Source organism: Sulfitobacter litoralis (genome assembly GCF_900103185.1).
GTDB classification, from domain to species: Bacteria; Pseudomonadota; Alphaproteobacteria; order Rhodobacterales; family Rhodobacteraceae; genus Sulfitobacter; species Sulfitobacter litoralis.
In genome coordinates, this window is record NZ_FNJD01000005.1 from 111,968 (window position 1) to 169,638 (window position 57,671).

The window sequence follows — 57,671 nt, forward strand, 5'->3', positions numbered from 1 at the left end:
CTCAGCACACACTGCATTTGCAGAATACGTCAAAGGCGTGCGCGAGGGTAAAGACACCTCTGCCAATTCGGAAATCCGTTGGGAAGGTGAGGGCGGCCAGCCTGAACCCCGCGACATTCCCGGGGACGAAGGCAACCACAAACGTGGCTACGTCCAGACCGAAGATGGCAACTATCAACTGCATGATGGCTCGATCGTCATTGCGTCGATTACATCCTGCACCAACACCTCCAACCCTTATGTGATGATCGGTGCCGGTCTGGTTGCACGTAAGGCACGCGCCTTGGGTCTGACCCGCAAGCCTTGGGTTAAAACTTCGCTCGCCCCCGGTAGCCAAGTGGTGTCCGCCTACCTTGAGGCCGCAAACCTCCAAGAGGATCTGGATGCGATCGGTTTTAACCTTGTCGGCTATGGTTGCACCACCTGTATCGGGAACTCCGGACCGCTTGAGGCTCCGATCAGCAAGGCGATCAACGATTACGATCTGATCGGGACGTCGGTCTTGTCGGGTAACCGGAACTTCGAAGGCCGGATTTCGCCTGACGTACGTGCCAACTATCTGGCGTCGCCTCCCCTGGTTGTGGCCTACGCGCTGGTCGGTGACATGAACGTCGATCTGGCCAACAGCCCGTTGGGGCAGGACAAGGACGGCAATGACGTCTACCTGAAAGACATCTGGCCAACGTCCAAGGAAGTCGCTGATCTGGTCGAGCAGACCGTGACCCGCGAAGCCTTCCAGGAAAAATATGCCGACGTCTTCAAGGGCGACGAAAAGTGGCAGTCCGTCGAAACCACCGACGCCAAGACCTACGACTGGCCACCGCAATCGACCTACGTTCAGAACCCGCCTTACTTTCAGGGCATGTCGCCAGAGCCAGGCGTGATCACAAACATCGAAAACGCCAAAGTTCTGGCCGTTCTGGGTGACATGATCACAACCGACCACATCTCGCCTGCTGGTTCCTTCAAGGAAACCACACCTGCGGGTCAGTATCTGGTTGAACGTCAGGTGCCTGTACGTGAATTCAACTCGTACGGTAGCCGTCGCGGTAACCACGAAGTCATGATGCGCGGCACTTTTGCCAACATCCGGATCAAGAACGAGATGCTGGATGGCGTCGAAGGTGGTTATACCAAAGGCCCCGATGGCGAACAGACGTCGATCTTTGATGCAGCGATGGCGCATCAGGAAAACGGCACGCCGCTGGTGATCTTCGGTGGCGAGCAATACGGTGCAGGTTCGTCACGTGATTGGGCGGCCAAGGGTACGGCTCTGCTGGGCGTCAAAGCTGTTATCGCAGAGAACTTTGAACGTATTCACCGGTCTAACCTTGTTGGCATGGGTGTCATCCCGTTCGAATTCACCAACGGTGACACGCGCAAAAGCTTGGGTCTGACGGGCGAAGAAACCGTATCAATCAGCGGTCTCGACACCATCAAGCCACTGCAAGAAGTGCCGTGCACGATCACCATAGCAGACGGTTCGGTCAAAGAGATCATGATCAAGTGCCGCATCGATACCGCGATCGAGATCGAATACATCGAACATGGTGGCGTTCTGCATTACGTACTGCGCAACCTCGCGAAATCGGCCTGATCGCAGGCCACGGGCCGCCGCGTGCGACCCTAGAAAAACGCCCGCCAAGTTTCAGCTTGGCGGGCGTTTTGCGTATCAAGCCCACGCCATCACGGCAAAGTTCCGCTGTCATGCGTGAAATGACGCACTTCGACGCGTTTTGCGGTTCACAATCCTGATTTTGCCCAACAGACTGTTTGCCGAAAGCAGGCGATTTCCGCTATGCATAAGCTAATAATAAACTCGTTTTCTGACGTTGCGGTCGCGCGCTCTAAGTCTCACCCAACGACACGTCGTACCATGAGTACAGGGAGCACCGCATGGCGCATTTTCATTCAGACAATTTTAAGACGTTCCTGCGCGCCTCTACGGCTGCGGCGGCTTTGGTCTGGGGAGGATACACGGCCGGCTTCGCCGCGACGCTTGATATCACGGGCATCGACGCGGCCTCCGACCTCTACGAGACGGTCTCAGGCGGATCACTGCTGCGCGAGGAAACTGCCGAAGACGCTGATCCGACCACCCAAGAACTGCTGGCTGCCGCTCAGGCTGATTACGCTCGGTTGCTGGCTGTGCTTTACGACAAAGGGTATTTCGCAGCTGTCATCAAGATTACCCTCGACGGTGTAGATGCTTCTGCCATTGCGCCGGTGACACCGCCGAAACAGATCAACCGTGCTGTGATCGATATCGAGACGGGGCGAAAGTTCAGCTTTTCAAAGGCAGAGATCGCTCCTGTGGCACCGGAAACTGAACTGCCGGAACAGTTTGCAGCGGGAGAAACTGCAAGTCTGGGCGTGATGAAGGAAGCCGTTGCCGCTGGCATAGAGGGGTGGCGCGATCAAGGTCATGCCAAGGCCGAGCTGGCAGAGCAACAGCTGACAGCCCGTGTTCCTGACGCGACTTTGGCCGCAACGCTTCGACTGCGCCCGGGCCCACGGCTTCGGTTTGGTGAGCTGGCCGTAAAGGGCCAAAGCGACGTGACCCTGCGCCGGATCAAAAAGATCGCAGGCTTACCAACGGGAGAGGTGTATTCGCAAGAGCAGCTTGATCTCGCGGCAACGCGGCTGCGGCGCACGGGTGCTTTCAGCTCAGTCGCCATGATCGAGGCCGATCAGATTACAGCGCCAGACGTGCTGCCGATCACCGTGCAGGTGACTGACGCACCCAAGCGTCGCTTTGGTTTCGGCGCCGAACTTTCATTGCTCGATGGTCTAAGCGTTAGCTCCTATTGGCTGCATCGCAACTTGCTTGGCGGGGCCGAAAGGCTGCGCGTCGAGGGGGAGGTATCCGGTATCGGTGGCGATTCAGGCGGTACCGATTATCGCCTCGGTACGCGTTTTGAACGCCCCGCGACATTTAACGCCGACACAAATTTCTACGCGCTGGCTGAAATCGAACAACTGGACGAGGTGAATTATTTCTCGCGTCAACTCGACCTCGAGGCCGGCGTCGAACGCATCGCCAGCGAGGAACGGACCTACAGCCTAGGTGTCGGCCTACGCACCGCGCAAACCCGTGATGCCTTTGGCGAGAACGAATATACGTTGCTGACCCTGCCGCTAAGCGCGGAGCATGATTATCGCGATAACCGGCTGGATGCCAAAGACGGATATTATGCCAAAGCCAGCGTGACGCCATTTGTTGCGCTGGCCGGGTCGGATAACGGCGTGCGCAGCTATATCGATGTGCGCGGCTATAAAACCTTTGGCACCACTCGGCCGGTCACCTTCGCGCTGCGCGGTCAGTTGGGGTCGGTCTACGGCCCGACGCTGTCGGAATCGCCGGCAGACTACCTGTTCTATTCGGGCGGCGGGGGCACAGTGCGGGGGCAACCTTATCAATCGCTCGGCGTGGATTTGGCCAGTGGTGACACCGTGGGCGGGCGCAGCTTTGCGGGCCTATCCGCAGAGGCACGCTGGCAGGTCCGCGACAAAATCGGCGTCGTTGCATTTGCCGATGCGGGCTATATCGGCGCGGAAGAGTTCTATGACGGGTCAGGGACATGGCAGTCTGGGGCGGGTCTTGGCCTGCGCTATGCGACAGGCATCGGTCCGATCCGCGTCGACCTCGCGGTACCCGTTTCAGGTCCCGAGACAGATGAGAATTTTCAAGTTTATATCGGTATTGGACAATCGTTTTGATCCACTTCATGCGCCACTTTTTAGTTTCCGCCCTGATCTTTGTCAGCACTGTCGCCACGGCACAGGAGAATGACAAAGGGTTCCTGACTCGCACCATCCAAGATGCCCTGAGCGGGGCAGGCCGGACGGTCAGCATCGACGGTTTTGCCGGTGCGCTGAGTTCGCGTGCGCGTTTTGACCGGATGACGATCGCTGATGAACAAGGGGTCTGGCTGACACTGGAAGAGGTCGAACTGGACTGGAATCGCTCTGCCTTGCTGCGCGGGCGGCTAGAGGTGCAGGCACTGACGGCAAAGCGGTTGAACGTGCCGCGGCTGCCTGTCTCGGAGGAAGAAGCGCTTCCCGATCCGGAAGCCAAGCCCTTTAGCTTTCCTGCAATCCCTGATCTGCCCGTCGCCATCGACGTGGCGGATTTTTCAGTCGACGAGATCAACCTGGGCGCGCCGATTTTGGGCGAGCCGGCACAGCTGACTGTGCAGGCGACCGCGCTGTTGAACGATGATACCGCGAATGTCGATATTCTTGCTGCACGGACTGATGGCAAGAAGGGTGAGTTCAAGATTATCGCGGACCTTAATCGTAGCGATAGCTTGCTGGAAATGGCCGTGACCCTCTCTGAGGAAGCCAAGGGCATTATCTCGCGCACGCTGAAGCTGCCGGATGAACCCTCGGTTGATCTTGTTATCGCGGGTCGGGGGCCATTGTCGGACTTTGAAACGGATATTGACCTTTCTACCGATGGCGAACAGCGTCTGGACGGTCAGGTTATCGTGGCGGCACAAGGGGATAACACCACGCCGGACCGCCGCATTCGGGCTGATCTGAGGGGCGACGTGACCGCGTTGATCCTGTCGCAATACCGCGAATTCTTTGGCGCCGATGTGGCGTTGACCCTCGACGCGCTGGTTCGCGCCGAGGGTGGCGTCGATGTCAGCGACTTCGCTCTCAAGGCGCAGTCAGCCGAGCTGCAAGGCAAGATCACGCTGAACAGTGACAATTGGCCCAGCCTGATCGACATAACCGGGACCGTCGCCAGCGCCGACGGGAGCCTTGTTCTGCTGCCTGTTGCAGGCGGCAATACTTATGTGCGCCGTGTTGCGCTGGACGTGAACTATGACGTGCAAGATGGCGACGCGATCAATGCTATGTTCGACGTCAGCGAGCTTGCCACCGAAGCGCTCGCTGCAGAATCGACCCAAGTGACATTGGATGGCACCCTGCAAGGCGATGCGGGATCGGTCGGCGAATTCATGGGCGACCTCGGGTTTTCGGCGCAGGGGCTGTCGCTGACCAATGGTGCCGTCTCCGAAGCTGTCGGCAAGTCCTTGAGCGGACGCACGACAATCGCCTACACCGAAGGCACACCGGTTCAGATTTCCGATCTTGATCTGTCGGGCACAAACTACGGTCTGACGGGGGACGTAACGATCAGCGGCCCAGGCGAAAGCTTTTTGACCCAGTTGAACGCACGGCTGGAAGCCACTGACATTAGTCGATTTTCCGCTCTTGCCGGACGCGAGATGGATGGTGCGGCGAATGTCGACATCGTCGGCCAGATCACGCCTCTGGATGGGACGTTTGATCTGAATATCTCTGGTCTGACACAGGATTTGAAGGTCGGCATCGAACAGGCCGATGCCTTGCTTGTTGGGGATACAACGCTCAGCCTTGGCGCGTCGCGGGATGAGACGGGTACATTTGTCCGCGATCTGATGCTTGAGAACGACGCGCTGACCGCCAGCGGGGGTGTTGAATTGCGAAGCGATAATTCGCAGGCACGCATTGAGGCAAAGCTGAATGATATCGCGGTTGTGCTGCCGCAATATTCCGGCCCGATCACGATCAAGGCCGAGGCCGACCAAGACAGCCGCGGCTGGACAGTCGATGCAGTGACAGACGGCCCTTACGGAGCGCAACTAACAGCAAAAGGGCTCGCGACAGGCGAAAATGCTTTGCTCAATTTCACAGCTGATGTACCCGAGCTGCGCGATTTTGTACCCGAAGCCCCCGTGGAAGGTCCGGTTTCCTTGGCCGGTGTGCTGCGCCAATCGCCGGACGGGTGGCAAGTGGACACCAAAGCGACTGCGCCCGAGGATGTTACCGCCACGGTCGAGGGGTTACTGACGCCGCTTGATCTAGACTTCACCGCGTCAATCCCGCGGGTAGAGGCGTTTACCCCTCAGGTGACAGGCGCGGTCGAGGCATCGGGGACGCTCAAGCAATTAGACGAAGGCTTCCAGATCAATGCCAAAGCCAGCGGTCCTTACGCGGCGAAGGTCGCCGTTCAAGGTATGTTAACACCTATGGTTGATATCTCTTTCGACGCATCGGTCCCGAATCTTCAAGCGGTGGTACCGCAAGTGAACGGGCCACTTGCTGCGACCGGGACCGTGCGCCAGACGGAAAAGGGGTTTTTTGTCGATACCAGCGCGACCGGCCCATATGGTGCGCGCGCCATGGTTGAAGGATTGGCTACAGGCCCCGAGATGTCACTGACCTTTGACGTGTCGGTGCCAAATGTGCAGCCCTTGGTGCCGGGCGTGTCCGGCCCGCTTGCGGCGAAGGGAACGGTACGGCAAACGCCGGCCGGCATCGTCGTGAACACCAACGCGACTGGTCCCTATGCAGCACGTGCTTCGGTGCGGGGGGTGGTCACGGGGGATGCGCCTGCGTTGACCTACGATGTCACGATCCCCAATCTTGGGGCAGTGGTGCCGAAACTCTCCGGTCCGCTGAATGTGACAGGCACCGCCGAACAGGAAAACGCAGGCTGGCGGGTAAATACCAATGCCGCCGGTCCCGCTGGCACCCGCGCCACAATTGCCGGGCTCGTTGGGAATGACGGAAACCTGAACCTTGATGTGAACGGGAACGTGCCACTTGGGCTGTCGGCCCCCTTTATCGCACCACGCATCTTGCAGGGCCAAGCCCGGTTTGACCTGACGGTAAGCGGTCCTCCTGCGCTTGCGTCTGTCACGGGGACATTGCAAACCTCTGACGCGTCACTATCGGCACCCAACCTTCGGGTGTCATTGCAAAATATTGCTGCGGATGTTCGTTTGGCCAATAACCGTGCGCAAATCGATCTGACCGCTCGCGGTGCCGATGGTGGGCAGGTCAAGGTCGGAGGGGCGGTGACCCTGACGGGCTCGCTGCCAGCTGACATCCAAATCGGTCTGAATAGTCTCGTGCTGATCGACCCGTCGCTCTACCGAACGTCGCTAGATGGCAATCTTCGACTGTCAGGTCCCCTCGCGGGCGGGGCAAGTATCAGCGGCCGAATTGACGTGGGCGAGACCGAAGTGAGCGTGCCGTCGACCGGTATGACGAGCATCGGGGATATTCCGCAGATCGACTTTATTGGTGCACCTGCCGATGTCATCGCTACCCGTCGCAAGGCCGGGCTGACCGGTGCAGATGCTGGAACGGATCCGGCGGCCAGCGGCGACAGTGGGCCTGGATTCGGCCTGAATATCCAAATTAACGCGCCGCGCCGTATCTTTGTGCGGGGCCGCGGGCTGGATGCTGAATTGGGGGGCAGCCTGTTGTTGACGGGATCGACCAACCAAATCATCTCGGCCGGTCGGTTTGATCTGATCCGTGGGCGTCTTGATATTCTTGGCAAGCGGTTCGAGCTGGACGAGGGGTCCGTGCGCTTTCAAGGCGATTTGGTTCCCTATCTTCGGTTTGCCACATCGACCTCGACCAACACAGGAGAGGTCCGCATTATCATCGAGGGAAAAGCCACATCGCCCAAGGTGTCGTTTGAATCGACCCCTGATTCACCCCAAGATGAGGTGCTGGCGCAGTTGCTGTTTGGGCGCAACATTTCGGAGATTTCGGCGTTTCAAGCTCTGCAATTGGCCAGTGCCGTTGCGACACTGGCCGGACGTGGAGGCGCAGGGATCGTTGCTAACTTGCGCACAGGCTTCGGGCTGGATGATCTTGATGTGACCACCACTGACAGCGGGGCCACGGCTGTGCGCGCAGGGAAATACATCTCGGAAAATGTCTATACGGATGTCACCGCAGCCTCGGATGGGACGGCCGATGTGTCTATTAACCTCGATCTAACCAAAAACTTGACGGCCAAGGGAACGGTGGGGTCCGACGGGAATACCGGGATCGGTATTTTCTTTGAAAAAGATTATTGAACTGATCCGCGAGGCTGCAAAGACAGGGATAACGCCGAAGGGGGCCAGCCCCCGCCTCGGCGTGGCCGAGGCACCCCCGGGATTTGATCCATCTGGAAGAGCTTATCCTGCTACCCGACGCGCGGCGTGAAGCGGCCGTAGCGGCCCTGATCGTACATCAAGCCAGAAGCGTCTTCGTCGGTTTCATACGCAGCGTGGGTGACTTGGCCAAGGATGATCGAATGGTCGCCCGCCGGGTGGACGGCGTAGGTGTCGCAGTGAAAGCTTGCAAGACAGCCTGACAGCGTGGGGGCACCGTTGGGGCCTGTTGACCAGTCGAATGCGCCAAAGGCATCGCCGGACACAGCAAAAGCATCCGCAAGAGCGCGTTGGCCTGCGTCCAAGATATGCACGGCGAACTGCGCAGCCTGTGCAAACGCGTCATGGCGTTTGGAGCTGAGCGCGGGGGACCATTGCACCAACGGTGGGTCAAGCGAAACTGAGGAGAATGAATTCGCGGTCATCCCCAAGGGGCCATCGGCGGTCTGAGCCGTGATGATCGTCACACCTGTGCCAAACCGGCCAAAAGCGCGGCGCAGTTCGACTGTTGCGTCGGGCAGGGGAATGAAGTGATGCATATTGTCAGCCATATCGCAGCGGTGCCACGCGACGCTGGATTTGTCCAGACGGCAAACCCCCGTGCCTCGGCCGCCGATAATAGCGGTTTGGTGGAACCGAACCGCCCCCAACGTGTTGTCCCTTCACTGAGAGGCGTGACCGTAACATACCGGAATGCCTGTCGGAAAAGGGGTGCTGGGACATGACGTTCCATCCACCGCCAACAGGCACCCGAATGCCGACGCTCACGACTGATACAGGCGGTTTTCCCGCCGGAAGGATAGATTATGACACTGAATCGTTTTGCACCCCTCAAGCTGACTGTAGCTGCACTTGTAACCGGCGCTGCGTTGTCCACGCCTGCCTTGGCAGATGACGGCGAGACTGTGGACCACACTGAAGTCGGCTCGCTGAGCTGTGACGTTAGCGATGGCACTGGCTTTATTTTCGGTTCTACCCGTGAACTGACCTGTACCTTCAACCCCGTGCAGGAAGGTCTGGCAGACGAGACATATGTCGGCGATATCAAGCGCTACGGCATCGATATCGGCAAGACCCAGAACGGCCAAATGTCCTGGCTTGTTCTGGCACCGACTGAATCCGAATATTACGAGGGTGGTCTGAACGGCGATTATCAGGGCGTATCAGCAGAGGCGACCTTTGGCGTCGGGCTCGGGGCCAATGTGATGGTTGGTGGTTCTGAAGATACACTGGCGTTGCAGCCGATTAGCTTGAATACCCAAAATGGTGTGAACTTTGCTATCGGTGTGGGTGAAATCACCTTGCAACGTGTCGAAGGCTAAATTCGATATCTAGCTAATTTGTGACGTGAGGGGCACCGCGTGGTGCCCCTTTTCCGTTGTCGCTTCCTAGCGGTCCATTCTGTTTGCGATCAAATCGTCGACGACTTCTGGTTCTGCAAGGGTCGAGGTATCGCCAAGCGCGCCATAGTCGTTTTCTGCAATCTTGCGCAGGATACGGCGCATGATCTTACCCGAACGTGTTTTGGGCAGCCCAGGCGCCCACTGGATCACATCTGGTGATGCAATAGGCCCAATCTCGGAACGAACCCAGTTTCGCAATTCGGTTCGCAACGCGTCACTCGGGCTTTCGCCGCTCATCAGGGATACGTAGCAATAAATGCCCTGACCTTTGATATCATGAGGAAAGCCGACAACTGCGGCCTCGGCTACCTTTGGGTGTGCGACAAGCGCGCTTTCCACCTCTGCCGTCCCCATACGGTGGCCAGAAACGTTGATCACATCATCCACGCGGCCGGTGATCCAATAGTCGCCGTCCGCGTCGCGCCGACATCCATCGCCGGTAAAGTAATAGCCTTTGTAGTCGCTGAAATAGGTCTGCTCAAACCGTTCATGATCGCCCCAAATTGTGCGCATCTGGCCGGGCCAGCTGTCGGCAATACACAAAACACCCTCGACATCATTCCCGTCAATCTTGGCACCCGATGTCGGTTCAAGGACAACCGGTCTGATCCCAAAGAACGGTTTCATCGCAGCGCCGGGCTTGGTTGCATGTGCCCCCGGTAGCGGGGTCATAAGGTGCCCCCCGGTTTCGGTCTGCCACCACGTATCGACGATGGGGCAATTCCCTTTGCCAACCACATCATTGTACCAGTTCCAGGCTTCGGGGTTTATTGGTTCACCTACAGTGCCCAACAGCTTCAGGCTGCTCAGGTCGCATCCATCTACGAATGCGCGGCCTTTGCCCATCAACGCACGAATGGCGGTCGGCGCGGTGTAAAATTGATTGACCTTGTGCTTTTCGCAGATCTGCCAGAACCGGCTTGCGTCGGGGTAGGTGGGCACGCCTTCAAACATCAAGGTGGTCGCTCCGTTGGCGAGTGGCCCATAGACGATATAGCTATGGCCCGTCACCCAACCCACATCCGCGGTACACCAATAGACGTCACCGTCATGGTAATCAAAGGTCACCTCGTGGGTTAGTGCAGCATAGACAAGATAGCCGCCCGTGGTATGCACAACGCCTTTGGGCTGGCCGGTCGAGCCGGAGGTATAGAGGATGAACAACGGGTCTTCCGCGTTCATGGCTTCTGGCGCGCAGCTGTCGGACGCCTCTTTGGCCAGTGCTGTATAATCCACATCTCGCGTGTCGTTCCACGCAACATCGCCGCCGGTCCGACGCACCACCAGACATTTGACCGAAGCGTCGCAGGACGCCAGCGCCTTGTCGGCGTTGGCCTTCAGCGGGGTCGCCTTGCCACCGCGCGGCGCAAAATCTGCGGTGATGACGATCTTTGCGTCCGAACCTTGCACCCGTGCTGCCAACGCATCAGGGGAGAACCCGGCAAACACGATTGAGTGGATCGCACCAATGCGCGCGCAGGCCAGCATGGCATAGGCGGCCTCGGGGATCATCGGCATATAGATGATCACACGGTCGCCTTTACCTACGCCCATGTCGCGCAGGATATTCGCCATTTTGCACGTCTGGCTGTGGAGGGCGCGATAGCTGATATGCTGCGCCTCTTCTTTAGGGCTGTCGGGTTCCCAGATGATCGCGGTCTGATCACCGCGCGTTTCAAGGTGGCGGTCGATACAGTTGGCGCTGACGTTCAGCGCGCCATCGGCGAACCAGTTGATCTTGACCTGCCCAAAAGTGAAATCGACGTCTTTGACCTTGGTGAACGGTGTCATCCAGTCAACGCGTTGCGCCTGTTCTTTCCAGAACCCCTCGGGGTCCGAGATAGAGGCATCATACATCGCATCATATTTGACGGCGTTCACATGGGCCGCGTCTGCGGTTTTGTCAGACGGCGGATAGGTTTGTGTGGCGACGTTGGACATGGTTCCTCCCTCAGAACTCTGTTCGTTTGCTGCCGCACAGACGCTTGCGCGCGGCGGCTCTCCCTCGGCAGATCATAACGCGAAGTGAAAAGAAGGAAATAAGCATATGTAAACAGACGGTTTGTCTGTAAATATTTTTCCGTATTCCGCATAAATCAGTAAATTTCACCTCTCGCGATGCAAATTCCCTAGCAAACTTGGCCGATTGCCTGTCAACAGGTGCGACTGAGGCGCAGGCCGTGCTTCCAAATGACCTTAAATCCTCGCCGAAGGCTCCTTTAACCGCGTCAGGGCCCCGTCTTGGGGGGTTGGCAGCCCGCCCCCCTGAAGGTAGTATTTCGCCCAAGCGGGCCAGCAACAGTCCGCATAAGGGAGATATCAATGAACAATCTACTAAATGGCGCAGCTGTCTGCGCCCTGACCTTTGCATTTGCCTCGCAAGCGGCCGCAACGGAATGGAATGCCTCTGTCTGGGGTAAACGTCGCGCCTTTACAGAGCACGTTGAAAAGATCGCCGAGCTTGTATCGGAAAAGACAGATGGCGAATTCACCATCAATGTAAGCTATGGCGGTCTGTCCAAGAACTCCGACAACCTTGATGGTATTTCGATCGGCGCCTTCGAGATGGCTCAATTCTGCGCGGGCTACCACGCGGATAAGAACCGCGCGATCACCGTGCTAGAGCTGCCATTCCTCGGCGTTCAGAACCTCGAAGAAGAAGTCGCTGTATCCCGTGCCGTTTATGCGCACCCCGCCGTGGCCAAGGAAATGGCGCAGTGGAATGCCAGAATGCTGATGACCTCGCCGATGCCACAGTACAACCTTGTGGGCACGGGCGAAGCGCGCGACACGCTGGAATCATTCGAAGGCATGCGCGTACGTGCAACAGGCGGTTTGGGCAAAGCCTTTGAAGCCGTTGGCGCTGTTCCGACCTCCGTTACCTCTTCCGAAGCGTATAACGCGATGGAATCTGGTGTTGTCGATACAGTGGCTTTCGCACAGCACGCACACCTCAGCTTTGGTACGATCAACAAGGCTGACTGGTGGACGGCGAACCTGAACCCCGGGACTGTGAACTGCCCTGTTGTAGTCAACATCGACGCCTATGATGCCCTGACGGACGCAGAAAAAGAAGCGCTGGACGGTTCTGTTGACGAGGCGCTGGATCACTATCTGGCGAACTACGGCGAGCTGCTGGGCCGCTGGGATACCGTGTTGGAAGAAAAAGGCGTGGAAAAAGTTATGTTCTCGCCCGAGGTGTTGGCCGAGTTCAAAGCCAAAGCTGCCGACCCTGCACGTGAAGCCTGGATCAAAGACATGGAAGCCCAAGGCATCCCTGGCCAAGAGCTGTACGATCTGGTTATCAAAACACTCGAAGAAAAACGCGCGTCTAACTAAGTCGCACGGTGAAGAGGGCCTGTTTTTCAGGCCCTCTTTGTTTCCAATACCTCCCTCCCACTCATTTGAAAGGAAAGCATCATGGCCGGTTCCTCCGCCGTGCTCGAAGACGGCAGTCTGCTTAGCCGTATCGACAAAGGGCTGTTACGCCTTGAAACCGTGTTTGCCCTTGTCTCCGGAATTGCCGTCTTCATGCTGATGGTGCTTGCCGTCTGGTCGGTCGGCGGGCGTAAGTTCTTTGCCTCGCCGCTTCCCGGCTATGTCGACTGGATCGAATTCGCCATGCCGCTGATCGCGATCATGGGCATTTCCTATACCCAGCGGAACGGGGGCCATGTACGCATGGATATCCTGATCGGCCAGCTTAAAGGCCGGGCGTTATGGGCCGCTGAGACGTTCTCGGTTCTGTTGATTTTTATCCTGATGATCGCTCTTATCTGGGGGTCGTGGGCGCATTTCCAGCGGAGCTTCGATTTTGCCGCCCCCCTGTGGAGCCGCGATAGCTCTATCGATATCGGGCTTCCGATCTGGCCTGCGAAACTGATCGTGCCGATGGCGTTCTCTGTTCTGGCATTGCGGTTGTTGCTGCAAATCTGGGGATATGGACGCGCATTCGTACTGGGGTTGGAAAGCCCAGTTGCCGTACCTTTGGTACAATCCGCAGCCGAACAGGCCATGGCGGAAGCTGAACATCTAGACGGGCGGGACTGATAATGGACCCTATTGAAATTGGCCTTTGGGTCTCGGGCGGGCTGCTGCTTATGGTGGTGCTCGGTATGCGTGTGGCATTTGCCGCGGCGATGGCAGGCTTGATCGGCCTGATCTGGATTTTTTGGTCCAAGAAAGGGATGCAATGGTCCGAACTGGACTGGGCGCTGACCGTTGCGATCAAAACAGCGGGGCAGGTGCCGCATTCCAAAGTGTCTAGCCAGACGCTGAGCCTGATCCCGACCTTCATCCTGATCGGGTTTTTGGCCTATTATGCCGGTCTCACCCGCGCCCTTTTCGAAGCGGCAAAGCGCTGGATCGCTTGGTTGCCAGGGGGGCTTGCTGTTTCTACCGTCTTTGCGACGGCTGGCTTTGCGGCCGTCTCTGGTGCGTCCGTCGCCACTGCAGCCGTGTTCGCGCGCATTGCGATCCCGGAGATGCTGTCGATCGGGTACAACAAGAAATTCGCTGCAGGCGTTGTCGCGGCAGGGGGCACATTGGCATCGCTGATCCCGCCGTCTGCAATCCTCGTGATCTATGCAATCATCGTTGAACAAGACGTTGGCAAACTGCTTTTGGCGGGTTTCATCCCCGGTGCATTTTCGGCCATTGTCTATGCGATCCTGATCGTTGGTATCGCCACGATCTGGAAGAACGTCGGTCCTCCTGTCACCGGTTTTACGTGGAAACAGCGCTTCGCCTCGCTTCCCGCGGCCATGCCGATCTTTGCGGTTGTGATCATCATTATCTTCTTCGTCTACAACCCGTTCGGCGACGCGTGGGGTACCCCGACCGAAGGTGGGGCAGTGGGCGCGTTTATTGTCTTCCTGATGGCGCTGTATCGCGGCATGCGGTGGGCTGAGCTGAAGGATGCTTTGCTCGAGACAGCCAAACTGACCGTGATGATTTTTACCATCATCTGGGGCGTGCTGATCTATGTGCGGTTCTTGGGCTTTGCCGATCTGCCCGGCGCGTTTGCCGACTGGATTTCGGGGCTCGAGGCGTCGCCAGTCCTGATCCTCGTTTGCATCCTGTTGGCCTATGCGGTCTTGGGCATGTTCATGGATGCCATCGGCATGCTGTTGCTCACGCTTCCGGTTGTCTACCCCGCCGTCATGGCGCTCAACGGGGGCGAGTTCGTCTCTGCTGCGGATAGCGCTTTTGGCATGTCGGGTCCGATGTGTGCGATCTGGTTCGGGATTTTGGTGGTGAAGATGGCAGAGTTCTGTCTGATCACACCGCCTATTGGCCTGAACTGTTTCGTCGTCGCCGGTGTGCGCCCTGATCTTAGCGTTCAGGACGTGTTCAAAGGAGTAACGCCGTTCTTTATCGCGGATGCTGTGACGATTGCGCTGCTCGTGGCGTTCCCGTCTATCGTGCTTTGGCTGCCGTCACTCGCTGGCTGACATCGCCGCTTGATCCCTCATATCATCGGGTTTGACCTGCTCTGCGGACAGGAAACTCCCGATGGTATGAAGGGGTTCAAAGTTCTCGCAGACCACTTTGAACACCACAAGAAAGGGCACCGCGACCAACGCGCCGGGGATGCCCCATAACCACCCCCAGAAAACCACAGTAAGGAACACGGCCACTGTGTTCATCTCAAGGCGACGGCCTACCAGCCACGGGGTGATGATCTGACCTTCAACCAGGGTCAGGGTCAGATAGCCGATTGGGGCGAGCATCGCATAACCGACGGTATCAAACGTCACGAGCGAGAATCCAGCAACCAACAAGACACCCGCGAACCCACCGATATAAGGCAGGAAATTCAGCATGAATGCCGCAATGCCCCAGATATACGCGGACGGCAGCCCTAGGATGGTCAGGTAGGTGCCCACGAGGATCCCAAGAATCGCGTTGATCGTGGCGATGGTAAGCAGATAGCGAGACACGCGTTTTTCCACCGCATAAACTGTATGCAATGCGCGTTTCTTTTCCTTTAAAGTCGGCATCGCCTGTACAAGTTTTAGGTAAAATAGCTCTCCGGACCCCAAAAGGAACAGCGCTAGAATAAGGATCACAGCCAGCGAAGCCCCGGTCTTGCTTACGGTATCCATCGCCGTATCAAGCAGTCCAGGCTGGCGCACGACCACCTCTTGCGGCGTGGTAGCGGTGTCGGTGCCCAGCTTTTGAACCTCTTCGGATGCAGAGCGCATCGTCTCAACAGCACTGCTGACCCCGCTGAGCTTTATCTGGATTTCGCGGCCCATCTGGGGGATTTCATCGCTCCAGATCGCGACGGTACCGGCGGATAGAAGGACAACGGCCGCAATCACCAGCGTTGTCGCGGTCACCAGTAGAAATGCCGACACCGGATGTGGCACACCGACGCGATGTAGGCCGCGCCCGACGGGCGATAGGGTCAGGGCAAGTAAAAATCCCAAAACAATAGGAAGTATCAAATCCTTGGCGAAATAGGCTGTGACGAATAGAGAAATCAAGACTATCAACTGAAGCGAGCGCCGAATTGAAGGCAAATGTTCCAAGTAAAGCTCCAGACGCTAATGTATTTCAAGGCTAACGCACAAGCTGGCGGAAAAGTTCATGTGCTGCCGAGTTTAAGTTATTTTCCACCGCCGCACGCCCCTCGCCGTACGCTTGCAGACATGGTGAAATCAAACGGGGTTGAACAAGCAAAAGTATGAGACCAGGGGAAATTATGAACAGGTATATTCACCCGATGTTAATTCTTGATGCCTACGCACAGGGGTATATTGCGTGCTGGCCCCTTTTTGGGCGCTGCTGATGGGGCGGTCAGCGATCTTGGCGCTTGGTCTAGTCGGGCTGGTGCTCGGGCTGTTTGTCGTATCCCTGCTGATAGGACCGTCGACGGCATCGGTGGGTGACAGCACGTACGCGCTGATAACGGGGCAAGGAGGGCCCCTTTCTGTCGTCATGCGCGAAATCAGGCTCCCTCGTGCGCTTTTGGGGGTATTGATCGGCGGCTCTCTGGGCCTATCCGGTGCTGCGATGCAGGGCTACCTGCGTAATCCGTTGGCTGACCCGGGATTGATCGGCGTGTCGGGGTCCGCGGCCTTGGGGGCTGTGCTGGCCATCCAGACGGGGCTGGCGGCCATCGCAGCATTGGCGCTGCCCGTCATGGCGCTTGGCGGTGCTTTGTTGGGCGTGCTGCTGGTATTATTGCTGGCGGGCCCGCGGGGTACATCACTAGCGCTCATTCTAGCCGGTATCGCAATATCCGCTTTTGCCGCCGCCTTGACGTCGTTGGTGCTCAACCTGTCGCCGAACCCTTATGCCGCGAATGAGATCGTGTTCTGGATGATGGGGTCATTGGCGGACCGGTCAATGACTCATGTCTGGATTGCGCTGCCCTTCCTGCTGGGGGGCGGCCTTCTGCTGGGGTCCCTTGGGCGCGGGCTGGATGCGCTAACCTTGGGCGAAGATGCGGCAGAAGCGATGGGGATCAACCTTTTAAGGCTACGGCTGACTGTGATCCTTGGCACGGCGGCGGTCGTGGGTGCCTCTACCGCCGTTGCGGGCGCGATCGGATTTGTCGGGTTGGTCATGCCGCATCTGCTGCGCGGATTCGTCGGTTCACGACCCGGGGCTTTGCTGTGGGCTGCGACGCTCGGGGGTGCGGCGATGATCCTTGCCTCGGATATTCTGGTCCGACTTGTGGTACCGGACCGTGATCTCAAGCTCGGCGTCGTGACTGCATTGGTCGGCGCGCCGCTATTCCTCCATCTAATATACCGCACGCGGAAGGAAGGGGTATGATGCTGCTTTCATTGCATAACCTATCGGTCAAAAGGGGGCGTAAAAGGGTTATATCCGAAGTTGACCTGACGCTCGGCCAAGGCGAGGTGGTGGGGTTGGTTGGCCCGAACGGCGCAGGCAAGACGACATTGATGCGCGCTGCATTGGGGCTTATCCCCGCCGACGGGCAAAGCTCACTTGCGGCTCTTTCCGCCCGGGCGCGGGGGAAAGCTGTCGCATGGATGCCTCAATCGCGCGAAATTGCATGGTCGGTGACGGTCGAAACCGTCATCCGTTTGGGTCGCACACCCCATTTACGTGCAGGGCAAAAGCAGCGGCCAGAAGATCAGGCAGCGGTTGACCGCGCGATAGAGCAGATGGGATTGGACCGGTTTCGTGATCGCCCCGCGACGCAACTATCTGGCGGTGAACAAGCGCGGGTGCTGATCGCCCGTAGCCTTGCCCAAGAGGCCCCGCTGCTGATCGCGGATGAACCGACCGCGGGACTTGACCCGGCCCATCAAATTGCCGCGATGCGCAGCTTTACCCAAGCAGCGGCACAGGGGCGTGGTGTGTTGGTATCGCTTCATGATCTAGGGTTGGCCGCACGACATTGCACAAGGTTAATCGTGCTACATAACGGGAAAATCGCCGCGGATGGGCTGCCCCAAGACACGCTGACCCCGAGCATCGTCAAAACCGTCTTCGGCATCACTGCCTTTAGCCAGATCACCGACAAAGGTTTTGTGTTTCAAGCGCTTGACCTGACGTCTTAGCCTTCGATCTTCGTGTCGACACCGGGGATATCTACAGCAATCACGCCCAAGGACCGCGCTGTTGTCAGCGCCAGCACGGGGCTGTCGGGTCCTGCGGTGCTCACTTGATACGCCCGCATTGCGCTGCGGGTCGCGTCATCTAGTTGCGATGAAATGGCCCCGCCATAGAACCCCCGCGCCTCTAGCGCGCGTTGCAGTGTGGCGATCACGTCTGGTGTAAGTGCGCTGGTGCAGGGGGTTTCGAACCAGTTGTCCACCCGCGGGCTGACAATCTTTTGGCGCGTTTCCGTGCGGTAGATCGGCAGTGACTGAATTTCACCGGTGGAACTGATTTGCGCTGCCTGCACCTGAACTTGTTCGGTCACCGTCTCGATCACGGCTGGGGATACGGTCCGACCCCAACAGCTGCCCGGTGCCGCCCCTGCCGGGCCGTTCGTCGTCGCCTCGCGGACGCCGGGTTCGGGCAGGTCTGATTCCTCAGGGGGGGCACCACAGGCGCTTAGAGATGCCAGAACCGTGAATATGCAGGCAAATTGAGCTAAATGTGATCGTCGAAAATACTGCACAGCCGGGCCTTGCGGGTCATAGGGTCCGCCGCACGCTAGCGGGTTTTCGCAGCAATGCCTAGCTGATAGGCCGACCGCAATCTGAATAATGCGGCAATGCCGTAGGTGGGGTGAAAAGGGGGCTGGCGAAGCCGCGAGCTGCTGGGTACACATGTCGAAATTCTAAAATCGAAGGGGCAGTTAGATGGCCAAGATCACTTATGTAGAACACAATGGCACGGAACATATCGTAGATGTGGCCAATGGGCTGACCGTCATGGAAGGGGCCCGCGACAACAATATCCCTGGGATCGAAGCCGACTGCGGCGGTGCCTGCGCGTGTTCTACGTGCCATGTCTATGTGGACCCCGATTGGGTCGAAAAAGTACCTGCGAAGGATGACATGGAAGAAGATATGCTCGATTTTGCGTTCGAGCCAGACCCCGCCACGTCGCGTCTGACCTGCCAGATCAAGGTGACCGACGCCTTGGACGGCCTGCGCGTCAAAATGCCCGAAAAGCAGATCTGATGCGGATGTTGGCGCGATACATCCTGTCGCGCTTTCTGCCCATTCTGGTGGCGGGTTCCATCAGCGCGGTTCCTGTGTTTGCCGACGTGATAGCCCGCGCCAGTTTCGGCAACCCGACGACACGGTATGATCACGGTGTTTTGGGCGACGCGGTCGAATGGGGCAGCCTCACGTTCGTACTGACTGACGGCACCACACGGCGTGTCATCCTGCCACAATCTCTTGTATTCGAAGACACATCGCCGCGTCTTGCTGATCTGGACGGCAACGGCAGTCCCGAAGTTATCGTGGTCGAAAGCAGCCAAACCCAAGGTGCGCGGCTAGCGGTCTATGACGCATCGGGACGGGTTGCGCACACCCCCCATATCGGGCGCAAGAACCGGTGGTTGGCCCCAATCGGCGCGGCGGATTTTACGGGCGACGGACGGCTGGAAATTGCGATCGTCGTTACCCCGCACCTGTCAGGCTCCGTGCAACTGCTTTCCTACCAGAACAGCAGACTTAGCGTTATTGCGACGGCTGAGGGCTATACCAACCACCGCATTGGCGACGCGGAAATCGCAGGGGGAATCCGCACCTGCGGCCCGCAGCCCGAGCTGATCCTTGCCCAAATGCCATGGCACCGCGCATCGCCCGCACAGATGGTGGCCTTGCAGCTAAATGGCAAAGCACTCAGCCCGCATAGCTTTAGTGCACCCTTTACAGCTAAAAATGTGGCAGCCGCCCAAGCCTGCGCGCTTAACCCACGTTAGGCACAGACCAGTTTCCAAATGGTTAAAAATCCTGGGGGTCCGGGGGCTAGCCCCCGGTTAAGCCAGCGAGATGCGCCAGTAGCCCGCTGTCAGGACAGCGCGCGCCAGCCGATATCACGGCGATAGAACCCGCCCGGCCAGTCGATCGCCTCGACCATTTCATAGGCACGCGCTTGGGCCTCGGCCAAGGTGTCGCCCCGTGCCGTGACATTTAGAACCCGCCCGCCGACAGCCGTAATGGCACCGTCCTGCGTGGTTGTGCCGGCGTGAAACACCATGTTGCGGCTGTCTTCGGGTAGGGCGTCCAGACCTTTGATAACGCTGCCTTTATCATAGTTTCCGGGATAGCCTCGGGCGGCCATGACAACGGTGACGGCGTGATCTTCGGCCCAGTTCACGCGTGCCTCGTTTAGGCGGCCTTCGGCGGCGGCGTGCATCAGATCAAAGGCCTGCGCACCTAGGCGCATCATCAGTACCTGACATTCGGGGTCGCCGAAGCGGGCGTTATATTCTACCAATCTCGGTGCACCATCCTTGATCATCAACCCCGCGTACAGCACCCCTTGGTAGGGTGTCCCACGCTTAGCCATTTCGGCCATTGTGGGGCGGATAATTTCCGCTAGGGCGCGTTCGGCGATCTCGTCGGTCAAAACGGGTGCGGGGGAGTAGGCACCCATACCGCCCGTGTTCGGCCCAGTATCGCCGTCGCCCACACGTTTGTGGTCTTGCGCTGTGCCGATGGGCAGCACGGTGTCGCCGTCGCACAGCACGAAAAACGACGCTTCTTCGCCGTCCATGAACTCTTCGATCACCACCTCGGCTCCCGCGTCGCCGAATGTTCCATCAAACATTGTATCGACTGCGGCAAGGGCTTCGTCATCGGTTTCGGCGATGATGACGCCTTTGCCCGCTGCAAGGCCATCTGCCTTTATCACAATCGGGGCAGGGTGGTCGGCCAAATAGGCGCGCGCCGAAGCCGCGTCGGTAAAGTGGCCGTAGGCTGCGGTGGGGGCGTTTGCGGCGTCGCAGATCTCTTTTGTGAAGGCTTTGGAGGCTTCCAGCGTCGCGGCTGCTTTCGACGGTCCAAAGACCAGCACGCCTGCAGCACGCAGATCATCGCCAACGCCTGCAGCAAGAGGCGCTTCTGGCCCGATAATGACGAAATCAATGTTGTTTTCATCGACAAAACCGACCACCGCCGCGCCGTCGTTGATGTCGAACGTGGCGCAGTCTGCGATGGCGGCGATCCCGGCATTTCCCGGTGCTACGATCAGCTTGTCGCATTTAGGGTTTTGCAATACGGCCCAGGCTAGACTGTGTTCGCGCCCGCCGCTGCCCAGAATGAGGATGTTCATGGTTGCACTCCCTTGGCCTTGGTTGCTGCGCGTTCTAAGCTGGGACTGAGCCCGACACAAGTTAAAGACGGAAAGACACCGCTGATGGATCTGATCGACGACCCGCGCGAGGGGGAGAACAGCCCCGAATTCACCGTAACCGAGCTTTCGGGTGCGATTAAACGCGTGATCGAGGGCGAATTTGGCCATGTGCGGATTCGCGGTGAGGTGGGCCGCGTCAGCCGCCCGCGGTCGGGGCATATCTATCTGGACCTAAAAGATGACAGTTCGGTTATTTCCGGCGTGATCTGGAAAGGGGTTTCGGCCCGCCTCGAGACCCAGCCCGAAGAGGGGATGGAGGTGATCGCCACAGGCCGCATCACCACGTTCGGCGGGCAGTCGAAGTACCAGATTGTGATCGAGGATATTAAACCGGCGGGCATGGGCGCGCTGATGGCATTGCTGGAAAAACGCAAGGCAGCGCTGGCGGCAGAGGGGCTGTTTGCGCCCGAACGCAAACGCCCGCTACCCTATCTTCCAGAGGTGATCGGGGTGGTAACGTCGCCCTCGGGTGCGGTGATCCGCGACATTTTACACCGTCTGCGCGACCGGTTTCCGCGCAAGGTGTTGATCTGGCCCGTGGCCGTACAAGGGGCGAAATGCGCCCCCGAGGTCGCCCGCGCCATTGAGGGTTTCAACGCGCTAACCCCAGGCGGGGCGTTGCCGCGTCCCGACCTCTTGATCGTGGCGCGTGGGGGCGGCTCGGTCGAGGATCTATGGGGTTTCAACGAAGAGATCGTCGCGCGGGCGGCAGCTGCGTCGGATATCCCGCTGATCTCTGCGGTCGGGCATGAAACTGATACAACGCTGATCGACTTTGTCTCTGACATGCGGGCGCCAACGCCCACGGCTGCGGCCGAGCTGGCCGTGCCCGTGCGACACGAGCTTGTCGCCTTACTGGACGGACAAGAGGCGCGGATGACCCAAGCGCTGAGCCAGGGCCTTTCTCGGCGCGATCAGCGTCTGCGCGATATGGCGCGCGCGTTGCCGCGCCCTGACAGCCTGCTTGATGGCCCGCGACAGCGGCTGGACATGCGCGGCGCACGTTTGGGGCCCGCGCTGACCGCCGGCGTTCAAAAACGCAAAGTGCGTTTATCTGATATCTCCGGTGCGCTGCGTCCAGCGACCCTGCGGCGTACCCTTCAGGCAGAGCAACGCAGGCTGGCCGCCCTGACCGAACGCTTCCGCCCCGAGGCCTTGGGGCGTGAGCAAAAGCGCCGTCTTGAGGGTTTGATCGCCCGCTTTCGTCCCGATGCGCTGGTACAGGACCGGAAGAGAAAAGAGGAAGCCTTTCAATTACTTGCTCAGCGTCTTTCAGATGCGGGGCAGCGCCAGACCCAAGGGTGGCACAAGCAGCTGGCCGGCCTTGACCGTGTGCACGAAACGCTAAGTTATAAGTCCACCCTCGCACGTGGTTATGCGGTGGTACGGGGCGACGGCGGTGTTGTGACCACCAAACAAGCGGCACAGGATGCGTCCGCGCTCGAGATCGAATTTGTCGATGGTACCCTGAAAATCGGCGGTGGTGCCGCGCCCAAAAAGGCAACTAAAAAACCGCCAGAGCAGGGCAGCCTGTTTTAAGGGATCAAACCCCCACCTTTGGCCCGAGACAGGTAAAATCCTGCCCGCTATTCTGCGCCTCGTATAATTCGGTTGTGGCGGGATCTTCTTCGAACTGCGCGATCAGGCCAGCTGCCCCTTCGCGAAAACGCCAGCACTGTGGAGTGGGACGTTCGTCATAGGTAAAGCAGATCTTGCCATCATCTTCGTACCAGCTGCCGGATTTGCATTCTCCATCCAGAAATGACCATTCGACGCGGCGGTTGTGTAGATACCGCTCCGCGCCATAGGTCTCTCCGTTCTGTGCATAAAACAGAGTTTTGCCACGAGTATAGGCATCAAACTCATCCGCTGACATCGTCGACTGCGCGGCCAGAGGGGAGGCGGATGCTAGGGCAAGTATCAGTGCAAATTGCTTCATTGCTGCAGCGTGCCAGAAACCCTACGCGTTATCTAGTCCTGATCGCTTAGAGGCTGCCACCGGGCCACTCGGATGTCCATCACCCGACGCCAAAGCGGTGGTACAAGGGCTAGAACAGCCATCACCGGCAGGGATCGCGGAAGCATAGGCATGGTGCCCGGTATCAGGTCGAGTGCTGGAAAAGCGCGCAAAGGCCGCATATGGTGGTCGGAATGGCGCGGCGCGTTCAACATCATCGCCGAGGAATACCATGCGGGCGCATTCCAGCTGTGCTGCGGTCCCACGGGTTCGGTTTTGCCATCCTCTTTGACGGTGCGACGCAGGCCATAGTGCTGCACATAGTCAGACAGCAGCAGTTGAAATTGGGCATAGGCCGCTACGGCCAGCATCGCGACGATCCCGCGCCAGCCGGCCAGCGCAAAGCTGGCGGCGAGCGTAAGTATCGCCCCCAAGATATATATGACATAGGGGTGTGTCAGCACATGCCGCTTGCCGCGCCGTTGGCGGCTATCAGCATGTAAGCCGGCCATAAACTCCCCGCGCAGTGCACGCAGGGCATAGGCATAAAATCCCTCGCGCAATCGGGCCGAATTGGGGTCGCTGTCCGTAGCTACATGGATGTGATGCACGCGCAGATGGGCAGAGACGTGATGCCCATGCAGCAGGCTGCAATAGATCGCAGTGCCGATCCGTCTGGGCCATTTCGTCGAGGCGTGGATCAGCTCATGCGCATTGGAGTTCGAGATCTGGCCAAAAAACAGACCAAGCCCGATATAGATCAGTACCTTGTCCGTCGTACTCAAAATGGGGTTTTCCGCCAGCGCCCAAACGCCAAGCGGTAGTAGGATGAAATGCACCGCTGCAAGCACCAGGCTGAGCGCGCGACCCGTATGGGCCAGGGTTGGCAGTCTGCGCGACAGCCGGTCGAGGAAGAAGACCACCACAGTGATCGAAAACAGGGCGAATAGCGGCCAGGGACCACCCCGCAGACAGGCGACGATCAAAAGTATCGCTGGGGTCAGGCTGGCAATGCTATACCAGAACATAGGGCGGCTCCGCTGGGGTAGCTATTTCATATCCACTAAATCACGCGCGAAAAAGAGCATCTGCTACCGCAGCCACCGCGTAAAGCGCTGCGGATTGGTCGCTTTTTACCTGCGCAAGCCGCTACGGCTTTGGTAGCGTGACGTCAAAGCGATACGAGAGGGCAGATCGATGGCGTTGGATGATCACGAAACGGCGGATGCAAACGCGCCGCGAAAAGGCGTCTGGAAATCCGGCAAGGGGAAGGGGCGCAGCCACCCCAAGGGGCGTCAGTTGCAAGATGGTCCATGGGAAGACGTCCGTGGCTTGCTGGGTGACAAGCCGCGTCGTTCAGACCTGCTGATTGAATATTTGCATCTTATTCAAGATAAATACGGGCATCTTTCTGCCGCGCATCTGCGGGCTTTGGCTGAAGAAATGCGCATGAGCATGGCGGAAGTTTACGAAGTCGCAACCTTTTATGCCCACTTTGACGTGGTGAAGGAGGGGGAAACACCACCGCCCGCGCTCACCATTAGGGTCTGCGATTCGCTATCATGCGAACTCGCCGGGGCGCAGGCGCTGAAGGCCGCGCTAGAGGATGGGTTGGATGCGTCAGCGGTACGCGTCCTACGCGCGCCTTGTATGGGGCGTTGCGATACCGCGCCGGGGCTGGAGATCGGGCATAACTTTGTCGACCACGCGACGTTGGACAAGGTGAAACAGGTTATCGTGGCAGGCGACACCCATGTGCATGTGCCTGACTACGAAGGCTTTGACGCCTATGCCGCCGGCGGGGGGTATGAAACGCTCAAGAAACTGCGTCGGGATGGCGATTGGGAGGCAGTCCAAGAAAGCCTATTGGAGGCCGGATTGCGCGGGCTCGGTGGTGCCGGTTTCCCATCCGGTAAGAAATGGGGTTTTGTCCGTGACAACGCTGGACCACGCTATTTGGCCGTCAACGGCGACGAAGGCGAGCCGGGCACATTCAAGGACCGTTGGTATCTGGAACGGGTACCGCATCTGTTCCTCGAAGGGATGCTGATCGCCGCTTGGGCCGTCGAGGCAGAAAAAGTGTTCTTATACATGCGGGACGAATATCCGCAGGTACTTGCGCTGCTTCGCAAGGAAATTACGGCGCTGGAGGATGCTGGGATTGTCGCTGCGGGATATATCGACCTGCGGCGTGGAGCGGGGGCTTATATCTGCGGTGAAGAATCCGCCATGATCGAAAGCATCGAAGGCAAGCGCGGGCTGCCGCGTCATCGTCCGCCCTATGTGGCGCAAGTGGGCATTTTTGGTCGCCCGACATTGGTGCACAATGTCGAAACACTGCATTGGGTCGCACGTATCTGTCGCGAAGGGCCCCAGGTGCTGAACAGCACGGAAAAAAATGGGCGCAAGGGGCTGCGAAGCTATTCAGTGTCGGGCCGCGTGGCAAAACCTGGTATGTATGAATTGCCCGCTGGCTCAACCATCACGGATGTGATCGAAGCTGCCGGTGGCATGGCCGACGGGCATCGGTTCAAGGCCTACCAACCGGGCGGCCCGTCATCGGGGCTGCTTCCCGCCTCTATGAATGACATCCCGCTCGACTTTGATACGTTGCAGCCGCATGGGTCGTTTATTGGGTCCGCCGCAGTCGTGGTGCTGTCGGACCGTGACAGTGCAAAAGGTGCTGCGTTGAATATGCTGCGCTTTTTCGAGGATGAAAGCTGCGGTCAATGCACGCCCTGTCGCGTTGGCTGCGAAAAAGCGGTGAAGCTGATGCAGGCAGATCAATGGGATAAGCCGCTACTTGAGGAATTGTCGACCGCCATGGTCGACGCGTCCATCTGCGGTCTGGGGCAGGCCGCGCCGAACCCGATCCGCATGGTTATCAAACACTTTTCCCACGAAGTTTGATCACGCAGCACGGCGGCCCGCTTGACCTCGCCAGCCAAGCAGGCCGCTAGTTCTGTACCACCAGACAGCTGCACCCCGTGGTCCGCATCCTGTCACACAGGCGCTGGGCACCGGTGCGTGTGTCGCTGCCATATTGCCCGAAAAAGAACCCCTTTCGGCGCGAAACGCGGTTTTTCTTAAATATAAAGCCCAGTCGCTTCCCCTTGATCGCGCTGCGGCAACTTGCGGTTTGGGCGTTGGCCTTGTCGCGCGCACGCGCTTTGCTGGTCCCGAACGACACCTGAACTCCCCAGGGTTTGATCGCCGGAGCAGGGGGCGTGACCCTAAGCGCGGTGACGCGGCGGTTACGTGCCATCTCGTAGCAGGCAGGCAAGAACGGTTGGGTTTTGGACAATCGGAAGTCGGGGGTCTTAGGCGGGCCGTCGCGCCATTGCTCTGCCGTCAGGCCGGTGATGATCGGAACATAGGCGATGGTTTCGGGCGCGAGCCCCTTGCCTTCCAGAAACCCTTCGGCGCGCCGCTCGCCACCGTTATAGCCGATCGCGGCCAGACCTTCGTTGCCGTATTTCTGTTTCATTTCAGAGAGGTATTGTGCCGAATGCTCTAGCGCATCGGCGGGGCTATACGGGTCTTTCAGCCCCCGCAGTGCCGCGGTTGAAGGGATGAATTGCGCGATCCCACGCGCATTGGCGTGGCTCAGCGCGTTTTGATCAAACCGACTTTCCTGCCAGATCAACCGCGCAAAAAAGCCGCTGTCCAGCTGATGCCGATCCGAAAAAACCCTGATCGCGTTGCAGGTGTCATACACAAAATGCGCAGGCCGAATGCAATGGGCGTGGCCCCATTTGGTGCTGGAGCAGTACCGCCGATCCGGTTCGGCCTGTGCCGTTCCCGCCACCACTATCATACAGAGCATCCATAAAAATCGCATAGGGACTTGGTGTGCGACATGCTCTGCGCTGTCAATTGCTGTTGTCGCCCTTCCATCCTGTCTATTGAGCCTATAGATCATGGAAAACGCCTGACAATCCGGAGAGCGCGCTTGGCCTTTTTTCAAAAGCTGAAATCCAAAATGTTCAAATCCTCGTCCAAGATTGACGAGGGGCTTGAGGCGATTGTCGAAGACGGCGGGGCCACGGATACACCCGAAACCATCGACGAAGTTCCTGTGGATCAGGTGATGGACGCCCCCGAAGCCGCTGCCGAGGCCCTGCCCGAAGCGGTAGATGATGAGCCCGCACCCTTGCCTGCGGATGAAGAAGACACGCCTGCGTCCGTGCCGCTGCGCGAGACGATGACCCCAGTGGCCCCCGATCTGGAGCCAGCGCTGCAACAGCCGGCACCGGTTAAGCCAGGCCTGATGGGCCGGTTGATGGGTCGCAGTGCCGCAGCCCCCGTGGTGCGGCGCGTGCTGGACGACGAAATGCTGGAGCAGCTGGAAGAGCTGCTGATTTCGACAGACATGGGTGTGGATACCGCGTTGCGCGTCACCGCGAACATGGCCGAGGGCCGGTTCGGCAAGCGGCTTTCTGTCGACGAGATCAAACGCTTGCTGGCGACAGAGGTCGCGCGGATCATGGACCCGATCGCGAAACCTTTGCCGATTTATGCCAAGACGCCGCAGGTTGTGCTGGTGGTGGGCGTGAACGGTTCTGGCAAAACGACCACAATTGGCAAGCTTGCGAGTCAGTTCAAGGCTGCAGGCAAGAACGTGGTCATCGCAGCGGGTGATACGTTTCGGGCCGCCGCGGTCGAACAGTTGCAGGTCTGGGGTGAACGCGCCGATGTGCCTGTGCTGACGGCGGCGCAGGGCTCCGATCCGGCAAGTCTAGCGTTTGATGCGATGACACAGGCCGAACGTATCGGGGCGGACCTGCTGCTGATCGATACGGCCGGGCGGCTGCAAAATCGTGGCGACCTGATGGAGGAACTGGCCAAGATCGTGCGCGTGATCCGCAAGAAAGACCCAAGCGCGCCGCATAACACGCTGTTGGTGTTGGACGCGACGACGGGACAGAATGCCTTGAACCAAGTCAAGGTTTTTCAAGAGATTTCAGACGTTTCCGGTCTGGTCATGACCAAGCTTGACGGCACCGCTAAGGGCGGCGTTCTGGTGGCACTTGCAGATAAGTTCGGGTTGCCGATCCACGCGATTGGTGTGGGCGAGCAGATTGACGACCTGCAGCCTTTTGATCCGCAAGAATTTGCAGATGCTTTGTTGGGGTTGGACCCGCAGTGACGCACCATAAAGGGTCGGCAAAATGACCGAATGGATCACCCAGATCGAAGGCACCGAAGCGGGCCACCAAGCAGCGCTTTGGTTGGCGTTGGCCGCGGCGCTTTTGCATGCGGTGTTTGGCGCATTGCAAAAAGGGCGGCATGACCCGTGGCTGACCCGCGGCGCGATCGACTTTTCCTATTGCCTAATGGCAGCGCCATTCGCGCTTTTTGTCGTGCCCTGGCCCGAGCCGCATATGTGGGTCATTTTTGCCGGCGCATGGGCAATTCACATTGTTTACAAGCTGTTGCAGGCTTGGGCCTATACCAAAGGGGCTTATACTGTCGTTTATCCGGTGGTGCGGGGGACGGGGCCTTTGTTCACGGTCATTGGTGCCTATCTGATTTTCGAAGAGAGCTTTACCGGCGTACAGTGGTTGGGTGTTGGCGTGCTCGTCGCGGGGATCTTTGGGCTGGCGCTTTACAACTTTGTGTACCTCGTGTCCGAACGCGATACGCTGAATGCGGCCTTGGGGCTTGCTGTTCTAACAGGGCTGTTTGTCGCGCTGTACACGACCTTTGACGCATACGGCATCCGCGCGACAGGGGATCCGTTTACCTTTCTGGCGTGGTTTTTCATGATCGACGGTCTGGTGATGCCCGTGATCGCCGCCCGACGCTGGCTGCGCATGGACGACCGTCCCGACCTTGGTCCGCTGATGACCCGCGGCGTTGCGGGGGGCTTTGTCGCGTTCTTCAGCTTTGGGTCGATCATGCTGGCAACGCGCCTGGACAAAGTGGGCGAGGCCGCAGTGCTGCGCGAAACGTCGACCGTGTTTGCGGCGCTGATCGGCTGGTTGGTGCTGAAAGAAACCGTAGGCCCGCGCCGCATTGCCCTAATGGCGCTGATCGCGCTTGGGGCGGTGATCGTGGAAATGGGCGGATAACTGGAGAGCAAGATGAGCACGACACGCGAGATTAACCCCTTTGTCAAATCGGCGCTGGAATACGGGCCGGTGCTGATATTCTTTGTCGCCTATCTGCGCTTCAAGGACGAAACGTTCACCCTTTGGGGGACCGACTACAGCGGCTTTATTGTTGTCACGGCGGCCTTTGTACCGCTGTTGATCCTGGCGACGGGGGCGCTTTGGGCGCTGACGGGCAAGATCAGCCGGATGCAGGTCACCACAGTTATTTTGGTGACGCTGTTTGGCGGGCTCTCGGTCTGGCTGAACGACGAACGGTTCTTTAAGATGAAACCTACTGCGATCTACCTTCTGTTCGCGGTGCTGCTGGCGATCGGCTTGGCGCGCGGGCAATCGTATTTGAAATACGTGATGGAAGAGATGATGCCCCTGAACGACGCTGGCTGGATGATCCTGACCAAACGGCTGATGCTCTGTTTCTTTGGTCTGGCGCTCGCGAACGAGCTGATCTGGCGTTTCACCAGCACCGAGACATGGGTTTATTTCAAAACCTTCGGGCTGACGGCAGCGGTGTTTGTGTTTTTCATGACGCAAGGGCGGTTGTTTCAGACCTATGGTCTTGAGAAGGACGAAAGCTGAAGAGGGGGCCAACCCCCGCTGCCCCAAGTGGGGCAGCACCCCCGGGATTTTTTGCCATTTGGAAGGCGACTGCCAAGGGATCTTGCTGTTGTAGTTGACGGGAGCGGGCGAGGGGCGTAGCAGATGGCATGTGGCGATTTGATACCGGATTGCGGGCCACGGGCAGAGGAATCTGCCAAATTCCGCTAAAAGGTCAGGATGAAAGCCCCCTTTCGCTTGACCGCGTCTGGGGTTTTTTTACGCCTGCTGCGCAGCAGGTCAGGAAGGATAAAAGCATGAGCGACAATTGGAAACCACGGACCAAGGCTGTGCACAGTGGCACGCGCCGCAGCCAGTATAACGAAGTCTGTGAGGCAGTGTTCCTGACCCAAGGGTTCGTCTATGAGAGCGCCGAGCAGGCCGAGGCGCGGTTCCAGTCGCTGGGTGACGACGAATTCATCTATGCACGCTACGGCAACCCGACCGTGCGCATGTTCGAAGACCGTATTTCCGACCTGTTGGGATATGAGGATTGTTTCGCCTGTACCTCTGGTATGGCTGCGGTCAGCGGTGCGCTAACGTCGCTTTTGAAGGCAGGTGATCATGTGGTCGCTGCACGGGCGCTCTTTGGGTCGTGCCTGTATGTGCTTGAGGATATCTTGGCGCGTTTCGGGGTCGAGGTCACCTTGATTGACGGTACGGATAATGCTGCATGGGATGCCGCTATCCGCCCTGACACGACCATGGTTTTCTTCGAGAGCATTTCGAACCCCACGTTGGAAGTCGTCGATATGCGCCATGTGGTGAAGGCGGCGCATGCCGTAGGCGCGCTGGTGCTGGTGGATGACGCGATGGCGACGCCGGTGTTTTCCTATGCCAAGGAATGTGGCGCGGATATCGCGATCATCTCGACCACGAAACATGTAGACGGGCAGGGGCGTATGCTGGGCGGCGCAATCTGCGGTCCCAAAGAGCTGATCCGCGGCCCCGTCGAGGCTTATATGAAGCATACCGGTGGCGCGATGAATCCGTTCACCGCCTGGACACATCTTAAGGCGCTTGAAACGATCGACCTGCGGGTGCGGGCCCAAGCCGACGCCGCTTGGAAGATCGCTGACGCGTTGAACGGACACCCCAAACTCAGCGCGGTGCGCTATCCAACCCATGCCAGCCATCCGCAGCACGCGCTGGCTATGTCTCATGCGCCGTCAGCGGGTACTGTTTTCGCGGTAGAGGTCAAAGGTGGCAAGGAGGCTTGTTTTGCCTTTCTTAACGCGCTCGAAATCATCACCATTTCGAACAACTTTGCTGATGCAAAATCCATCGCGACCCATCCGGCGACGACAACACACCAGCGCCTGCCAGACGACCAGAAAACAACCCTAGGGATTACACCGGGTCTTGTGCGCTTGTCAGCGGGGCTTGAGGACGTGGATGATCTGATCGCCGACATCCGTCAGGCTTTGGACACATTGAAGTGATGCAGCAGGGGCTTTACCCGTTCCGTTGGACGGAACATTGGTAAAGCCCCCGTTTTCGCTTATATAGGGGATATCTTGCGAAAGGGCCCTGCCATGAATATCGCCGCGACAGTGATACCGGACCGTGATGACGCGGTTGCAGCACTTGATACGTTGCGGGCCTGGGCGCGCAAGGCCGATGCGATCGAGATAGAAGCGCTAGATCCGTCGCTCGCCAAATTGTTGCAGAACGTCGAAAGCTATCCGCAATTCAACCGAGACTATCCCGGTGATTTTGCGGTCGGCGATAATTATAAAGCGACGTTGCCGGATTTGCAGAACGGCCCGTCCAGTCTGATCCGCGGTGCGAAACAGCAAATCCAGCATGTTGGGATTTCAAATTTTCGCCTGCCAATGCGGTTCCACACACGTGACGGCGGCGATCTGACACTCGAGACCTCGGTCACCGGGTCGGTCAGTCTGGAGGCGGATAAAAAGGGCATCAACATGTCCCGCATTATGCGCAGTTTCTACAAGCACGCGGATGAGGTGTTCAGCTTTGAGGTGATGGAAGCCGCGCTGGACGACTATAAATCCGACCTCGAGAGCTATGACGCGCGTATCCAAATGCGGTTCTCCTTTCCGGTAAAAATCGGAAGCTTGCGGTCCGGTCTTTCGGGATATCAGTATTACGACATCGCGCTGGAACTGGTCGAGGCAGGCGGCGCGCGCAAGAAGATCATTCACCTTGATTACGTCTATTCCTCGACCTGCCCGTGTTCGCTGGAACTGTCCGAACATGCGCGTGCCACGCGGGGGCAGCTGGCCACGCCGCACTCGCAACGATCGGTTGCGCGTATTTCCGTTGAAGTGAATTGCAATGAAACCTGCCTGTGGTTCGAAGACCTGATCGACCTCGCGCGTCGTGCTGTTCCCACAGAGACGCAAGTGATGGTGAAACGTGAGGATGAACAGGCCTTTGCCGAGCTGAATGCAGCCAATCCGATTTTTGTCGAAGACGCAGCGCGGCTGTTTTGTGAACAGCTACAGGCTGAACCTCGGGTGGGCGATTTTCGCGTCGTGGCCAGCCATCAAGAAAGCCTGCACAGTCATGACGCCATTTCGATGCTCACGCAGGGGGAAACCTTCGCCGCGCAGAGCATTGATCCAAAACTGTTCAGCACGCTGTTCCACGTCGGCTGAGTCTGCGCCACATCGTCCGATGCTACGCTCCCTTTTGTAGGGCTATTTTGCCGATATTCTCACATTGCGCGGTTTATGCGCAGCTGCTCGCCGTGTTTGCGCGAAACATGGGCGCAGTCATGCTGCGATGCGGCATGTTCGGGATGCTGCTATGCAGAAACGTCGGTTCTCATCCCCCACTGCTTCGCTATATTGAGAGGCAGAACAAGGTAACCGGCAGAAATGCCAAGGTAAATCGAGAGTTTAGTATGGCTTATAACAACACAATTTCGCACAGCAATGTCCCGACCATCAAAGCGCCTTTCGCCGTCATTGGCGGATTTTTCGCAGCGATCTGGACGGGGTTGGTCAATATGGGCGCAAACTCGGGTCGCATGCGCCAGGTTACGTTCCTGCAATCGAAAACGGACGAAGAGCTGTCGGCAATGGGCATCAAGCGTGATGAAATCGTGCACCATGTCTTCCGCGATACATTCTACGTCTGAACGTCTTTCAGTTTGATTTTGAACGGCCCGAGTGTGACTTGCTCGGGTCGTTTTGCGTTTTACGATAGGGCGTGTCCTTGACACCGACGCGCCACCGCGCCAACGCTGCGCAGATGTTGGATTTGCGCCCTGTTGGATACGTCATCGGCCTGTTGGTGTCGGTGCTTGGCATTGCGATGATCGTGCCGATGTTGGTCGATATTGCCGAAGGGCGCGGCCACTGGCCCGTCTTCGTAGAGGCGGGTCTGATCACGATGCTGGGCGGCAGTATGATCGCGCTGGCCTGCGCCAATGGCGTCAAGGAAGGGCTGACTATCCAGCAGACCTTTTTGCTGACCACAGCGGTCTGGTTGATGCTGCCGCTGTTCGGCGCACTGCCGTTTATGCTGGGCGCGACCGAAGCACGTTTCGTCGATGCTGTCTTCGAGGCCATGTCGGGCATGACCACCACCGGATCGACGGTATTTACCGGATTGGATGATCTGCCCAAAGGGTTGCTGCTGTGGCGTGCAATTCTGCAGTGGCTCGGCGGGATTGGTATCATTGTTGTCGCGATGGTTTTCCTGCCCGAGCTGCGGGTTGGTGGTATGCAGATTTTCAAATCCGAAGCCTTTGACACCTTTGGTAAAATTTTGCCACGCGCCGGTCAGATCGCCAGCCAGATTTCGGTCATCTATGTATGGCTTACTTTTGCCTGTGCCCTGACGTATTTAACCTTGGGGATGAACGTCTTTGACGCCACGGTTCATGCGCTCACAACCGTGTCCACGGGCGGGTTTTCGAACTATGACGCGTCTTTTGGGACATTCGCTGGCAATGCGGAATACGCGGCGTCGATCTTCATGGTGCTCGCGGCGTTACCGTTCGTGCGCTATGTGCAATTGTTGAACGGCAACCCGCTGGCGCTCCACCGTGATCCGCAGGTGCGGGGGTTCTTGATGACGATTGCTGTCTTGGTCGGGCTGATCTTTATCTCGATCCAGTCCGTGTTTCCGCAGCACTGGGAGCAATCCCTGCGCGAAGCATTGTTCAACATCACGTCGATCATTTCGGGCACAGGGTTTGCGTCGGTCGATTATATGACCTGGGGCTCGTTTCCCGTTGCGCTGTTCTTTTTCACCGGCTTGATCGGGGGTTGCGCGGGGTCGACGGCCTGTTCGATCAAGATCTTCCGATATCAGTTGTTGTTCGCGTCAATCCGCGCCCAGTTGCAGCGCATCCGCTCGCCCCACGGCATCTTTACCCCGCGCTATGATGGCCGCCCTATCAGTGGCGATGTCATGATTTCGGTCATGTCTTTCTTTATGTTCTTCACGCTGACGCTGGGGCTGGTTGCCGTGGCGCTGAGCATGACCGGACTGGATTTTGTGACCTCGGTATCGGGGGCGGGGGCCGCGTTGGGGAACATCGGGCCGGGTTTGGGCGACATTATCGGCCCCGCTGGCAATTTTAGCACGCTAAACGATACGGCCAAGTGGATCCTTACGGCCGCGATGCTGGTCGGACGGCTGGAACTTATGGCGGTCTACGTTATTCTGACATTCAAATTTTGGAGAGCATAATGAGCGATACACAAACCCGTCCCTTGGGGGCCCAGATTTCTCATATGCTCAAGGCCCGCGGGGTAGAGGTAATCTTTGGCATCCCCGGCGTGCACAACCAAGAAATGTATCGCGGCATCGAAGAGGCAGGGCTGACCCATGTTCTTGCACGGCACGAACAGGGAGCCGGCTTTATGGCCGACGGCTATGCCCGTGCGACGGGCAAGCCTGGGGTCGCGTACGTTATTACCGGTCCGGGTCTGTGCAACGTGATGACGCCAATGGGGCAGGCCTATAGCGATTCCGTGCCGGTGCTGGTGCTGTCCTCGTGTCTGGACGAGACGGCGGCACGTAAGGGGCAGTTGCACCAGATGAAAGACCAGCGCGCCGCGGCTGAAACCGTCTGCGACTGGTCCGAGGTGGCGTTGACCGCGCCTGCGGCGTACCAATTGATCGACCGTGCCTTGACCGAATTCGCCTCCGCTCGGGCGCGATCCAAACACATCTCTGTGCCGATCCACCTGCTGGAGGCCGAAGCCGCGCCCGCAAAGCCTATGTCGGTCAGCGCAACACGACCCGCCGGCGATCCCGCCCAAATCAAAGCGCTGGCGCAAAAGCTGCAGGCCGCGCAAAAGCCGTTGTTCATTTTTGGCGGCGGCGCTGTAGGCGTGCAGAACACCGACGCGCTACTGGCCCGCTGGCAGGCAGCGAGCATGACCACCTATGCGGGTCGCGGCATCGTATCGCCTGACGCACCATTGCACTTCGGGGCCTGCCTTGCGCGGGAAAGCAGCGTGGATGTGATCGCGCAGGCAGATCTGGTGATCGCAGTCGGCACCGAGCTGGCAGAGGTGGATATGTGGCGCCCTGAATTGGGACACTCGGGCGAACTGGTACGGATTGATATTGATCCTTCCGTTCTGGCCGACCCGCAGGCGGCGGGCTTTGTAATCCTTGGGGATACGGCGCAGGTGATGTCCGCGCTGGATGCCGCCTTGCCCGCAACCGGGACCGCAAAAGGGTGGACTGCCGCCGAGGTCGCTAAGTGGTGCAAGCGCTGGCGTTCCGAGGTGGATATGGAGCGTCCGGGCATCCTCGCCGTGGTTGACGCCGTTAAGGCCGCCACGCCCGAGGGTACGATGGTCTATTCCGACATGACGCAATTCGCCTATGCCGCAACCGAAGTATGGGAGATGGACCGCCCCGGCCACTGGCACCACCCCTACGGCTTTGGCACCTTGGGCTATGCCACGCCTGCGGCGATTGGCGGGGCCATCGGACGACCCGGGCTGCCGACACTGGCGATCATCGGCGACTACGGTTTTCAATACACGGTGCAGGAACTTGGCGCAGCGGTAGAGCTGGGCCTGCCATTGCCCATCATCCTTTGGGACAACGGCAAATTGGGCGAGATCGAAGACATCATGACCCGTGCGCAGATCGCGCCGAATGCCGTGATCGCCCACAATCCCGATTTTTGTAAACTGGCAGAGGCCTACGGCGCGAATGCTGTCGCCCCAAAATCATTGGCAGAGCTGCCCGAGGTTCTGGCCAAAGCCTTCAGGGCAGATCGTCCGACGTTGATCTATCTGACGCCGCAAACCGCGGTCTGATCTGTCTTTGCGTCTAAGGCAGCGATTGCAGCTTGGCCCCGGTCTCCGGCATAACGCCGGGGGCCGGGGTTTTCTTTATTCCCAGCAGCTGACCAGAACGGTCATGCCCTTGGCTTTTTCGCGCAGGTCGTGCGGCTTGATCGCGGTGCTGGCAACGGTTGTGTCCACGCTGACCCCAGCTTTTTGCGCGAGGTCCGCAATGACCTTGGCTTCTACGGCAAAAGCGACATCTTCGGGCAGTTCGCGTGCGCCATCCGCACGGGGCAGCAGCATCCCCAGCACGCGTCCGTCGCTATCAAGGATCGGGCCGCCTGCGTCGCCACTGCGGGCAGAAAGCGCGAGGCGGGCGATGTTCTCCTCGCCCTGTAGCCCGCGCACATCGGCCAGCGTGCCGTAGGTTACGGTGGCAGAGCCAAGCACGCCCTCATAGGGGAAGCCGGCAACAGCAATTTCAGACTGCAACCGCGGTGGTACAGTGTTGAACTTGGCCACATCCAGCGGTGAAAGTGCGACGCGGGGTTTCAATAAGCTGATGCCGCTGGCCGTATCATCGATCAACACCTCAAGCTCTGTCTCGTCGTCCAACGTCAGGCGGCCACAGCTTTGAACGGCCTCAGAGGTCGTCGCCACCGTCCCCCGCCCGTCAATGAAGAAGCCGGAGCGCGAGATCTTTGGCGACCTAATTTGCAGACCGGAAACAAGGTCAACAGCCTGACGATCACCAGACCCTGCAGTCGCATCCAACGTGCCAGACAGGCGGGTAAAGGATTTCGTCATCTCGGTGATCACGCGGCGACGGCGGTCTTCGTCACCGGCGGGCCAGATCAGGGTAAAGCCTTTGATCTCGCCATTCTCGAGCGACACCTGCGTCTGGCTGACGATACGCCCGTCTTCGCCGATCAGTTCAAAGCTGTTGGATTTACGGTCACGTGGGCCTTCTTCGGGCACGATTTCAAGGGTTTGCATGATGTCATACAAACCAAAGAGGGTGTCCTGATCGCCAGCCTGACTGATCAGCAGAACCCGCGCATCAATGTCGCCGGTGCCGTTGTAATGGGCAAAGGGGGGCTCGAACCGGTCAAAGGTGACCACCTTGGTTGGCATCACCATTTCGATGCCAGCTTCGGTGTTGCGCACGGTCTGCAACCCCAGCCCTTCTAGCACGGCATTATATTGGCCTAGCAGAGCCGCCCGTTGCAAAGTGGTCAGCACGCCAGTCGCGTCATAGCCGTTGGCCTCTTGCCAATCGGCCATAGACCCGCGGGTGCCCCGCCCGAAGGCACCGTCAATCGCGGCATTATAAAAGCCGGCCCACTTCAGCGCGATCTGTAGCTGTTCGCGGGCGTCGCTATCCAGATCACGCTCATTGGCGCGAGCCTCTGACAAAGTTTCGTCCTTGGGTGGCTCTGGTAGGACGGGCACCTGCGTGGTCTCGGCCTCTGCAGCGAGGGCTTCTTCTAGGTCCAGCGCTTCGCCGGCGGGGGGCAGGGTGGTCTGTGTGATCTCTTGGTCCGTCTGCGTCTCGTTCGGGGCGGCGGGCTCAATCGGAGAGATCAGCGGAATGTTCAGGACATTCGCACCGACGGGCCAGAATTGCTGTTGGAATTTATCAGAGAGCTGAATGAAGCTGTCGCGCGGAATCACCCCGTCCTGACGGTAGCGGCGCAGCAGGAGTTCTGCATCGTCGCGCACGTAGGGACCAACCGCGATTCCATACCAGCCGCTTCCCAAGGCAAATCCGTTCACATCCTCAAGGCTTGCGCTGTAGGCACGCGCACGCTCGGTCGCCGCTGCCAGATTAGGCTGGGCTTCTACCTGTATCCAAACCACATCATCGGCAGACTGTGCAAAGGCGAACGGGGCGATAAACAAGGCGGTGATCAGGGCCGCAAACAGTCGCGTCATAGGTATGGGTGCTCTCAAGGATTTAAACTTGCAGTAGATAAGCAGGAACGCGCGCAAAATACCATGCTTGAGACAGCGCAAATCATCACAAAGCTGCCAATTGACCCGACCGCGACAGCGCCTTAGGAAAGGCGCGCAGCAGCAAAGGCAAAATCTTATGTCCGACCCGGTCCAGCGCCCCCGTTCATTTCAGGAAATCATCCTCGCCCTACAGTCCTATTGGGCGCGACAGGGCTGTGCGATTCTGCAACCCTACGACATGGAAGTCGGCGCAGGCACGTTCCACCCGGCGACGACCCTGCGCGCGCTTGGCACCAACCCATGGGCCGCAGCTTATGTGCAGCCGTCGCGTCGTCCGACCGATGGGCGATATGGTGAAAACCCCAACCGTTTGCAGCACTACTATCAGTTTCAGGCGCTGATCAAACCCAGCCCGCCCAATTTGCAAGAGCTGTACCTTGGCTCGCTCGAGGCAATCGGGATCGACATGGCGCTGCATGACATCCGCTTTGTCGAAGACGACTGGGAAAGCCCGACATTGGGCGCGTGGGGTCTGGGCTGGGAAGTCTGGTGCGACGGCATGGAAGTGTCGCAGTTCACCTATTTCCAGCAGGTCGGCGGTCACGACTGTCATCCTGTATCGGGAGAGCTGACCTACGGGCTTGAGCGTCTGGCGATGTATGTTCTGGGGGTCGATCACGTGATGGACATGCCGTTCAACAGCCCTAACGCGCCGATCCCGCTGACCTATGGCGATGTGTTCAAGCAGACCGAAGAAGAATACGCCCGCTGGAACTTTGATGTCGCCAACACCGACGTGCTGCTGGACCACTTTGTCGAGGCTGAAAACGAGTGCAAGGCGATCCTTGCGCATGATGCGCTTGACCCCAAAACCGGCAAGCGCATCGTCATGGCGCACCCCGGCTATGACCAATGCATCAAGGCCAGCCACATCTTTAACCTGCTGGATGCGCGCGGCGTTATTTCGGTGACAGAGCGTCAGGCCTATATCGGACGCGTGCGTACCCTTGCCAAAGCCTGCGCTGACGCGTTTGTTCAGACACGGGCCGGCGGCTGGTCGGAAGATGCGGCATGAACGGTAAGATCGTAGGAGGCGTCATCTTGGTTGCAGCAGCCATTGCAGGTCTCGCGCTTTATTATTTGCAGGTCTACGGATATTATCACGAGGTCGACGCGCCGGACGAAGGCGTGTTGCTGGTGTCGGTCAATTCGAACACCTCCGAGCCGATCTTGACCGATAATTTTCGCGCCATCGACGCCGACAGCTCACCCATCCGCTATCGCGCGTGTTTTGAAACCTCGCTGAGCCTCGCGATGCTGACCGAGACTTATGTCGTCAGCGACGAAATCACGCCGCGCAACGCGCCGGGGTGGTTTCATTGCTTCGACGCCAAAGCCATTGCCGCAGAGATAGAGGAAGGCACCGCGCTGACCTTTCTGGGCCAGAAGAACATTAATTACGGCGTGGACCGCATCGTCGCGATCACCTCGGACGGGCGCGGCTATGTCTGGCACGAACTGAACGACTGTGGCGACAAATCCTATGACGGCACCGTGGTGGGCGAAGCCTGCCCGGAACGCCCTGCCGATTGACCCTCACGCGGATCACCGGCCCTTTGACATAAGCGCTGTTTGCGCGACACATAATTAACCGCACCCAAGCGACACGCGGCCCCGAAAGGTACGAACCCATGCCCGACCTCCTGATAGAGCTTTTCTCGGAAGAAATTCCCGCCCGTATGCAGGCGCGTGCGGCGGATGATCTTAAGAAACTGGTGACGAACGGTTTGGTGGATGCGGGTCTGACCTATGCCTCTGCCGCCGCCTTTTCGACACCCCGGCGCCTGACGCTGACGATCGAGGGGATGCTGGACGCCAGCCCGTCGCTGGTCGAGGAACGCAAAGGCCCCAAGGCCGACGCGCCTGAAAAAGCCATCGAAGGGTTTTTGCGCGGCGCGGGCCTGACCCGTGACCAGTTGGAAGAGCGCGACACCCCCAAGGGCAAGATCCTCTTCGCCTTGATCCGGAAGCCGGGCCGCCCCGCAGCCGAGATCGTGGCAGAAGTGCTGGAAACCACTATTCGCAATTTCCCATGGCCAAAATCCATGCGGTGGGGCAGTGGCACGTTGCGGTGGGTGCGTCCGCTGCATTCGATCCTGTGCATCCTTTCTGCCGAAGACGGCGCGCAGGTTGTGCCCCTGACCGTCGACGGGATCACCGCTGGCGACACCACGCGCGGGCACCGGTTTCTGGCACCCGATACGATCACCGTCAGCAACTTTGAAGATTACAGCGCCAAGCTGAAACGCGCCTTTGTCGTGCTCGACCCCGCAGAGCGGCGCGATACGATCTGGAACGACGCGACCAATATGGCCTTTGCCAACGGGCTTGAGGTCGTCGAGGATGCGGGGCTTTTGGCCGAGGTCGCAGGGCTGGTGGAATATCCCGTCGTGCTAATGGGGCAGATTGGCGAAGATTTCCTTGGCCTGCCACCGGAGGTGCTGCAAACCTCGATGAAAGAGCACCAGAAGTTCTTTTCCGTGCGCAACCCCAAGACGGGCCGCATCGAACGCTTTGTCACCGTGGCCAACCGCACCACCGCCGATGGTGGCGCGACCATTCTGGCGGGGAACGAAAAAGTGCTCTCCGCACGTCTGTCGGACGCCAAGTTCTTCTGGGAAAACGATCTGCGCATCGCGCAATCGGAGGCCGGGATGCAGACCTGGGTGGACCGCCTGTCCAATGTGACCTTCCACAACAAGCTAGGCACACAGGCCGAGCTGATCTCGCGCATGGAAGCACTGGCTGGGGAACTCGCCCCGATGGTCGGGGCCGATGCCGATGAAGCCCGCGCCGCCGCACGCTTTGCCAAGGCCGATCTATCGTCCGAAATGGTCTATGAATTCCCCGAACTTCAAGGGCTTATGGGCAGCTACTATGCCAAAGCCGCCGGCAAATCCGACGCCATCGCCGCCGCCGCCCAAGACCACTATGCGCCGCTTGGCCCATCCGATGACGTGCCAACCGCACCCGTGTCCATCGCCGTGGCGCTGGCCGAAAAAATCGACAAGTTGACAGGCTTCTGGGCGATTGACGAAAAACCGACCGGGAGCAAAGACCCGTTTGCGCTGCGTCGCGCGGCGTTGGGGGTTATTCGGATTTTGGTTGATGGCAGCGTCAGGTTGCCGCTGTCCCCTATTTTTGAACATTGGTTTGATGCTGCAGTCTCAGTATTTCAGACGTCAGGGTATCATATTGTTCTACCGCCAAAGGATGGTGGTAAATTGGCTTTCGGTCCTGACTATCGAGATCCGATTGCTTTTGATGACTTCGGTAATTGTGTCGGCTTTGTATCTGGCAGCAGTATGGCCGAAATTGACTTTGAATTCGCTGAATACGTGCTTAGCACACCAAGAAACTGGTCAAATAATCTCCTCTCCTTCCTCCACGACCGCCTCAAGGTCTACCTTAAAGACCAAGGCGTCCGTCATGACATCATCGACGCCTGCATTGCGATGGAGGGCAACGACGACCTGACCCTGCTGGTCAAACGCGCCAAGGCGCTGAGCGAGACGCTGAAAACCGACGACGGGGAAAACCTGATTCAGGGGTTCAAGCGCGCCAACAATATTCTCAGCCAGGCCGAGGATGCGGATGGGGTGGAATACTCCTTCGGGGCGGATATCAAGTTTGCCGAGACGGAAGAAGAGCGCGCCCTGTTTGCCGCCCTTGATACCGCAGAGGCGCAGATCAAACCGGCGATGGAGGCTCAGGACTTTGGCACGGCCATGTCCGCGATGGCATCCTTGCGTGGGCCGATTGATGCGTTCTTTGATGCGGTGCAGGTGAACTCTGACAACGCGACGATCCGGCGCAATCGTTTGAACCTGCTCAGCCGTATCCGCACGATCTGTAGCTCGGTTGCGGATCTAACGAAGATCGACGGGTAACGCAGCAGACCCGACACGATGGCAAGGCGATCACGCCTTGCCAGACCACGGTGAAAGCCTATGCTGCGCAGGAACCAAAAGGTGCCGCAGTGCAGAAAATCGCCATGACAACCCTTGTGACCCAGACGGCCCCCATCGCGAATGATACGCATGGGGGGCGGGCGAAATGTTTGCAGCGTCTGGTCCGTCTTGATCTGCCGGTGCCGCGCACCGTGGCGCTGCCCTTTGATGTCGTGCTCGAGATCGCGCAGGGGCAGATCCCCGATCTGCAAGCGGTCGCTGATGAATTCCCCCAAGACGCGCTGCTGTGCGTGCGCCCCTCTAGCCAGGACCCCGACTGGGGCGGGCCGGGGGCGGTGATGAACATCGGCATGAACGACGCGCGTTATGCCTATTATTGCGAACGCATGGGCGAGGGGCCCGCATCGGCTCTGTATACTCGTTTTGTCCAATCCTATGCCGTCAATGTGGCACGGCTGGACCCCGATATGTTCGACGACGTCGAAGGGGACGGGCGCGAGGCGCTGCTGCAATCCTTACGCGCCTACGAGCTTGAGACCGAAGAAAGCTTCCCCCAAGACCGCGTGACGCAACTGACCGCCGTGCTCAGTTCGATGGCGCGGGCGTGGGAAGGCACCTCGGCGCGGCTGCTGCGACAGGCCAAAGGCGCGCCAGCGGATGCGGGGCTTGGTCTGATCGTGCAAGAGATGGTGTTCGGTGTGGGCACCGGCATCTGCGGGTCGGGCGTGTTGCAGCTGGTCGACAGCACCACCGGCCTGCCACAGATCACCGGACGCTACCTGAGCCAGTCGCAGGGGCGCGACGCGTTGCAGGACACGGCCGATGCGCTGTATCTAACGCGTGATCCACGCGGGCCATCGCTTGAGGAACACGCCCCCGAAGCGTTCGAGATGCTCAAACAGCACGCCGCGCTGATGCGGGTGCGGCTGCGCGCTGAAATGCAGGTGGAATTCGTCATCTCGGACGGAGAGCTCTTTATCCTCGACGGGGTGCGCGTATCGCGGTCGTCACGGGCGGCGGTGCGGATTGCCGTGGCGCTGGCGGACGAAGGGATTATCCCGCGCGAAGAGGCGCTGATGCGCGTCCAGCCCCGCACGCTGACAGAGCTGTTGCACCGACAGGTTGACCCCCGCGTGAAACGCGACGTGATCGGGCGCGGCATTGCTGCCAGCCCCGGCGCTGCCACGGGCAAGATCGTATTCAACGCCAATGACGCCCAAGCCAGCGCCGCACGCGGCGAAAAATGTATTCTGGTGCGCCGCGAAACCTCGCCCGAGGATATTCGCGGGATGCATGCGGCCCAAGCCGTGTTGACCGAACGCGGCGGCATCACCAGCCACGCGGCGGTGATCGGGCGCGGCATGGGCCTGCCGTGCGTTGTTGGCGCATCCTCTATGCGGTTTGATCTGGTCAAAGGGTTGATCACGGCCTCGGACGGGCGGATGTTCAAGGCGGGTGACGAAATTACGCTCGATGGCACCTCGGGCGAGGTGCTTTGTGGGGCTGCGGACATGCTAGAGCCGCTGCTGGACGCGACCTTTCAAAAGCTCATGTCCTGGGCCAAGGACGCAGCGGACATCGGTATTCGTGCCAATGCCGACACACCCGCCGACGCGCAGACCGCACGGAATTTCGATGCGCAGGGGATCGGGCTTTGCCGGACAGAGCATATGTTCTTTGACCCCAGCCGCCTTACGGTAATGCGCGAGATGATTTTTGCCGACACCAGCGAAGGCCGTCGTGCGGTGCTGGAACGCCTTTTGCCGATGCAACGCGAGGATTTCATCCAGCTGTTCCGCATCATGCAGGGGCAGCCGGTCTGTATCCGTCTGTTCGATCCCCCCTTGCACGAATTCCTGCCCACAAGCCGTACCGGCCAACGCGATCTGGCCGAAGCCTTGGATTTGCCGCTGTCGGATGTGACCCGCCGGATCGAGGCGATGACAGAATACAATCCGATGCTTGGCCTACGCGGCGTGCGTCTTGGCGTGACTGTGCCCGAAATCTACGAGATGCAGGCCCGCGCGATCTTTGAGGCCACGATCGAAGCCAGTCGCGACGGCGAACCTGTCGTGCCCGAGATTATGATCCCGCTCGTGTCGGCCAAGCGCGAGGTGGAGCTGATCAAGGCCAGCGTCGACAAGATCGCAATGGCGGTGAAATCCGAACGCGGCGCTACCTTCACCTACCGGCTGGGGGTGATGGTCGAAACGCCACGTGCCGCGCTGCGCGCCGGAGAGATTTCGCCCCACTGTTCGTTCCTCAGTTTCGGGACGAACGATCTGACGCAAATGACCTACGGGCTTAGCCGCGATGACGCGGGACGGTTCATGTCGACCTACGTTCAGCAGGGCGTCTTCCCCGAAGATCCGTTCCACATGCTAGATCGTGACGGCGTCGGAGAGCTGCTTCAGCTGGGGGCCGCGCGGGGGCGGGCAGCACAACCTGGGATTACGCTATCGATCTGCGGAGAGCACGGCGGCAACCCCGAATCGATAGATTTTTGCCGCGCAGCGGGATTCGATTATGTTTCTTGCTCACCTTTTCGTGTTCCGGTTGCCAGACTCGCCGCGGCGCAATTGGCAATCGCAGACAAGATAAAGTAGTTCTTGGCGTCTACTCGCCTATATATAGGGTCTGTCCGCGGGTTCCCGCGCAACCGGTTTCAGCAGGGTTTACGCCCGTGACCATCTTGGGTACGCGGCGCTGTCCGAAACTACTTGCGAGGCGCTCAATGCGTTCTTTTCAGAAAATCTCCTCCTGCGCTCTGTTGGCGCTGTCTTTGCTTACTCCTGCTGTGGCCTCCGCTAGCCCGCAACAGGCCAAAGCACTGGCTGACATCGAGGCCAAAGGGCTGAGGTCTGTCGGGTCGGAACGTCTGGAAAGCATGATCGCATCCGCCAACGCTGCCAGCGATGTTGAATTTACCCGCGCGTGGTTGTCCGAGCAGCCCAAAGCGTCCGGCGGGGAGCAATGGCGCTGCCTTGCAGAAGCGCTTTACTTCGAAGCGCGTGGCGAGACAGTCAAAGGTCAGTTCGCTGTGGCCGAAGTCATTATGAACCGCGTGAAGTCTTCGCAGTTTCCCGGATCGCTGTGCAGTGTGATCAACCAAGGGACGGGCCGCAAATACCAGTGCCAGTTTACCTACACCTGTGACGGCAACGCCGAAGTGATCGCCGAGCCGCGCGCCTATTCGCAAGTTGGAAAAGTCGCGCGCGCCGTTCTGGATGGCAAGGCACCTTCGTTGACCGGCGGTGCCACCTACTATCACACCACAGCCGTAAGCCCCCGTTGGTCCCGCGTGTTTACGCGCACCACCAAGATCGGCGTGCATATGTTCTACCGTGATGGTGTCCAGACCGCGTCCAACTAAGCGGCTTTTCTGTCGCCTTTGATGGCTGGTCAGCCGTGTCTGGCTTTGGTACATCCGGGCGAACGGTCTAGGATCGTGTGCAGGTGAGACAAGCAGAGGCCAGATCCTATGACGAGTGACACGCGGCTTGCCTTTGCGCACCCATCAGAACGAGCGGCAGCGACGGCGGGGCCTGAACCACTAGACCGGATTTCCCTGCGCGATCATATTGTTGCGGTCGAGATCGGGGCCTTTCAGGCCGAACGCGGTGTCACACAACGCATCTGTTTTAATATCGTCGTAGAAGTCCAGCCGTTGACCGGCCCTGTAGATGACGACGTGGATCGCATTCTGTCCTATGACCGCGTGACCGAGGCCATCGCCTACGAGCTTTCAGACGAACGGCTGAACCTGCTTGAAACCTTGGCCGAACGGGTCGCGGATCGTATCTTGCTGGAGCGACAAGCGATGCGGGTTTTTGTCCGTATTGAAAAGCTGGACCGTGGCCCTGGTGCTTTGGGCGTTGAAATCGTGCGTGCGCGGGATGATGCACCTGGCAGTCAGCCCGACGCGCAAGAGGTCCCGCATCCAGAACTGGTTTATCTAAGCAACGAAGCTATCGCGTCGCCCTTCTTGGCGGGCTGGCTGGATCAATTGCATCAGATGGGGCGCCCCCTGATCCTGTGCGTCGGGGCGTCAGATGCCACTGCGCCGCAGCTTGCACATAAGATGGCGCAGCGCCGCATTGATTTGCTGGCGATTGAGCAAAACGCTTGGGTGCTGGCGTCAAAGGATGACCGCTGCGTCGTTGTCGCCACCCGGACAGAGCTCGATTGGGCGATGAAGAACGGGCAAACCAGTGTGTGGGCTCCGTCAAAGATCGTGTTGGACAGCGTCGATACCCCGTCCGTACAGCCACGCGATGCCGTGGCACTGGCTGCATGGTTTGCCGCCAGTTTTGACGCGACAGAGATGCTGGTGATCGGGGCCAGTTTGCCCGCCAAAGCGTCGGTGCCGTTGCGCGCCGTTGCTGTGGACCAAGACAGGTTGTGAGCAATGACCGACTATTTCAGACCTCTCGTCCAGATTGGCCCTGCGCGGCCTGATGCTGCGGTGCCGCTTGCGGGGGGGTGGGGCTGGTTCACCCATGCAGAGGTTCTGTCCCGCAGCGCGTCGTCCCGCGTCGTGCCCGCGGCCAACATTCCTGCAAGCGTCTTGGCCCGGCTGACCGCAGCCCGTACCGAGATCGCCAGTCTGTCGCTGGACCGCCCTCGTATCATGGGTATTCTGAACACCACACCCGATAGCTTTTCTGACGGTGGCCAGCATGCTGCCGTGCCTGACGCGGTCCGAGCAGGGCAGGCGATGGTGACAGCAGGTGCTGATATTTTGGATATTGGTGGCGAATCTACGCGCCCCGGTGCCGATTTCGTGCCCGTATCCGAAGAGATAACGCGCACAGCGCCCGTTATCGCCGCGTTGCGGGGCGCAGGGCTGCGCACGCCGATCTCCATCGACACGCGCAAGTCAGCTGTGGCCGAAGCTGCGGTTAGCGCCGGTGCCAATCTCGTGAATGATGTATCGGGGTTTACCTTTGATCCCGCGCTTGGCCCCCTTTGCCAGACGCTCGGGCTGCCGGTCTGTGTCATGCACGCCCAGGGCGACCCAGCGACGATGCATCTGGACCCGCGCTATGACAATGTGCTGCTGGATGTCTACGACGCGCTGGAACGGCAGATCGCCGTGCTGGAGGCGTCGGGCATCCCCCGCAGTGCCATTCTGGCAGACCCGGGCATCGGGTTTGGCAAAACCCAAGAGCACAATCTGGCGCTTTTGGCGCGGCTGAGCCTGTTTCACGCTCTGGGGACGCCAATCCTGCTGGGGGTATCGCGCAAACGGTTCATCGGAACGATCGGCAATGCGCCGCAAGCGCAGGACCGCGCGCCGGGGTCAATCGCCGTGGCGCTTGCAGGATTGGGGCAGGGTGTGCAAATGATCCGTGTGCATGACGTCGACGACACCCGCCAGGCGGTTGCTTTGTGGCATGCCGCATATTTTGGGAGCATTTTATGACAAAGTTATTTGGAACTGACGGTATTCGCGGACGGGCAAATGTTTACCCGATGACAGCCGAGGTCGCATTAAAAATCGGGGCCGCTGTCGGGCGCTATTTCAGCGCAGGCCGCGACGGGGTGCGCCGCGTTGTTATCGGCAAGGACACACGCCTGTCGGGCTATATGTTTGAAAACGCGCTGACGGCCGGGCTGACATCCTCGGGGATGAACGTTCTTTTGTTGGGGCCGGTGCCGACGCCGGCTGTGGGGCTGCTGACGCGGTCCATGCGGGCCGATCTAGGGGTCATGATTTCGGCCAGTCACAATCCGGCGACGGATAATGGTATCAAGTTTTTCGGCCCCGACGGGTTCAAGCTGAGCGATGCAGTAGAGGCAGAGATCGAAGCCCTGATCGCGGGTGGCGTAGAGATGAACCCTGCCGACAAAATCGGCCGTGCTAAACGGATCGACGATGGACGTTTCCGGTATGTAGAGCGGGTCAAATCCTCGTTTCCACGCCAGATGCGTCTGGACGGCTTAAAGGTTGTAATCGACTGCGCGAACGGGGCCGCGCACCGCGTCGCGCCCGAAACCCTGTGGGAACTGGGGGCTGAGGTGATCGAGATCGGCGTCTCGCCGAACGGCTTCAACATCAACGAGAATTGTGGATCAACCCACCCCGAACGCGCTGCAGCGGCGGTGGTGGAGCACCGTGCCCATGTGGGCATTTGTCTGGACGGTGACGCGGACCGCGTGATCCTGATCGACGAGACTGGCAAGGTCGGTGACGGGGATCAATTCATGGCTCTCATGGCGTCCCGATGGGCGGCCGAAGACCGGCTGGCCAATAATGCCTTGGTCGCCACCGTGATGAGCAACCTTGGCCTTGAACACTTTCTGCAAGGCAAGGGGCTGCGGCTCGAGCGGACCTCGGTCGGGGATCGCTATGTCGTCGAGCGTATGCGTGAAGGCGGGTTCAATCTGGGCGGCGAACAGTCGGGACACATTGTCATGACTGACCACGCTACCACCGGCGACGGGCTGATGGCAGGGCTGCAGTTTCTGGCAGAGATGATCCGGTCGGAAAAGACCTCGTCCGAGTTGCTGAATAACTTTGAACCCGTGCCGCAACTCCTTAAAAACGTAAGGTTTTCTGCCGGTCAGGTGCCGCTAGAAGACGCTCAGGTGCAAGGGGCCATCGCACAGGCCGAGGCAGATCTGGCCGGTCAGGGGCGTTTGCTGATCCGCAAATCCGGCACCGAGCCGCTGGTTCGTGTCATGGCCGAGCATGAGGATGCAGGGCTGATGAAGCGGGCAGTCGATTCCGTCGTGGATGCTGTAACGGCAGCTGTCGCACCTTGAGTTGAGAGCGAGGCCGCTGGCGGGGAAACCTGCTTGGCGGCCTGGGCTCTGCTTTTGCTGGTGTTACATCGTGGGCGTCTGCGGGATGCCTTCGGCGAGGATTTTAGGCCATTTGGAAATCAGGGACGCGCGCGCGTCAGCAGGCGGCGGAAGGCTCCGTATTGGCTGAGTGCGACGCCCGCAAGGATCAGAACCATCGCATAAAGCAGCGAGGGTGGCAGCGGTTCGTTCAGCACAAGCGCGCCGAGGCAGACGGACCAGACAGGGACTTGGTAGTTCACCAGTGACATGAAGACCGGTCCCGCGCTGCGTATGACCACGACGCGTAGGAAGTTCGCAGCGGCGGTGGGGAGGAGCCCCAGAAACGCCAGCGCAGCGAGGATCGGGGGCGACGGGCGGGGCGGCAGCCCCTCGATAGTCAGGGCCATCGGGATGGTAATGAAAGTGGCGATGATCAGCAGGATCGTGGCGAGCCCGATGGCGTCGATCGCGGGCAGGCGGCGCATGATGATAGAGCTTGTGGCGTAGCATCCCGCCGCGGCCAAGCAGGCCAGTCGCCCTTGGGTTTCAAGCGCGGTGCCTGTGCTTTCAAAAGCCTGCGCACCGATCAGGATGACGACGCCGAGAAACCCTAATGAAAACCCGATTGCCTTGCGCGGGCTCATTGCTTCACCCGGGACAAAGAAATGGGCCAACGGAAGGATGATTAGGGCGGTTGCGGCCATCGTGACCCCCGCAAACCCCGACGTCACGTATTGCTGTCCCCAAGCGAGCAAGCTGAACGGCACCGCAGAGCTGGCGGCCCCAATGAAGATCACTGCGGCGAGGTCTGCGCGGGTCGGAGGCGTGGTAAACAGGCGGAACCCGCGTAGGCCCCAGATCGGGATCATCACAGTGGCGGCGAGCCCCACACGGGTGGCGGCGATCCAAAACGGGGGCATTTCAGTCAGCGCGATTTCCGTCACCAGAAATGTGCCGCCCCAGATGAAAGCCAGAAGCAGGATCAGCAGCCAGCTGGATTTGGTGATGGTGGGCACATCTGACATGCGGTTTCCTTGGTCAACGAACAGCGCCCAATCTGTGACAGTCGGCTCGTCAGAAGAAAAGGCCCGGTGCGAGACCGGGCCTTTTCATGTCGCTTAAGAAGCGATTAGTTCTTGGATTTGTCGACCATTTTGCCAGCAGAGATCCAAGGCATCATTTCGCGCAGCTTGCCGCCGACGACTTCGATCTGGTGCTCGTCATTGGCGCGACGCGAGGATTTCAGCGTGGGCTGACCAACCGAGTTCTCCAGCATAAAGTCGCGTACGAACTTGCCCGACTGGATATCGCTCAGCACGGCTTTCATGCGGGCTTTGGTCTCGTCGTAGGGCAGGATGCGCGGGCCGGAGACATATTGGCCGTATTCCGCGGTATTCGAGATCGAGTAATCCATGTTGGCGATGCCGCCTTCATAGATCAGGTCCACGATCAGCTTGGTTTCATGCAAGCATTCGAAATACGCCATTTCGGGCTCGTAGCCGGCTTCGACCAGTGTTTCAAAGCCCATGCGGATCAGCTCAACGATGCCGCCGCACAGAACAGCCTGTTCGCCGAACAGGTCGGTTTCGCATTCTTCGCGGAAGTTGGTTTCGATGATGCCGGACCGACCGCCACCGATGGCAGAGCAGTAGGACAGGCCGATTTCCAGCGCTTTGCCGGTGGCGTCGGTGTCTACTGCAACGAGGCAAGGCACGCCGCCGCCTTTGGTGTATTCACCGCGCACGGTGTGACCGGGGCCTTTAGGGGCCATCATGATGACGTCGATGCCTTCTTTGGGCTCGATCAGGCCGAAGTGAACGTTCAGGCCGTGGGCGAATGCGATGGCGGCGCCTTCGCGGATGTTGTCGTGAACGTATTTCTTGTAGGTTTCGGCCTGCAATTCGTCGGGCATGGTGAACATGATGACGTCAGCCCAGGCTGCGGCTTCGGCAATCTCCATAACTTTCAGGCCTTCGCCTTCGGCTTTGGCTTTCGACGCGGACCCTTCGCGCAGAGCTACGACGAGGTTTTTCGCACCGGAGTCACGCAGGTTCAGCGCGTGGGCGTGGCCTTGGGAGCCATAGCCGAGGATGGCGACTTTCTTGTCCTTGATCAGGTTTACGTCGCAGTCACGGTCGTAATAAACGCGCATTGGGGCGTCCTTTCGGGTTAGTTAAAATCTGAGGTGACCATATCGAAGCTGATGCGAGATGCCATTGCCGGATTGTGAGTTTATTTGGCAAAATGAAGATGGTAATGCGCGTTAAGTTTAAAAAATGGAAAAATCATGCTTGATGACATGGATCGTCGCATTCTACGCCATTGGCAGGCGGATGCGGGGCTGACACCGGCGGAATTGGCGGACCTGACAGGGCTGACGGCGGGCAAGGTATCGCGCCGTATCGTGCGCATGCAGGAGGCAGGTGTCGTGCAAGGGGTGGCGGCTGTCGTGGACTGGGCAGCCTTGGGATATACTGTCGAGGTGTCTTTGCGGATCACGCTGGACAAGACGCAGGGCAACGCCTTTGACCGCTTTCTTGACGAGGCGCGAAAGCTGCCAGAGGTGATCGAGATCCAGACCTTTCTGGGACGGGTTGATGTACGCTTATCGGTGATTGCGCGGGATATGGCGCATTACCAGCAGATTTACCGCGCGGGTATTCTGACCCTGCCGCATATCGCGGATATCGAGGCGCTTATGCATGTGGCGCGGATCAAGTCAGACGAGGCTTTGCCGCTATGATTTCGCTGGATGAGGTAGACCACCGGCTGATCCGATCGCTTGCACGGGATGCGACCCAAAGTGCGGGGGCCTTGGGCCGCCATCTGGGCCTGTCGCAGCCTGCCACATGGCGGCGGATCAAACGGTTGGAGGAGGCAGGCATTCTGCGCGGCAAGCGGCTGAGATTGAACCGCGAAGCCTTGGGGTTTGGCGTGACCGTCTTTCTTGGCGTCAAGCTTGCCACCAAAGGCCGTGTGAGCCTTGAGGATTTCGAACGCGCGGTCAGCGCCATTCCCGAGGTGCAAACCGTGGAGCACGTCTTGGGGCTTTATGACTATCGCTTGCGGGTCGTCGCGCGTGATCTGGCAGACTTTGAACGGGTTCTGCGACGCAGGATTATGACGTTGCCGGGGGCGGGTGCAGTCGAGGCAAACGTGCTGCTCAGCGAGGAACGACTGACCGGTCCATTGGGTCTGTGACTTTGCCCCACGAGGAGCTATGTTCGCGCGAAACCATCAGGAGGATATCATGCCCGCTTTGCTAAATTCAGTTGACCCGGAAGGGCTTGAAGAGTTTTCGGTCGTGTTCACCGACCGGTCCTTGAACCATATGAGCGCCGTGTTTCAAGAGGTCATGCGTGACATCAGCACTCTGCTCAAGGACGTATACAACGCCGATGCCGTGGCGGTGGTCCCCGGGGGCGGCACCTACGGGATGGAGGCGGTCGCCCGTCAGTTCGCACGGGGGGCCGAGGTGCTGGTCGTGCGCAACGGCTGGTTTTCCTATCGGTGGAGCCAGATCATCGAGAGCGGCGATCTGACCGGCAATGCGACAGTGATGAAGGCGCAGATGCAAGGCAACAGCACGCCGTCGCCGTTCGCGCCATGCCCCATCGACGACGTAGTAAAAGCCATTGAGACGCACAAACCGCAGGTGGTGTTTGCGCCGCATGTTGAAACCAGCGCCGGTGTTATCCTGCCGGACGACTACATTAAGCAGATGGCACAGGCGGCCCATGCCGTTGGCGCGCTCGTGGTGCTGGATTGCATCGCGTCGGGCTGCGCTTGGGTGGATATGAAGGCGCTTGGCGTCGACATATTGCTGTCCGCGCCACAAAAGGGCTGGAGCGCATCCCCCTCTGCCGGGCTGGTCATGATGTCGGACCGCGCTGTTGCACGCATGGGAGAGACCAAGTCTGACAGTTTTGCGATTGATCTGGGCAAGTGGCACAGCATCATGAGGGCCTATGAAGACGGCGGCCACGCCTATCATGCCACCATGCCGACCGATGCGTTGCGCCTGTTTCGCGATACAATGCTGGAAACCAAATCCTATGGTTTCGACCGGCTGAAGGAGGCGCAGTGGCGTCTGGGGGATTCTGTTCGCAAGATGTTGGCCGACAAGGGCGTCGTCTCTGTCGCGGCGGAGGGGTTTGCCGCGCCGGGCGTGGTTGTCAGCTATACCTCGGATCCGTCGGTGCACAACGGCAAAGCCTTTGCCGCCGAAGGGATGCAGATTGCTGCTGGCGTGCCGCTGATGTGTGACGAGCCAGAGAATTTTCAGACGTTCCGGCTGGGGTTGTTCGGACTGGACAAGCTTTACGATGTGGATGCGACGCTCGCGCGTTTGGCTGCCGTGGTTGATAAGGTTCTGTAAATAAAGCTATGCGGCAGGTTATTCTTGCCGCATACCGAGCCCCATCTCCATCAACATGCGCCGGACAGGCGGCAGCGCATAAAGCGCGCTCAACCCTTTGGCACGAGCGTCGCGGGCCAAGGGCGTTTTCGCCTGACTGGCGCGGTTCAGCAGATCAATGCCACGCAGGCGCAGCTGGATATCGCCAAAACGGGCCTTGTGGTAGGCGTCCAGCATCGGCTGGCTTCCCAGATCGTCGCGGTATTTTTGGGACAGCTCCAGCAGCGTCGCGATGTCTTGTAGCGACATGTTCAACCCCTGTGCGCCGATGGGGGGCATGACGTGTGCAGCTTCGGCGATCAGGGCAATGCGTTCCCCCGACAGCCGCGCCGCGTGTTGGCTGATGATCGGCCAGATAGCGCGCTGTGATGCTAATGTCAGCGGGCCAAGCACCTGTGCGCTGCGCTCTGTTGCGGCGAGAGAGAAGGCATCGGCGTCTAGCGCCATCCGGGCGAGCGATGCCGCGCCGTCATCCATCCACACCACCGCAGAGCAGGGCAGGCCGTCGCGGTCGGGCAGGGGCACGAGGGTGAAGGGCCCGCCGCTGCGGTGCACTTCGGTTGATACGTTTTCATGAGGGGTCGGGTGTGTGACTGCAAAGGCGAGCGCCTTTTGACCATAGCTTTGGCGGGTTACCTCTATGCCGGCTGCGTCTCGCATCGGACTGTCGCGCCCATCAGCGGCAACCACCAGTTTGGCCGATATCTTAGTGCCATCGTCGAGCCCTACGCGTGCCCCGGTGGTGCGCGTGAATAATGACGTCGTCGCTGTTCCGGGGCGAAAATCGACATTCGGTAGGGCGGTTAAACGCTCTAACAAAGCACGCCGCAGCAGCCAGTTCGGAAAATTCCAGCCAAAGGGTTGATCCGAAATATCAGCAGCATCAAATGCGCGACTGGTCAGCGGTGCGTCGCCATCCCCGCCGGCGTCAATAATGCGCATGACCTGCAAGGGTGCTGCATGATCCGACAGATGCGCCCATATCCCTGCCGCCTCGAGCACGCGGCGGGCTGGCTGCAACATCGCAGTAGAGCGCATATCGGCCCCCTGCGCCGTGCCATCGGTCACTGGGGGCGTCGGGTCGACGCAGACCACATTGAACCCTGCGCTGCCGAAGGCTGCCGCCGCTGTCAAACCGGCAATGCCGCCGCCCGAAATCAAAATGTCACATGTCATGGTCATCAGTTAGTCCGTAATTTTTGCAAGAAAAGCTGAAAGATCATCGGTGTGAAAGTGAATATGCGGCGCGGGCTCTGCTCTTTCTGCGACGTGCACCGTGCCCATCCCCATTTCGTGCGGGGCGATCAGGTTGCGCGGGTCGTCTTCGAACATGAAGGCGGACGATGGGGTCAACGCATCGGTGGCGAATATCAGATCATAGGCGGCGCGTTCGGGTTTGGGTAAATATTGAGCGTGCTCAACGCCATAGACAGCATCAAACAACCCCGACAATCCCCGTGCGGCAATGACCTTCTCGGCGTAGGGGGCTGTCCCGTTGGTATAGATAATCCGACGCCCCGGCAGTGCGGCGATCCGCGCCGCAAGCAGCGGATCAGGTACCAGCGCGTCAAAGGTAATCTCGTGTACCTCATGCAGATACGGGCCAGGATCAAGGTCGTGTTCGCGCATCAGCCCCGCCAAAGTCGTGCCATAGGTGTGCCAGTAGTGCTTGCGCAGATGATCCGCGCGCCGTCGGTCTACGTTCAGCGCGGTCATTACCCAGTCGGTCATGCGCTGTTCGATTTGGTCAAACAGGCGCGCCGACGGCGGATAGAGCGTGTTATCAAGGTCGAACACCCAAGTGTTCACGTGAGAGAAATCGGTATTTTTCATAAGGACTTGCTACGCCGCCTGAGGGTACTGTGCAAGATCACGGGGTTGCGCAATTGGACGCGGGGGCTAAGGTGCCGGAGCCTTTTGAAAGAGAACCCATGACGACGCCACGCTCCGGACCCACTGACGCCTATTCGATGATCTTGGACGCGATTGATGTGGGCACCTATCGACCCGGCGATCGCTTGGTAGAAAGCGAACTGGCCGAACGGTTTGGCGTGTCCCGAACGCCGGTTCGCGAAGCATTACAACGGCTTGAGACGCAATCTTTGCTGGCGCGGGACGGCCGCAGTTTGATCGTTGCATCGCTGGATCACAACCAGATGGCCGAGCTTTACGTTGTGCGCGGAGAGCTGGAGGGGCTCGCCGCGCGGCTTGCAGCGCGTCATGCAACGACTGAAGAAGTCCGCGTGCTGCGTGAAATGGTCGAGGAAGACGATGCATTGCGCGACAACCCGGCCGCGCTGGCACGGGCAAACAGGCGGTTTCACAAACAAATTCATCTGGCGTCCCACAACCGATATCTCGTGCAGCAACTTGATCTGGTGCATCGGTCCATGGCCCTGATGGCGACGTCATCATTGGCGGTGGACGGACGCGGCGCAATTGCACAGGATGAACATGATCGCATTGTGCAGATGATTGAACAGCGCGACGAAGACGGTGCGGACGAAGCCTTGCGGACGCATATCTCGGTCGCGTTTATGACGCGGCTGAAGCAAGAGGCCGCGCAACGCAAGGAGGAGGGTTAAGGGGGGCGAGCCGATCTGGTTTGCATCCCATTGTCGGATTTGTGGCTGACGCCATGTTCGGTTTTGTCCCAATAGAACGGCATGACCACGAATTCATAAAGTGCCTTATAGGCCGCGAATGACCCTAGAATAAAATAGAACGGCAACGTTATTGCCCACGGAATAAGGTGCCGGTGCTGAGACCCGGATACGGCCGTCATTGCGATGGCAATACTAAGAATTTCGGCAAACACGAAAAACCCAAATAGGCTATAGAATGCTTCAGGCCCAAGGGTGGTTTCAACAGGATGTGATGCACCGAAAAGCGGAAGGCAGAAGGTCCAGAGAAATGGGGCGAAGATAAACTGGCAAAATGTCGCGAGGAACAGCGTTTGCACGCCAAGGAAGCGGATGATCCCCACGTCTCGGATCAGTTGGAGCGGCGCGCGGCTGTGTACGACCCATGTAATCAAGAAGCCTTTCAGCCAGCGCGACCGTTGCTTGATCCAGGGCCATGCGCGAAAGTTGGCTTCTTCGTAGGTGACCGTTGGTAACAGGTCGGTTCGGTACCCATGCCGCGCAAGCCGCACCCCGAGGTCGGCGTCTTCGGTGACATTATGGGAATCCCAGCCACATAGCTTTTCCAGGATAGGACGTCGGAAGAAAAGCGTCGTGCCGCCTAACGGGATGATCAGCCCCAGATGCGCGACGCCCGGAAGAATAACGCGCCACCAAGAAGCATATTCCAGCGCGAAACAGCGCGAGATCCAATTGGTCCGCGCGTTGTAATAGTCCAGTACCCCTTGGACGCAGGCGACATTTGGTGGGGCGTGCTCAAAATGTTGTACCACGCGGTCAAGCTGGTCGACTTCGGGCGCATCTTCGGCGTCCCATACGCCGATGATGCTGCCGTTGCAAAAATCCAGTGCATAGTTCAGTGCGCGCGGCTTGGTGCGCAGCTTTCCTGCTTGAGGGACTTCGATCACATCGAACCAAAAAGGCAGCCTGGTGCGCGCAATCGTATCACGGGTCATCTGATCGCCTTCTTCCAACACCAAAACGACTTGAAGCAATGCCTTGGGGTAGGTCAGTTGACCAAGCCGCGCAATCAAAGCGCCCGCAATTTCCTCTTCGTGCAGAAGGGGCACAAGAACGGATACTTTGGGGCGTCTTGCAGGCACTGGCGGCGGGGCGGGATCCGACGCATGTGGGGTGTTCCCCCATAAGCACCGTGCAACGAAAGATGACAGCCGCAGGGTCATGATCATGGCGCTGCAACACAACGCCAAGGCGACAAATGCGGTGAACGTCCATGCCGGTAGCGCTATAAACAGGAGGGCTGCGGCACCGCCTACAGTGCAGGCCCAAAGACGTCGCCCTGGACCGGCAATGCGCCAAGTACGGCAGCTTTGATCCGCAGGGACACGAGTCGCAGCGCGCCTCGCTAAAACAGGTCCATAAAGTGCTGTGATCCGTCGATCAATCTGGGCGGGTTCTGCAAGCACGGGGACAATATCAAGGTCGACATCACCGAAGGCTTCCCCTTCGATCTCGCTCAGCCGATCTGGCCTGCTTGTTGCTAAAAAGAGAGTTTTACCCAAGCATCGCCACGGCACGATCTTGTGCCGTAGACATTCTTCGGCTGTTAGATGGCGCGCGAGGGTTGCTTTAGGCGGGTCGGTGTCAAGATCAACCTGCTGGATCTGATGTTGGAGTACCAGCGCCTTGGTCACCTCGCTGCGCGAGACGAGGCCTTGGGCAACGAGTATATCCCCAAGGGGCGCATCAAGGGTTTGCTGCGCTTCGAGGGCATGAACCAAAGCGGCCTGATCGATCAGGCCGGCGTCAACCAATATCCGGCCCAAGGGCCGATACCGCCCGCGTACACGCGCGGGTTTTGGTGATTTCAGCTCT

48 protein-coding genes (2 of these 48 running past the window's edge) are annotated in these 57,671 nt (G+C 59.0%); 34 read left to right on the forward strand and 14 right to left on the reverse strand.

The window, feature by feature from the left end:
* The 3 genes from acnA to BLQ98_RS06220 all read left to right on the forward strand — a co-directional run.
* Positions 1-1,597 carry the 3' portion of an aconitate hydratase AcnA gene (gene acnA / locus BLQ98_RS06210; protein ID WP_093732469.1) on the forward strand. It extends 1,178 nt beyond the left edge of the window, so 1,597 of the gene's 2,775 nt are visible here — the last part of the coding sequence; its start codon lies beyond the left edge, outside the window; it ends in the stop codon at positions 1,595-1,597.
* Positions 1,598-1,896: 299 nt separating this feature from the next.
* Positions 1,897-3,720 carry an autotransporter assembly complex protein TamA gene (locus BLQ98_RS06215; RefSeq protein WP_093732470.1) on the forward strand — a complete coding sequence of 608 codons (1,824 nt, stop codon included), beginning with the start codon at positions 1,897-1,899 and terminating at the stop codon, positions 3,718-3,720.
* A gap of 8 nt (positions 3,721-3,728) precedes the next feature.
* Positions 3,729-7,874, forward strand: a complete 4,146-nt coding sequence (locus tag BLQ98_RS06220) for a translocation/assembly module TamB domain-containing protein (RefSeq protein ID WP_093732533.1) — start codon at positions 3,729-3,731, stop codon at positions 7,872-7,874.
* 110 nt (positions 7,875-7,984) lie between these two features.
* On the opposite strand, the gene BLQ98_RS06225 is transcribed toward BLQ98_RS06220, so the two are convergent.
* Positions 7,985-8,503 (reverse strand): flavin reductase family protein, encoded by a 519-nt coding sequence (locus tag BLQ98_RS06225; protein WP_093732534.1) that lies wholly within the window; start codon positions 8,501-8,503, stop codon positions 7,985-7,987.
* Between the two features lie 255 nt (positions 8,504-8,758).
* On the opposite strand from BLQ98_RS06225, the gene BLQ98_RS06230 reads away from it, so the two are divergent.
* A complete protein-coding gene (locus tag BLQ98_RS06230; protein WP_093732471.1) occupies positions 8,759-9,274 on the forward strand; it encodes a DUF992 domain-containing protein in 516 nt (171 codons plus the stop codon).
* A 66-nt stretch (positions 9,275-9,340) separates the two neighbouring features.
* Here the strand turns inward: BLQ98_RS06230 and acs are convergent, their stop codons facing one another.
* Positions 9,341-11,296: an acetate--CoA ligase gene (gene acs / locus BLQ98_RS06235; protein WP_093732472.1), complete on the reverse strand. Its 1,956-nt coding sequence runs from the start codon at positions 11,294-11,296 to the stop codon at positions 9,341-9,343.
* A gap of 381 nt (positions 11,297-11,677) precedes the next feature.
* Here acs and dctP point away from each other — a divergent pair, with 381 nt between their 5' ends.
* From dctP to BLQ98_RS06250, 3 genes are all read left to right on the forward strand, one after another.
* A complete protein-coding gene (gene dctP, locus BLQ98_RS06240; protein WP_093732473.1) occupies positions 11,678-12,694 on the forward strand; it encodes a TRAP transporter substrate-binding protein DctP in 1,017 nt (338 codons plus the stop codon).
* An 81-nt stretch (positions 12,695-12,775) separates the two neighbouring features.
* Positions 12,776-13,405: a TRAP transporter small permease subunit gene (locus tag BLQ98_RS06245; protein ID WP_093732474.1), complete on the forward strand. Its 630-nt coding sequence runs from the start codon at positions 12,776-12,778 to the stop codon at positions 13,403-13,405.
* A gap of 2 nt (positions 13,406-13,407) precedes the next feature.
* Positions 13,408-14,808, forward strand: coding sequence for a TRAP transporter large permease (locus BLQ98_RS06250; RefSeq protein WP_093732475.1), 1,401 nt, complete (start codon positions 13,408-13,410; stop codon positions 14,806-14,808).
* Here BLQ98_RS06250 and BLQ98_RS06255 read toward each other — a convergent pair.
* Positions 14,794-15,846, reverse strand: coding sequence for an AI-2E family transporter (locus tag BLQ98_RS06255; RefSeq protein ID WP_237271413.1), 1,053 nt, complete (start codon positions 15,844-15,846; stop codon positions 14,794-14,796). The two genes, BLQ98_RS06250 and BLQ98_RS06255, sit on opposite strands and share 15 nt — an antisense overlap.
* Positions 15,847-15,882: 36 nt before the next feature.
* Here BLQ98_RS06255 and BLQ98_RS18230 point away from each other — a divergent pair, with 36 nt between their 5' ends.
* From BLQ98_RS18230 to BLQ98_RS06265, 3 genes are all read left to right on the forward strand, one after another.
* The gene (locus tag BLQ98_RS18230) at positions 15,883-16,050 is read left to right on the forward strand and encodes a hypothetical protein (RefSeq protein ID WP_167354514.1); all 168 of its coding nucleotides are present in this window, start codon (positions 15,883-15,885) and stop codon (positions 16,048-16,050) included.
* Between the two features lie 100 nt (positions 16,051-16,150).
* Complete coding sequence (locus BLQ98_RS06260; RefSeq protein ID WP_093732535.1) at positions 16,151-17,143, forward strand: FecCD family ABC transporter permease; 993 nt, start codon at positions 16,151-16,153, stop codon at positions 17,141-17,143.
* On the forward strand, positions 17,140-17,898 hold the full coding sequence (locus BLQ98_RS06265) for an ABC transporter ATP-binding protein (protein ID WP_093732477.1): 759 nt from the start codon (positions 17,140-17,142) through the stop codon (positions 17,896-17,898). Before BLQ98_RS06260 ends, BLQ98_RS06265 begins: the two co-directional genes overlap by 4 nt.
* Here BLQ98_RS06265 and BLQ98_RS06270 read toward each other — a convergent pair.
* Positions 17,895-18,464 (reverse strand): peptidoglycan-binding domain-containing protein, encoded by a 570-nt coding sequence (locus tag BLQ98_RS06270; protein WP_237271414.1) that lies wholly within the window; start codon positions 18,462-18,464, stop codon positions 17,895-17,897. The genes BLQ98_RS06265 and BLQ98_RS06270 overlap by 4 nt on opposite strands.
* Before the next feature lie 184 nt (positions 18,465-18,648).
* On the opposite strand from BLQ98_RS06270, the gene BLQ98_RS06275 reads away from it, so the two are divergent.
* Together BLQ98_RS06275 and BLQ98_RS06280 are read left to right on the forward strand one after the other, a co-directional pair.
* On the forward strand, positions 18,649-18,972 hold the full coding sequence (locus tag BLQ98_RS06275) for a 2Fe-2S iron-sulfur cluster-binding protein (RefSeq protein WP_093732479.1): 324 nt from the start codon (positions 18,649-18,651) through the stop codon (positions 18,970-18,972).
* A gap of 5 nt (positions 18,973-18,977) precedes the next feature.
* A complete protein-coding gene (locus BLQ98_RS06280; protein WP_244148379.1) occupies positions 18,978-19,724 on the forward strand; it encodes an FG-GAP repeat domain-containing protein in 747 nt (248 codons plus the stop codon).
* 89 nt (positions 19,725-19,813) lie between these two features.
* On the opposite strand, the gene purD is transcribed toward BLQ98_RS06280, so the two are convergent.
* Complete coding sequence (gene purD, locus BLQ98_RS06285; protein ID WP_093732481.1) at positions 19,814-21,079, reverse strand: phosphoribosylamine--glycine ligase; 1,266 nt, start codon at positions 21,077-21,079, stop codon at positions 19,814-19,816.
* Between the two features lie 84 nt (positions 21,080-21,163).
* Between purD and xseA the strand changes: the two genes are divergently transcribed.
* Positions 21,164-22,699, forward strand: a complete 1,536-nt coding sequence (gene xseA / locus BLQ98_RS06290; RefSeq protein ID WP_093732482.1) for an exodeoxyribonuclease VII large subunit — start codon at positions 21,164-21,166, stop codon at positions 22,697-22,699.
* Between the two features lie 4 nt (positions 22,700-22,703).
* Here the strand turns inward: xseA and BLQ98_RS06295 are convergent, their stop codons facing one another.
* Both BLQ98_RS06295 and BLQ98_RS06300 read right to left on the reverse strand, forming a co-directional pair.
* A complete protein-coding gene (locus tag BLQ98_RS06295; protein ID WP_093732483.1) occupies positions 22,704-23,099 on the reverse strand; it encodes a hypothetical protein in 396 nt (131 codons plus the stop codon).
* A 32-nt stretch (positions 23,100-23,131) separates the two neighbouring features.
* Positions 23,132-24,145 (reverse strand): alkane 1-monooxygenase, encoded by a 1,014-nt coding sequence (locus BLQ98_RS06300; RefSeq protein WP_093732484.1) that lies wholly within the window; start codon positions 24,143-24,145, stop codon positions 23,132-23,134.
* A gap of 169 nt (positions 24,146-24,314) precedes the next feature.
* On the opposite strand from BLQ98_RS06300, the gene BLQ98_RS06305 reads away from it, so the two are divergent.
* Positions 24,315-26,027, forward strand: a complete 1,713-nt coding sequence (locus tag BLQ98_RS06305; RefSeq protein WP_093732485.1) for an NAD(P)H-dependent oxidoreductase subunit E — start codon at positions 24,315-24,317, stop codon at positions 26,025-26,027.
* A gap of 46 nt (positions 26,028-26,073) precedes the next feature.
* Here BLQ98_RS06305 and BLQ98_RS06310 read toward each other — a convergent pair whose 3' ends face one another.
* Positions 26,074-26,958, reverse strand: coding sequence for a lytic transglycosylase domain-containing protein (locus BLQ98_RS06310; RefSeq protein ID WP_093732486.1), 885 nt, complete (start codon positions 26,956-26,958; stop codon positions 26,074-26,076).
* 111 nt (positions 26,959-27,069) lie between these two features.
* Between BLQ98_RS06310 and ftsY the strand changes: the two genes are divergently transcribed.
* The 8 genes from ftsY (at position 27,070) to BLQ98_RS06350 (ending at position 36,090) form a co-directional block, all read left to right on the forward strand.
* Positions 27,070-28,266, forward strand: coding sequence for a signal recognition particle-docking protein FtsY (gene ftsY / locus BLQ98_RS06315; protein WP_093732487.1), 1,197 nt, complete (start codon positions 27,070-27,072; stop codon positions 28,264-28,266).
* A 22-nt stretch (positions 28,267-28,288) separates the two neighbouring features.
* The gene (locus tag BLQ98_RS06320) at positions 28,289-29,191 is read left to right on the forward strand and encodes a DMT family transporter (RefSeq protein ID WP_093732488.1); all 903 of its coding nucleotides are present in this window, start codon (positions 28,289-28,291) and stop codon (positions 29,189-29,191) included.
* A 12-nt stretch (positions 29,192-29,203) separates the two neighbouring features.
* A complete protein-coding gene (locus BLQ98_RS06325; RefSeq protein ID WP_093732489.1) occupies positions 29,204-29,809 on the forward strand; it encodes an inner membrane-spanning protein YciB in 606 nt (201 codons plus the stop codon).
* Positions 29,810-30,084: 275 nt separating this feature from the next.
* Positions 30,085-31,269, forward strand: a complete 1,185-nt coding sequence (locus BLQ98_RS06330) for an aminotransferase class V-fold PLP-dependent enzyme (protein ID WP_093732490.1) — start codon at positions 30,085-30,087, stop codon at positions 31,267-31,269.
* A gap of 93 nt (positions 31,270-31,362) precedes the next feature.
* Positions 31,363-32,451 carry a GTP cyclohydrolase FolE2 gene (gene folE2, locus BLQ98_RS06335; RefSeq protein WP_093732491.1) on the forward strand — a complete coding sequence of 363 codons (1,089 nt, stop codon included), beginning with the start codon at positions 31,363-31,365 and terminating at the stop codon, positions 32,449-32,451.
* Positions 32,452-32,699: 248 nt separating this feature from the next.
* The gene (locus tag BLQ98_RS06340; protein ID WP_093732492.1) at positions 32,700-32,936 is read left to right on the forward strand and encodes a hypothetical protein; all 237 of its coding nucleotides are present in this window, start codon (positions 32,700-32,702) and stop codon (positions 32,934-32,936) included.
* 113 nt (positions 32,937-33,049) lie between these two features.
* The gene (locus BLQ98_RS06345; RefSeq protein WP_208596027.1) at positions 33,050-34,498 is read left to right on the forward strand and encodes a TrkH family potassium uptake protein; all 1,449 of its coding nucleotides are present in this window, start codon (positions 33,050-33,052) and stop codon (positions 34,496-34,498) included.
* Positions 34,499-34,542: 44 nt separating this feature from the next.
* A complete protein-coding gene (locus BLQ98_RS06350) occupies positions 34,543-36,090 on the forward strand; it encodes a 5-guanidino-2-oxopentanoate decarboxylase (RefSeq protein WP_244148381.1) in 1,548 nt (515 codons plus the stop codon).
* A 75-nt stretch (positions 36,091-36,165) separates the two neighbouring features.
* Here the strand turns inward: BLQ98_RS06350 and BLQ98_RS06355 are convergent, their stop codons facing one another.
* Positions 36,166-37,995 (reverse strand): serine protease, encoded by a 1,830-nt coding sequence (locus tag BLQ98_RS06355; RefSeq protein ID WP_093732495.1) that lies wholly within the window; start codon positions 37,993-37,995, stop codon positions 36,166-36,168.
* Between the two features lie 157 nt (positions 37,996-38,152).
* Between BLQ98_RS06355 and BLQ98_RS06360 the strand changes: the two genes are divergently transcribed.
* From BLQ98_RS06360 to glmM, 8 genes are all read left to right on the forward strand, one after another.
* Complete coding sequence (locus tag BLQ98_RS06360) at positions 38,153-39,091, forward strand: glycine--tRNA ligase subunit alpha (RefSeq protein ID WP_093732496.1); 939 nt, start codon at positions 38,153-38,155, stop codon at positions 39,089-39,091.
* Positions 39,088-39,609, forward strand: a complete 522-nt coding sequence (locus tag BLQ98_RS06365) for a DUF6446 family protein (protein ID WP_093732497.1) — start codon at positions 39,088-39,090, stop codon at positions 39,607-39,609. Before BLQ98_RS06360 ends, BLQ98_RS06365 begins: the two co-directional genes overlap by 4 nt.
* 98 nt (positions 39,610-39,707) lie before the next feature.
* Positions 39,708-41,966, forward strand: coding sequence for a glycine--tRNA ligase subunit beta (gene glyS / locus BLQ98_RS06370; RefSeq protein ID WP_093732498.1), 2,259 nt, complete (start codon positions 39,708-39,710; stop codon positions 41,964-41,966).
* A 104-nt stretch (positions 41,967-42,070) separates the two neighbouring features.
* Positions 42,071-44,593, forward strand: coding sequence for a putative PEP-binding protein (locus BLQ98_RS06375; RefSeq protein WP_208596025.1), 2,523 nt, complete (start codon positions 42,071-42,073; stop codon positions 44,591-44,593).
* Between the two features lie 128 nt (positions 44,594-44,721).
* Complete coding sequence (locus BLQ98_RS06380; protein WP_093732500.1) at positions 44,722-45,360, forward strand: cell wall hydrolase; 639 nt, start codon at positions 44,722-44,724, stop codon at positions 45,358-45,360.
* Between the two features lie 108 nt (positions 45,361-45,468).
* Positions 45,469-46,392 (forward strand): dihydroneopterin aldolase, encoded by a 924-nt coding sequence (locus BLQ98_RS06385; RefSeq protein ID WP_093732501.1) that lies wholly within the window; start codon positions 45,469-45,471, stop codon positions 46,390-46,392.
* 3 nt (positions 46,393-46,395) lie between these two features.
* Positions 46,396-47,412 (forward strand): dihydropteroate synthase, encoded by a 1,017-nt coding sequence (folP, locus tag BLQ98_RS06390; protein ID WP_093732502.1) that lies wholly within the window; start codon positions 46,396-46,398, stop codon positions 47,410-47,412.
* A complete protein-coding gene (glmM, locus tag BLQ98_RS06395; RefSeq protein ID WP_093732503.1) occupies positions 47,409-48,755 on the forward strand; it encodes a phosphoglucosamine mutase in 1,347 nt (448 codons plus the stop codon). The genes folP and glmM overlap by 4 nt, the downstream gene beginning before the upstream one ends.
* A gap of 119 nt (positions 48,756-48,874) precedes the next feature.
* Here the strand turns inward: glmM and BLQ98_RS06400 are convergent, their stop codons facing one another.
* Positions 48,875-49,801, reverse strand: coding sequence for a DMT family transporter (locus BLQ98_RS06400; protein WP_093732504.1), 927 nt, complete (start codon positions 49,799-49,801; stop codon positions 48,875-48,877).
* A 104-nt stretch (positions 49,802-49,905) separates the two neighbouring features.
* Positions 49,906-50,928, reverse strand: a complete 1,023-nt coding sequence (gene ilvC, locus BLQ98_RS06405; protein WP_093732505.1) for a ketol-acid reductoisomerase — start codon at positions 50,926-50,928, stop codon at positions 49,906-49,908.
* A 135-nt stretch (positions 50,929-51,063) separates the two neighbouring features.
* On the opposite strand from ilvC, the gene BLQ98_RS06410 reads away from it, so the two are divergent.
* Genes BLQ98_RS06410 through BLQ98_RS06420 form a run of 3 tightly spaced genes read left to right on the forward strand, consistent with a single transcriptional unit; the run spans position 51,064 to position 53,154 of the window.
* Positions 51,064-51,519, forward strand: coding sequence for an Lrp/AsnC family transcriptional regulator (locus BLQ98_RS06410; protein ID WP_093732506.1), 456 nt, complete (start codon positions 51,064-51,066; stop codon positions 51,517-51,519).
* Positions 51,516-51,977 (forward strand): Lrp/AsnC family transcriptional regulator, encoded by a 462-nt coding sequence (locus tag BLQ98_RS06415; protein WP_093732507.1) that lies wholly within the window; start codon positions 51,516-51,518, stop codon positions 51,975-51,977. Before BLQ98_RS06410 ends, BLQ98_RS06415 begins: the two co-directional genes overlap by 4 nt.
* A gap of 49 nt (positions 51,978-52,026) precedes the next feature.
* The gene (locus BLQ98_RS06420; RefSeq protein WP_093732536.1) at positions 52,027-53,154 is read left to right on the forward strand and encodes an aminotransferase class V-fold PLP-dependent enzyme; all 1,128 of its coding nucleotides are present in this window, start codon (positions 52,027-52,029) and stop codon (positions 53,152-53,154) included.
* 18 nt (positions 53,155-53,172) lie between these two features.
* Here the strand turns inward: BLQ98_RS06420 and BLQ98_RS06425 are convergent, their stop codons facing one another.
* The gene (locus tag BLQ98_RS06425) at positions 53,173-54,375 is read right to left on the reverse strand and encodes a UbiH/UbiF family hydroxylase (RefSeq protein ID WP_208596026.1); all 1,203 of its coding nucleotides are present in this window, start codon (positions 54,373-54,375) and stop codon (positions 53,173-53,175) included.
* A 3-nt stretch (positions 54,376-54,378) separates the two neighbouring features.
* The gene (locus BLQ98_RS06430; protein ID WP_093732509.1) at positions 54,379-55,026 is read right to left on the reverse strand and encodes a pyrimidine 5'-nucleotidase; all 648 of its coding nucleotides are present in this window, start codon (positions 55,024-55,026) and stop codon (positions 54,379-54,381) included.
* A gap of 98 nt (positions 55,027-55,124) precedes the next feature.
* On the opposite strand from BLQ98_RS06430, the gene BLQ98_RS06435 reads away from it, so the two are divergent.
* Entirely contained in the window at positions 55,125-55,778 is a 654-nt protein-coding gene (locus BLQ98_RS06435) for a GntR family transcriptional regulator (RefSeq protein WP_093732510.1), read from the forward strand.
* Here BLQ98_RS06435 and BLQ98_RS06440 read toward each other — a convergent pair.
* Positions 55,775-57,671, reverse strand: partial view of a glycosyltransferase family 2 protein gene (locus tag BLQ98_RS06440; RefSeq protein ID WP_093732511.1) — the 3' portion only. It continues 17 nt past the right edge of the window; 1,897 of the gene's 1,914 nt are visible here — the last part of the coding sequence; its start codon lies off the right edge, out of view; its stop codon occupies positions 55,775-55,777. The two genes, BLQ98_RS06435 and BLQ98_RS06440, sit on opposite strands and share 4 nt — an antisense overlap.

Bases quoted from the DNA above. Each gene is read 5' to 3' on its own strand.
- BLQ98_RS06340 (WP_093732492.1), top strand. From the start codon at position 32,700: ATGGCTTATAACAACACAATTTCGCACAGCAATGTCCCGACCATCAAA.
- BLQ98_RS06295 (WP_093732483.1), bottom strand. From the start codon at position 23,099: ATGAAGCAATTTGCACTGATACTTGCCCTAGCATCCGCCTCCCCTCTG.
- BLQ98_RS06260 (WP_093732535.1), top strand. From the start codon at position 16,151: ATGGGGCGGTCAGCGATCTTGGCGCTTGGTCTAGTCGGGCTGGTGCTC.
- BLQ98_RS06345 (WP_208596027.1), top strand. From the start codon at position 33,050: ATGTTGGATTTGCGCCCTGTTGGATACGTCATCGGCCTGTTGGTGTCG.
- glyS (WP_093732498.1), top strand. From the start codon at position 39,708: ATGCCCGACCTCCTGATAGAGCTTTTCTCGGAAGAAATTCCCGCCCGT.
- BLQ98_RS06375 (WP_208596025.1), top strand. From the start codon at position 42,071: ATGACAACCCTTGTGACCCAGACGGCCCCCATCGCGAATGATACGCAT.
- folP (WP_093732502.1), top strand. From the start codon at position 46,396: ATGACCGACTATTTCAGACCTCTCGTCCAGATTGGCCCTGCGCGGCCT.
- BLQ98_RS06310 (WP_093732486.1), bottom strand. From the start codon at position 26,958: ATGCGATTTTTATGGATGCTCTGTATGATAGTGGTGGCGGGAACGGCA.
- BLQ98_RS18230 (WP_167354514.1), top strand. From the start codon at position 15,883: ATGTTCCAAGTAAAGCTCCAGACGCTAATGTATTTCAAGGCTAACGCA.
- purD (WP_093732481.1), bottom strand. From the start codon at position 21,079: ATGAACATCCTCATTCTGGGCAGCGGCGGGCGCGAACACAGTCTAGCC.
- BLQ98_RS06305 (WP_093732485.1), top strand. From the start codon at position 24,315: ATGGCGTTGGATGATCACGAAACGGCGGATGCAAACGCGCCGCGAAAA.
- dctP (WP_093732473.1), top strand. From the start codon at position 11,678: ATGAACAATCTACTAAATGGCGCAGCTGTCTGCGCCCTGACCTTTGCA.
- BLQ98_RS06425 (WP_208596026.1), bottom strand. From the start codon at position 54,375: ATGACCATGACATGTGACATTTTGATTTCGGGCGGCGGCATTGCCGGT.
- BLQ98_RS06330 (WP_093732490.1), top strand. From the start codon at position 30,085: ATGAGCGACAATTGGAAACCACGGACCAAGGCTGTGCACAGTGGCACG.
- BLQ98_RS06250 (WP_093732475.1), top strand. From the start codon at position 13,408: ATGGACCCTATTGAAATTGGCCTTTGGGTCTCGGGCGGGCTGCTGCTT.
- BLQ98_RS06360 (WP_093732496.1), top strand. From the start codon at position 38,153: ATGTCCGACCCGGTCCAGCGCCCCCGTTCATTTCAGGAAATCATCCTC.
- BLQ98_RS06380 (WP_093732500.1), top strand. From the start codon at position 44,722: ATGCGTTCTTTTCAGAAAATCTCCTCCTGCGCTCTGTTGGCGCTGTCT.
- BLQ98_RS06275 (WP_093732479.1), top strand. From the start codon at position 18,649: ATGGCCAAGATCACTTATGTAGAACACAATGGCACGGAACATATCGTA.
- BLQ98_RS06300 (WP_093732484.1), bottom strand. From the start codon at position 24,145: ATGTTCTGGTATAGCATTGCCAGCCTGACCCCAGCGATACTTTTGATC.
- BLQ98_RS06265 (WP_093732477.1), top strand. From the start codon at position 17,140: ATGATGCTGCTTTCATTGCATAACCTATCGGTCAAAAGGGGGCGTAAA.
- BLQ98_RS06325 (WP_093732489.1), top strand. From the start codon at position 29,204: ATGAGCACGACACGCGAGATTAACCCCTTTGTCAAATCGGCGCTGGAA.
- BLQ98_RS06400 (WP_093732504.1), bottom strand. From the start codon at position 49,801: ATGTCAGATGTGCCCACCATCACCAAATCCAGCTGGCTGCTGATCCTG.
- BLQ98_RS06320 (WP_093732488.1), top strand. From the start codon at position 28,289: ATGACCGAATGGATCACCCAGATCGAAGGCACCGAAGCGGGCCACCAA.
- ilvC (WP_093732505.1), bottom strand. From the start codon at position 50,928: ATGCGCGTTTATTACGACCGTGACTGCGACGTAAACCTGATCAAGGAC.
- BLQ98_RS06430 (WP_093732509.1), bottom strand. From the start codon at position 55,026: ATGAAAAATACCGATTTCTCTCACGTGAACACTTGGGTGTTCGACCTT.
- BLQ98_RS06355 (WP_093732495.1), bottom strand. From the start codon at position 37,995: ATGACGCGACTGTTTGCGGCCCTGATCACCGCCTTGTTTATCGCCCCG.
- BLQ98_RS06245 (WP_093732474.1), top strand. From the start codon at position 12,776: ATGGCCGGTTCCTCCGCCGTGCTCGAAGACGGCAGTCTGCTTAGCCGT.
- folE2 (WP_093732491.1), top strand. From the start codon at position 31,363: ATGAATATCGCCGCGACAGTGATACCGGACCGTGATGACGCGGTTGCA.
- BLQ98_RS06215 (WP_093732470.1), top strand. From the start codon at position 1,897: ATGGCGCATTTTCATTCAGACAATTTTAAGACGTTCCTGCGCGCCTCT.
- BLQ98_RS06385 (WP_093732501.1), top strand. From the start codon at position 45,469: ATGACGAGTGACACGCGGCTTGCCTTTGCGCACCCATCAGAACGAGCG.
- BLQ98_RS06410 (WP_093732506.1), top strand. From the start codon at position 51,064: ATGCTTGATGACATGGATCGTCGCATTCTACGCCATTGGCAGGCGGAT.
- BLQ98_RS06220 (WP_093732533.1), top strand. From the start codon at position 3,729: ATGCGCCACTTTTTAGTTTCCGCCCTGATCTTTGTCAGCACTGTCGCC.
- glmM (WP_093732503.1), top strand. From the start codon at position 47,409: ATGACAAAGTTATTTGGAACTGACGGTATTCGCGGACGGGCAAATGTT.
- BLQ98_RS06350 (WP_244148381.1), top strand. From the start codon at position 34,543: ATGCTCAAGGCCCGCGGGGTAGAGGTAATCTTTGGCATCCCCGGCGTG.
- BLQ98_RS06365 (WP_093732497.1), top strand. From the start codon at position 39,088: ATGAACGGTAAGATCGTAGGAGGCGTCATCTTGGTTGCAGCAGCCATT.
- BLQ98_RS06280 (WP_244148379.1), top strand. From the start codon at position 18,978: ATGTTGGCGCGATACATCCTGTCGCGCTTTCTGCCCATTCTGGTGGCG.
- BLQ98_RS06420 (WP_093732536.1), top strand. From the start codon at position 52,027: ATGCCCGCTTTGCTAAATTCAGTTGACCCGGAAGGGCTTGAAGAGTTT.
- BLQ98_RS06230 (WP_093732471.1), top strand. From the start codon at position 8,759: ATGACACTGAATCGTTTTGCACCCCTCAAGCTGACTGTAGCTGCACTT.
- acs (WP_093732472.1), bottom strand. From the start codon at position 11,296: ATGTCCAACGTCGCCACACAAACCTATCCGCCGTCTGACAAAACCGCA.
- BLQ98_RS06225 (WP_093732534.1), bottom strand. From the start codon at position 8,503: ATGGCTGACAATATGCATCACTTCATTCCCCTGCCCGACGCAACAGTC.
- BLQ98_RS06415 (WP_093732507.1), top strand. From the start codon at position 51,516: ATGATTTCGCTGGATGAGGTAGACCACCGGCTGATCCGATCGCTTGCA.
- BLQ98_RS06435 (WP_093732510.1), top strand. From the start codon at position 55,125: ATGACGACGCCACGCTCCGGACCCACTGACGCCTATTCGATGATCTTG.
- xseA (WP_093732482.1), top strand. From the start codon at position 21,164: ATGGATCTGATCGACGACCCGCGCGAGGGGGAGAACAGCCCCGAATTC.